General features: G+C 41.8%; 47 protein-coding genes, 1 tRNA gene and 2 pseudogenes (1 of these 50 cut by a window edge). 26 read left to right on the top strand and 24 right to left on the bottom strand.

Features of this window, described 5'->3' with window-relative positions; translation table 11 throughout:
* On the bottom strand, positions 1-153 hold the 5' portion of the coding sequence (locus HMPREF9010_RS07610) for a DUF3791 domain-containing protein (protein ID WP_004299387.1). Its footprint begins 114 nt before the window's first position; 153 of the gene's 267 nt are visible here — the first part of the coding sequence; its start codon is at positions 151-153; the stop codon falls past the left edge of the window.
* Between the two features lie 331 nt (positions 154-484).
* Here HMPREF9010_RS07610 and HMPREF9010_RS07615 point away from each other — a divergent pair, with 331 nt between their 5' ends.
* Entirely contained in the window at positions 485-964 is a 480-nt protein-coding gene (locus HMPREF9010_RS07615) for an HU family DNA-binding protein (RefSeq protein WP_008650185.1), read from the top strand.
* Between the two features lie 142 nt (positions 965-1106).
* On the top strand, positions 1107-1352 hold the full coding sequence (locus HMPREF9010_RS07620) for a DUF4248 domain-containing protein (RefSeq protein WP_004299385.1): 246 nt from the start codon (positions 1107-1109) through the stop codon (positions 1350-1352).
* Positions 1353-1375: 23 nt separating this feature from the next.
* Here the strand turns inward: HMPREF9010_RS07620 and HMPREF9010_RS07625 are convergent, their stop codons facing one another.
* The 3 genes from HMPREF9010_RS07625 to HMPREF9010_RS07635 are packed head-to-tail and all read right to left on the bottom strand — an operon-like array spanning position 1376 to position 6950.
* A complete protein-coding gene (locus HMPREF9010_RS07625) occupies positions 1376-2746 on the bottom strand; it encodes a TolC family protein (protein ID WP_008650184.1) in 1371 nt (456 codons plus the stop codon).
* Positions 2743-5883: an efflux RND transporter permease subunit gene (locus HMPREF9010_RS07630; protein WP_008650183.1), complete on the bottom strand. Its 3141-nt coding sequence runs from the start codon at positions 5881-5883 to the stop codon at positions 2743-2745. The genes HMPREF9010_RS07625 and HMPREF9010_RS07630 overlap by 4 nt, the downstream gene beginning before the upstream one ends.
* Positions 5880-6950 carry an efflux RND transporter periplasmic adaptor subunit gene (locus tag HMPREF9010_RS07635; protein ID WP_008650182.1) on the bottom strand — a complete coding sequence of 357 codons (1071 nt, stop codon included), beginning with the start codon at positions 6948-6950 and terminating at the stop codon, positions 5880-5882. Before HMPREF9010_RS07635 ends, HMPREF9010_RS07630 begins: the two co-directional genes overlap by 4 nt.
* A 179-nt stretch (positions 6951-7129) precedes the next feature.
* Here HMPREF9010_RS07635 and HMPREF9010_RS07640 point away from each other — a divergent pair, with 179 nt between their 5' ends.
* Positions 7130-7990: an AraC family transcriptional regulator gene (locus tag HMPREF9010_RS07640; protein WP_008650181.1), complete on the top strand. Its 861-nt coding sequence runs from the start codon at positions 7130-7132 to the stop codon at positions 7988-7990.
* Here the strand turns inward: HMPREF9010_RS07640 and HMPREF9010_RS07645 are convergent.
* On the bottom strand, positions 7980-9332 hold the full coding sequence (locus HMPREF9010_RS07645; RefSeq protein WP_008650178.1) for an MATE family efflux transporter: 1353 nt from the start codon (positions 9330-9332) through the stop codon (positions 7980-7982). The genes HMPREF9010_RS07640 and HMPREF9010_RS07645 overlap by 11 nt on opposite strands.
* A 105-nt stretch (positions 9333-9437) precedes the next feature.
* Here HMPREF9010_RS07645 and lysS point away from each other — a divergent pair, with 105 nt between their 5' ends.
* From lysS to HMPREF9010_RS07660, 3 genes are read left to right on the top strand one after another with little or no spacing between them, the layout of a single operon-like run.
* On the top strand, positions 9438-11165 hold the full coding sequence (gene lysS, locus HMPREF9010_RS07650) for a lysine--tRNA ligase (RefSeq protein WP_004306657.1): 1728 nt from the start codon (positions 9438-9440) through the stop codon (positions 11163-11165).
* 26 nt (positions 11166-11191) lie between these two features.
* Positions 11192-12187 (top strand): NAD(P)H-dependent glycerol-3-phosphate dehydrogenase, encoded by a 996-nt coding sequence (locus tag HMPREF9010_RS07655; RefSeq protein WP_004299378.1) that lies wholly within the window; start codon positions 11192-11194, stop codon positions 12185-12187.
* An 18-nt stretch (positions 12188-12205) separates the two neighbouring features.
* Positions 12206-13543 (top strand): glucose-6-phosphate isomerase, encoded by a 1338-nt coding sequence (locus tag HMPREF9010_RS07660; protein WP_008650174.1) that lies wholly within the window; start codon positions 12206-12208, stop codon positions 13541-13543.
* A gap of 157 nt (positions 13544-13700) precedes the next feature.
* On the opposite strand, the gene HMPREF9010_RS07665 is transcribed toward HMPREF9010_RS07660, so the two are convergent.
* Entirely contained in the window at positions 13701-14207 is a 507-nt protein-coding gene (locus HMPREF9010_RS07665) for a DUF5035 domain-containing protein (RefSeq protein WP_008650173.1), read from the bottom strand.
* A gap of 190 nt (positions 14208-14397) precedes the next feature.
* Here HMPREF9010_RS07665 and HMPREF9010_RS07670 point away from each other — a divergent pair, with 190 nt between their 5' ends.
* From HMPREF9010_RS07670 to HMPREF9010_RS07685, 4 genes and pseudogenes are all read left to right on the top strand, one after another.
* Positions 14398-15276, top strand: a complete 879-nt coding sequence (locus HMPREF9010_RS07670; protein ID WP_232284368.1) for a hypothetical protein — start codon at positions 14398-14400, stop codon at positions 15274-15276.
* On the top strand, positions 15245-15928 hold the full coding sequence (locus tag HMPREF9010_RS07675; protein ID WP_004312359.1) for an HAD family hydrolase: 684 nt from the start codon (positions 15245-15247) through the stop codon (positions 15926-15928). The genes HMPREF9010_RS07670 and HMPREF9010_RS07675 overlap by 32 nt, the downstream gene beginning before the upstream one ends.
* Before the next feature lie 119 nt (positions 15929-16047).
* Positions 16048-18903, top strand: a pseudogene (locus HMPREF9010_RS07680) (bifunctional fucokinase/fucose-1-phosphate guanylyltransferase); the annotation flags it as partial.
* 612 nt (positions 18904-19515) lie between these two features.
* A complete protein-coding gene (locus HMPREF9010_RS07685; protein ID WP_004326194.1) occupies positions 19516-19944 on the top strand; it encodes a hypothetical protein in 429 nt (142 codons plus the stop codon).
* A gap of 193 nt (positions 19945-20137) precedes the next feature.
* Here HMPREF9010_RS07685 and HMPREF9010_RS07690 read toward each other — a convergent pair.
* A tRNA-Arg gene (locus tag HMPREF9010_RS07690) sits at positions 20138-20210 on the bottom strand.
* 221 nt (positions 20211-20431) lie between these two features.
* On the opposite strand from HMPREF9010_RS07690, the gene asnA reads away from it, so the two are divergent.
* Positions 20432-21469 carry an aspartate--ammonia ligase gene (gene asnA / locus HMPREF9010_RS07695; protein WP_004306648.1) on the top strand — a complete coding sequence of 346 codons (1038 nt, stop codon included), beginning with the start codon at positions 20432-20434 and terminating at the stop codon, positions 21467-21469.
* A gap of 6 nt (positions 21470-21475) precedes the next feature.
* Entirely contained in the window at positions 21476-22138 is a 663-nt protein-coding gene (locus HMPREF9010_RS07700) for a uracil-DNA glycosylase (protein WP_004312349.1), read from the top strand.
* Between the two features lie 253 nt (positions 22139-22391).
* On the opposite strand, the gene HMPREF9010_RS07705 is transcribed toward HMPREF9010_RS07700, so the two are convergent.
* Both HMPREF9010_RS07705 and HMPREF9010_RS0124600 read right to left on the bottom strand, forming a co-directional pair.
* Positions 22392-25106, bottom strand: a complete 2715-nt coding sequence (locus HMPREF9010_RS07705) for a putative LPS assembly protein LptD (RefSeq protein WP_008650153.1) — start codon at positions 25104-25106, stop codon at positions 22392-22394.
* Between the two features lie 89 nt (positions 25107-25195).
* Positions 25196-25732, bottom strand: coding sequence for an HDIG domain-containing metalloprotein (locus HMPREF9010_RS0124600; protein ID WP_004312347.1), 537 nt, complete (start codon positions 25730-25732; stop codon positions 25196-25198).
* A gap of 70 nt (positions 25733-25802) precedes the next feature.
* On the opposite strand from HMPREF9010_RS0124600, the gene HMPREF9010_RS07710 reads away from it, so the two are divergent.
* The 3 genes from HMPREF9010_RS07710 to HMPREF9010_RS07720 all read left to right on the top strand — a co-directional run bounded on the left by HMPREF9010_RS07710 (position 25803) and on the right by HMPREF9010_RS07720 (position 29030).
* Positions 25803-26969: an exo-beta-N-acetylmuramidase NamZ domain-containing protein gene (locus HMPREF9010_RS07710; RefSeq protein ID WP_032852831.1), complete on the top strand. Its 1167-nt coding sequence runs from the start codon at positions 25803-25805 to the stop codon at positions 26967-26969.
* 217 nt (positions 26970-27186) lie between these two features.
* Entirely contained in the window at positions 27187-28521 is a 1335-nt protein-coding gene (locus tag HMPREF9010_RS07715) for a TPM domain-containing protein (protein WP_004312345.1), read from the top strand.
* A gap of 143 nt (positions 28522-28664) precedes the next feature.
* Positions 28665-29030: an MmcQ/YjbR family DNA-binding protein gene (locus HMPREF9010_RS07720; protein ID WP_008650146.1), complete on the top strand. Its 366-nt coding sequence runs from the start codon at positions 28665-28667 to the stop codon at positions 29028-29030.
* Positions 29031-29252: 222 nt separating this feature from the next.
* On the opposite strand, the gene HMPREF9010_RS0124595 is transcribed toward HMPREF9010_RS07720, so the two are convergent.
* Both HMPREF9010_RS0124595 and HMPREF9010_RS07725 read right to left on the bottom strand, forming a co-directional pair.
* On the bottom strand, positions 29253-29723 hold the full coding sequence (locus tag HMPREF9010_RS0124595) for a GNAT family N-acetyltransferase (protein WP_004312343.1): 471 nt from the start codon (positions 29721-29723) through the stop codon (positions 29253-29255).
* Positions 29724-29746: 23 nt separating this feature from the next.
* Positions 29747-30691 carry a bile acid:sodium symporter family protein gene (locus tag HMPREF9010_RS07725; protein ID WP_008650145.1) on the bottom strand — a complete coding sequence of 315 codons (945 nt, stop codon included), beginning with the start codon at positions 30689-30691 and terminating at the stop codon, positions 29747-29749.
* Positions 30692-30772: 81 nt separating this feature from the next.
* Here HMPREF9010_RS07725 and HMPREF9010_RS07730 point away from each other — a divergent pair, with 81 nt between their 5' ends.
* From HMPREF9010_RS07730 to dnaA, 3 genes are all read left to right on the top strand, one after another.
* Entirely contained in the window at positions 30773-32032 is a 1260-nt protein-coding gene (locus tag HMPREF9010_RS07730) for an N-acetylmuramoyl-L-alanine amidase (protein WP_008650144.1), read from the top strand.
* Positions 32033-32041: 9 nt separating this feature from the next.
* On the top strand, positions 32042-32935 hold the full coding sequence (locus HMPREF9010_RS07735; protein ID WP_008650143.1) for an MlaD family protein: 894 nt from the start codon (positions 32042-32044) through the stop codon (positions 32933-32935).
* 351 nt (positions 32936-33286) lie between these two features.
* Positions 33287-34699: a chromosomal replication initiator protein DnaA gene (gene dnaA, locus HMPREF9010_RS07740; protein WP_004299347.1), complete on the top strand. Its 1413-nt coding sequence runs from the start codon at positions 33287-33289 to the stop codon at positions 34697-34699.
* Between the two features lie 96 nt (positions 34700-34795).
* On the opposite strand, the gene HMPREF9010_RS07745 is transcribed toward dnaA, so the two are convergent.
* Positions 34796-35539, bottom strand: coding sequence for an NADPH-dependent oxidoreductase (locus tag HMPREF9010_RS07745; protein ID WP_008024992.1), 744 nt, complete (start codon positions 35537-35539; stop codon positions 34796-34798).
* Positions 35540-35823: 284 nt separating this feature from the next.
* On the opposite strand from HMPREF9010_RS07745, the gene HMPREF9010_RS07750 reads away from it, so the two are divergent.
* From HMPREF9010_RS07750 to folB, 4 genes are all read left to right on the top strand, one after another.
* The gene (locus HMPREF9010_RS07750) at positions 35824-38367 is read left to right on the top strand and encodes an adenosylcobalamin-dependent ribonucleoside-diphosphate reductase (RefSeq protein WP_004299345.1); all 2544 of its coding nucleotides are present in this window, start codon (positions 35824-35826) and stop codon (positions 38365-38367) included.
* Positions 38368-38498: 131 nt separating this feature from the next.
* Positions 38499-41180 carry a 4-alpha-glucanotransferase gene (locus HMPREF9010_RS07755; protein WP_008650141.1) on the top strand — a complete coding sequence of 894 codons (2682 nt, stop codon included), beginning with the start codon at positions 38499-38501 and terminating at the stop codon, positions 41178-41180.
* A 302-nt stretch (positions 41181-41482) separates the two neighbouring features.
* Positions 41483-42535 (top strand): acyltransferase family protein, encoded by a 1053-nt coding sequence (locus HMPREF9010_RS07760; protein ID WP_032852829.1) that lies wholly within the window; start codon positions 41483-41485, stop codon positions 42533-42535.
* A complete protein-coding gene (gene folB / locus HMPREF9010_RS07765) occupies positions 42519-42890 on the top strand; it encodes a dihydroneopterin aldolase (RefSeq protein ID WP_004299342.1) in 372 nt (123 codons plus the stop codon). Before HMPREF9010_RS07760 ends, folB begins: the two co-directional genes overlap by 17 nt.
* 130 nt (positions 42891-43020) lie before the next feature.
* On the opposite strand, the gene HMPREF9010_RS07770 is transcribed toward folB, so the two are convergent.
* From HMPREF9010_RS07770 to mtaB, 4 genes and pseudogenes are all read right to left on the bottom strand, one after another.
* Positions 43021-43545: a methylglyoxal synthase gene (locus HMPREF9010_RS07770; protein WP_004306620.1), complete on the bottom strand. Its 525-nt coding sequence runs from the start codon at positions 43543-43545 to the stop codon at positions 43021-43023.
* Positions 43529-44582 (bottom strand): annotated as a pseudogene (locus tag HMPREF9010_RS07775) (glycosyltransferase family 2 protein). Before HMPREF9010_RS07775 ends, HMPREF9010_RS07770 begins: the two are co-directional and overlap by 17 nt.
* On the bottom strand, positions 44582-45505 hold the full coding sequence (locus HMPREF9010_RS07780) for a lysophospholipid acyltransferase family protein (protein WP_008641027.1): 924 nt from the start codon (positions 45503-45505) through the stop codon (positions 44582-44584). The pseudogene HMPREF9010_RS07775 and the gene HMPREF9010_RS07780 overlap by 1 nt, the downstream one beginning before the upstream one ends.
* 2 nt (positions 45506-45507) lie before the next feature.
* The gene (gene mtaB, locus HMPREF9010_RS07785; protein WP_008641021.1) at positions 45508-46827 is read right to left on the bottom strand and encodes a tRNA (N(6)-L-threonylcarbamoyladenosine(37)-C(2))-methylthiotransferase MtaB; all 1320 of its coding nucleotides are present in this window, start codon (positions 46825-46827) and stop codon (positions 45508-45510) included.
* A 110-nt stretch (positions 46828-46937) separates the two neighbouring features.
* Between mtaB and HMPREF9010_RS07790 the strand changes: the two genes are divergently transcribed.
* Both HMPREF9010_RS07790 and HMPREF9010_RS07795 read left to right on the top strand, forming a co-directional pair.
* Positions 46938-48611, top strand: a complete 1674-nt coding sequence (locus tag HMPREF9010_RS07790) for a long-chain fatty acid--CoA ligase (protein ID WP_008650138.1) — start codon at positions 46938-46940, stop codon at positions 48609-48611.
* A 159-nt stretch (positions 48612-48770) separates the two neighbouring features.
* Positions 48771-48992, top strand: a complete 222-nt coding sequence (locus tag HMPREF9010_RS07795) for a hypothetical protein (RefSeq protein ID WP_004306615.1) — start codon at positions 48771-48773, stop codon at positions 48990-48992.
* A gap of 88 nt (positions 48993-49080) precedes the next feature.
* Here HMPREF9010_RS07795 and HMPREF9010_RS07800 read toward each other — a convergent pair whose 3' ends face one another.
* From HMPREF9010_RS07800 to rpsF, 8 genes are all read right to left on the bottom strand, one after another.
* Complete coding sequence (locus tag HMPREF9010_RS07800) at positions 49081-49989, bottom strand: sugar phosphate isomerase/epimerase family protein (RefSeq protein ID WP_004299335.1); 909 nt, start codon at positions 49987-49989, stop codon at positions 49081-49083.
* Between the two features lie 145 nt (positions 49990-50134).
* A complete protein-coding gene (locus HMPREF9010_RS07805) occupies positions 50135-51001 on the bottom strand; it encodes a DUF1080 domain-containing protein (protein ID WP_004299334.1) in 867 nt (288 codons plus the stop codon).
* 38 nt (positions 51002-51039) lie between these two features.
* Positions 51040-52527 carry a Gfo/Idh/MocA family oxidoreductase gene (locus tag HMPREF9010_RS07810; RefSeq protein WP_004306613.1) on the bottom strand — a complete coding sequence of 496 codons (1488 nt, stop codon included), beginning with the start codon at positions 52525-52527 and terminating at the stop codon, positions 51040-51042.
* Between the two features lie 12 nt (positions 52528-52539).
* Positions 52540-53652, bottom strand: a complete 1113-nt coding sequence (locus HMPREF9010_RS07815; RefSeq protein WP_008650135.1) for a Gfo/Idh/MocA family protein — start codon at positions 53650-53652, stop codon at positions 52540-52542.
* 238 nt (positions 53653-53890) lie between these two features.
* On the bottom strand, positions 53891-55555 hold the full coding sequence (locus tag HMPREF9010_RS07820; protein ID WP_004326213.1) for a DUF6377 domain-containing protein: 1665 nt from the start codon (positions 55553-55555) through the stop codon (positions 53891-53893).
* An 81-nt stretch (positions 55556-55636) separates the two neighbouring features.
* Positions 55637-56080, bottom strand: coding sequence for a 50S ribosomal protein L9 (gene rplI / locus HMPREF9010_RS07825; protein ID WP_004299330.1), 444 nt, complete (start codon positions 56078-56080; stop codon positions 55637-55639).
* 14 nt (positions 56081-56094) lie between these two features.
* Positions 56095-56367 (bottom strand): 30S ribosomal protein S18, encoded by a 273-nt coding sequence (rpsR, locus tag HMPREF9010_RS07830; RefSeq protein ID WP_002562536.1) that lies wholly within the window; start codon positions 56365-56367, stop codon positions 56095-56097.
* Positions 56368-56369: 2 nt separating this feature from the next.
* On the bottom strand, positions 56370-56714 hold the full coding sequence (gene rpsF / locus HMPREF9010_RS07835; RefSeq protein ID WP_004306610.1) for a 30S ribosomal protein S6: 345 nt from the start codon (positions 56712-56714) through the stop codon (positions 56370-56372).
* 160 nt (positions 56715-56874) lie between these two features.
* Between rpsF and HMPREF9010_RS07840 the strand changes: the two genes are divergently transcribed.
* Positions 56875-57321, top strand: coding sequence for a MarR family winged helix-turn-helix transcriptional regulator (locus HMPREF9010_RS07840; RefSeq protein ID WP_004299328.1), 447 nt, complete (start codon positions 56875-56877; stop codon positions 57319-57321).
* A 140-nt stretch (positions 57322-57461) separates the two neighbouring features.
* Positions 57462-57638 carry a hypothetical protein gene (locus tag HMPREF9010_RS26375; protein ID WP_004326214.1) on the top strand — a complete coding sequence of 59 codons (177 nt, stop codon included), beginning with the start codon at positions 57462-57464 and terminating at the stop codon, positions 57636-57638.
* Positions 57639-57671: the final 33 nt, after the last annotated feature.

Raw genomic sequence — 57671 nt, 5'->3', positions numbered from 1 at the left:
CAGGTATTGACGGATAAGATTCAGTTTTTCCAAACGGTTATAGAGAGTAGGAGCCGGAATACCCAACTTCTGGGCGGCACTCTCAATGGCAAAAATCACAAACTCCATGACTTTGCCATCAACAACGGGGGCTGATTGGCTTGAATGTAGCATACTATACCTCTATTATCTTAGTGTAATATGTACAAATATAGTGTTTATTCTTGCAACGTTCATCGTTTTTCGGCATATTTTATGATTATCAAGAACATTTGAGTATCGTGAAACTGATTGAAATACTCCCTATTTGGAAATGGCTATTAAAGTAGAACATCTAAGAATCTATAAATCAGAATCATACAAACAAAATAAATAAAAGTGAATCAAAGTACGTACATCTAGGATCGTTAAAGCACCTCCCCGGAAAGTGCCCATAGTATCTTTGCATCGTGATCACAAAGAGAATTGATAAGTAAAGTAACTAATTAAAAAAAAACAAAAAACTATGGCACTTAGATACGTCATTAAAAAAAGAACATTCGGCTTTGATAAAACTAAAGCTGAAAAATATGTAGCACAAAATGTAATCACCAATACGTTGGATTTCAGAGATTTGTGTGAGGAAATCACTAAAGTTGGAATGGTTCCCAGTGGAGCAGTGAAATTTGTACTCGATGCTTTGATCGATACATTGAATCTCAACCTTAGAAAAGGCATCTCTGTTCAATTAGGAGATTTCGGATGCTTCCGTCCAGGTATGAATTGCGAAAGTCAGGATGCTGAAAAAGATGTAGATAGCGATACGATACGCAGAGTGAAAATCATTTTCACTCCGGGCTACAAATTCAAAGAGATGCTAAGTAAAGTCAGTGTTCAAAAAGCGGTGGCTTCCGATGATGGTTCCATCAGCCCGGAGCAACCGGATCCCAACCCGAATCCAAACCCGGATGACGGCAAAGGAGAAGCACCGGACCCGGCAGCATAAGACTAATCATCAGCCTTTAAAAGCAGGAAAACAGTACCCGCCTACGGGCGGATACTGTTTCCCAAAGTATTCCTGTAAAAGACTTGACAACGCCTTTTTTATTTTGTATCTTTACAACATCTTAAAACATTAAAATATCAACATGAAAGAATTGCCATCAGAAGAGGAAGAAATTCCGTTTCGCATTAAAACTTATAAGAAAAAGGAATTGGCTTGTATGTACAATCCGAACATTACACCCCGTTGCGCCATACGCATATTCACCAAATGGATTAAAATAAATAAAGAACTGCTCCGGTTATTGACTGCCACAGGTTATCATCCGCGTACACGAACTTTTACTCCCCGACAGGTACAAATCATCACCAGTATTCTGGACATTCCATAAGGATGTCCAGAATACTGGTTTTATCATTGCAGTTGTCCCGCCGCTTTCAAATAAGCCACATAATTCACATACAATTGGAAATGGGCATCCACTTTCGTCTGATAAGCCTGCTGCCAAAGCACTTGTGCTTCCAGATAATCCGAAAGAGTTTCCAGTCCCACTTCATATTGCTTACCACTGACTTTCATATTCTCCTCTGCCTGTTCCAGCGAACGTTCGGAAAGCTCCGTTTCCAACCGGGCCTCATCCAGATTATTGGCAGCTTGCATCAACTCCAGCAACATCTTTTCATTGACATTTTCCTGTTCAAGACGAGCTTGTTCCAACTTCACTTTGGCAGACTTTACTTTATTGGTACGTTCGCCAAAATGAAACAGAGGGACAGAGACATTCAGGAATACGGAAAAAGCACCCTTTTTCATCAAAGTTTCATCATTGACTTCCAATCCGTGAAGATAATCATAACTACCTCTGACGCCGATACGCGGTAACAGTTCACTACGATTCAGCTTTACCTCCTGCTCGGCAATGGCTATTTGTTTGTTCAAGATTCCATATTCGGGACGGGCAGTTATGTCAGAGACCTGCACTTTCCACTCCTGCTCCACTTCCGGAAAATCATCGGATATATCAATCTGTGCTGTCAAAGGGCGGCCGATGTAATGACAAAGATTCATACTTGCAAGACGGAGGGCGTTATCAGCCTTTCGCAAAGAAAGTTCACTCTCGTTGAGCTTCACTTGCACTTTCAGTACATCATTTTGCGGTTTCATGCCATGCCGATGAGCACTCTTTACATTTTTGGAAAGTTCCGTCAGTAAGGCGTGATATTTTTCCGCTACTTTTTTCATCTCCTTGGCTTTCACTAACTGCACGTATGCTTTATCTGTATTCAGAATAACTTCCGAAGTAGTTAAAGCTTCGTTCAAATGTGCCATTTCCTTTCCCAATAGTGACATTTTATAGGCGGCACGGATTTTTCCTCCCATATAAAGAGGTTGCTCCACTTGTACACCGCCCGAGTAAACAGTTCCGACCTTATAGTCCAGATTCAGTCCGGGAAAATAAGCGAAACCGCTCGATACCAGTTCTCCGGTAGCAGGATTGGGCAAGAAAACCGGAAGGTTTCCTCCCGGAACTCCGAGACTTCCGTCCGCTGTGCTATAAATACCCGTTCCGTTGACTGTAAAATTAGGGAAGAAATTGGCTTTATAACTAAGAGACATCAATCGGGCTGCTTCCGTCTGCTTATTAGCGGCAGCCATATCCTTATTATATTTCAGTGCCATTTCACGGCATTGCGCCAGACTTAGTTTTTCTTGCGCGGCAAGAGAAACCGACAGGCCGAACAATACACCCGCTACACTAATGGCTACAAGAATTTCTTTTTTCATTTGTCTGTCTTTTTTATATGAAAGAATAATGCATACAAAATCGGGATAAAAAGCAACGTTATCAACGTGCCGAACAGCAACCCACCCATAATAGAAGCCGCCAACGAACCGAACATGGCATCCGGCAACAATGGAATCATTCCCAAAATCGTAGTCAGCGAAGCCATCATCACGGGACGGAGACGACTTTGCGAACTGTCTATCAATGCCGTCACAGGTTCTACTCCCTGATTAATCTGCAAAGTGATCTCATCCATCAATACAATACCATTCTTAATAATCATGCCGATCAATCCCAATGTACCGACGATAGCCACAAAGTTGAATGTCTTCCCGGTAAGCAGCATTACAGCAACAACACCGACAAATACCAGCGGAATAGTACAGAAGATGATAACCGGTTTCCGGTAATCTTTGAACAGCATGATTAGAATGGATATCATCAGAATGATAGCAAACGGGAAATTCTTGAACAGATATTGCATAGACTTTGTGCTGGCGTTCCTCTCGCCTTGCCATTGAAGCCGATATCCGTCAGGCAGCGGAATCTGTTCAATCTGCGTGGCAATGGATTGCCGCGCCTTCTCCGTTTCTACCCCCGGAACAGGAGAACATTGCACCCGTTGGCTACGCTGCCCGTTATAACGGGGAACCACCGGATCTTCCCACTTCACATCAATCCGCTTACTGATTTGTTTTAACGGAGTTGTTCCCATCAACGTTTCCACCAGTTCTTCTTTTGATAGTGTTCCTGTCTTCAGTTTCATCATCATTTCCTGTGTCAGCAAACCGTTCAGAGAAGGAAGAGACGAGAATATCTGCGTATTGCCCAGGTTTTCAATCGGATTTCCGTGTTCGTCCAGACAACGCAAGTAGATATTATCTTTGTGAATACCTTCGTAGAAAGACCCGATAGGGATGCCGCTGGTAGCGGTCAGTAGAGATAGGCTTACATCATTACGGCTCAATCCGATAGCACGTGCCGCAGGCTGGTCATATTCAATAGTCAGTACCGGAATTTGCGGTTCCCAGTCCGTGGTAATCAGGTAAACATCCGGGCAATTCTCCATAATCTTGCGGGCACTGTCTGCCAACTGATGCAAAACAGCAGGATCAGGACCGGTAAATTGCACTTCAATAGGATATTTCTTGAACATCAGATTGTAGCGGTTCATCTTTACGTAAGCATCCGGATAATGTTGTGAAAGATATTGTTGAATTTCCGCCATGTTATCCACCAAATCGTCCGGAGAGGTGAAGTCGATAATCAGTTCACCGTAAGATAAGGAAGGATTGGCTACGTTACGCACCAAGTTATAACGAGCAGGTGTACCACCGATAGAAGTAGTGACGTGTGTAACTTCCGGACGCTTTTTCAGGTAAACTTCGATTTCTTCCAAGTCACGTGCTACACGAGTGGAGTTAGTCCCTTCCGGCAATTTATATTCCATGTAAAGCTGATCGTAGACCATATCCGGGAAAAAGCCCTGCTTCATAAACCGATAACTGAAAGCCGAAAGCAATACCAAAGCAATCATTGTAAACACAAAACTCCAACGATGTGCCAGACTGAATTTCAATAATGAACGGAGCACAGCATAAATCTTTCCTTCATACACACGTTTTCCGGCAGCAGTAGTTGCCGCAGAGATTTCCGGATGCAAAATCCGGTCAGCCATCAACGGGACGTGCACCAAAGCCAGCACCCAACTAAGCAATAAGGAAACAGCGAGTACGATAAACAAATCGCGCGTATAAACGCCTGCCGTATCAGGAGACATAAAGATAGGAAGAAAAGCGATGATGGCAATCAGAGTAGCTCCCAGCAAAGGCATCGCTGTCTGCCGTCCGATGGCAGTCATTGCCTCCATCCGACTCTTTCCGGCTTTCAAATCTACCAAAATACCGTCGATGATAACAATCGCATTATCCACCAGCATCCCCATCGCAAGCACGAACGAGGCCAATGAAACACGCTGCATCGTACCGTTCATAAAATAAAGGAACAGAAAGGAACCGAATACCGTCACTACCAAACTGATACCGATAATCACCCCGCTCTTAAATCCCATAGCAATCATCAGAATAACAACTACGATAATCACAGATTCTATCAGATTAAGAATGAACGTCCCCAACGAACTGCCTACACGTTCCGGCTGATAGAAAACTTTATGGCACTCTACCCCCGCTGGAAGGCGTTCGACTTTCAGTTGCTCCAATTTCTTTTCCACTTGATGCCCCACTTTGATAATGTCGGCATCCGAAGAAGCGGCCACCATTATTCCTATCGCACGCTGACGGTCATAAAACAATTCGTTGCGGGTAGGATCTTCATAATCTTTCTCAATACGGGCTATATCACTCAACCGCAACTGATCGGCATCATGTCCCTGAATCAGCATACGACCGATATCCTCCACCGTCTTAAACTTGTCACTGACTGTCACCCGGATACGATTATCGCCATTATCATAGTAACCAGTATAAGTCGTTTGGTTCTGTCCGTTCAATGTGGCTAGCACTTCGGCGGGTTTCACACCCAAGTTAGCCATCCGGTCTTGCAAAAGAGAGATATTAATACATTCGGGACGTTTACCGTATAAGTCGACGCGTTCCACCCCATCCAGTTCGCTGACTTCACGTTTCACCAGTTCTGAATAATCAGACAGTTCCCTGTCGGAAAGTCCGTCACCCGTCAAAGCGAAAAACATTCCGTAAACATTTCCAAAATCATCTTTTACAATAGAAGGACTGGCACCTTCGGGAAGTTCTGCCTGTGCGTTCGCCACTTTACGACGCAACAGATCCCAGCATTGTTCTACGTCCGTCTCTTTGACAGTCGTTTTCAGTTCTACCTGAATCAGGGAGAGATCGTTGTAGGAATAACTTTCCACATTATCTATATTCCCCATGGAGCGAATATTCTTCTCCAGTACATCCGTCACCTCTAATTCTACCTGATGCGCAGACGCACCGGGATAGGTGGTGACTACCATGGCAAGCTTTACCGTTATTTCTGGGTCTTCCAGTTTACTCATTTCATAACTGGAATAAGCTCCTCCTACAATCAGTACGGCAATCAGGAAGTAGATTAACTTCTTGTTCTCAAATGCCCATTTACTAATATCAATCATAGCAGTCCTCCCACATTGGTTTCAGCAGCCGGAAGAAGCGGTTCCACCTGTTCTCCCTCTTTTACATGATGCACCCCCGAAGCGACAACCAAATCACCGGGATTCGCTCCGTCTGAAGTAATCAGGCATCTGCCGTCGCTAAGCAGACGGGTGACGGTCACATCACAACGGCGAATAGCGTGACTGGAAGCATCATAAAGAAAGATACTCGTACGCCCGTTCTCACGAAGAATCGCTCCACCGGGAACCGACAGGTTACACACATCTCCTTCACTACATTCGATAGTTACCATTGTATTCATGCCGGGCGATGGAACTGCCTGTTTATCTTCTTTTTTCAGTTGAAGCCGCATAGTGTACAACTGATTGGCATTTGCCTTAGGGGTGACACTAATCAGTTCCAAAGCATATCTTTGATGAGGATAAATATCGAATGTACAATAGTAGCGGGTAAACTGCTGTCGACGAATATATTCCACTGCCGGAAGATTAATCTCCACCTCCGGGCTTCCCTCACTGATGATGGAAACGACGGGCATACCGGCAGCTACCGTCTCATGGGAATCAAAAAGACGTTTCTGCACATATCCGTTAAAAGGAGCATACAAACGGGTGTATGCCAACTGGTCTTTAGCATGGTTATATTTGGCGGTAATCTGTCTCAATCCGTACACGGCCTTATCGTTAGCATCCGGTGTTGTCACATTTTCCTTATAAAGTGCCATCACCCGTTCCGCCTCCGCTTTCACACTTTGATATTCTGCTTCTGCCGCATCCAGCTGAATCTGATAGTCTGTCGGATCTAATTCTGCCAATAATTGCCCTTTACGCACATAGGCACCGTCATTTACATGCATATACTGAATAGTACCACTCACCCGGAAAGACAGACTTATGTCCTGTGCCGCTTTCACTCGACCCGGAAACTGCAAAGCTATTTGTCTGTCGGCAGAAAGTACGGTATCAATCTTCACTGCCGGCTTACTGTCTGTGTTTTGTACACGTTGCCCACACGAAGTCAACAGAACTGCTAAAAATCCTGTTAATAAGAAGTCTAATCGTCTCATATTTTCACTTATTAGTTAGTTGCCACAAAAGTATCCCAAGCAAACATGAGGAGAAAGGTTGATTTAGACGAAACATTGTTCTATTTGTACGTTACCTAAGATAAAAAGCCGAAATAGTTTGCTATTTGTATTTATTTGTTTATTACTTTGTAAAGAAATTCATTTCAACGAAAAGGAATATGGAACCACTGATGCCATTCAAGTATGTTATAATATCTCCGGAAGATACTTCCATGAAAGAAGGATGCATTATTTCCGAATTCAACCAATGCGGACTTTTCCTCTGCCAGAAAGGACAGGCGGAAATCCTGTTGGGAGGTAGACCATATCAGATTAACAAAAGGAATCTTTTCATATATACAGCAGCCAACCTTCTACAGATACGCCAAAGAAGCGCAGACTTGGAAGGAATCATGATAGAGGTCGACCTGGATTATGTCATACCAATAGTAAACAAAGTAGCTAACTCGGAAAATTTGCTTTATTTGCGGGAAAATCCCTGCCTGTCGCTCTCTGAAGAGCAATATACATTTGTAGAGAACTTGCTCAAATCTGTAGAAAAACGAATTAACAGGGAGAATATTTGTAACAGTTCCCGACAGAAACAACATTTAACTTCTGAATTAATCAAATCCTGGGGACAGGTGATATGCTATGAGTTATTAAACATTTATTTCAGTAACGAACCCCAAACACCACTGCCACAGGATAAAAAGGATAAAATCTTCCAAAATTTCATGATTACCCTTTATCGATATTATCGTCAGGAACGTGATGTTACTTTTTATGCAGACAAGCAATGCTTGTCCGCCCGATATTTTTCTTCTGTCATCAAGGAGAAATCAGGGAGCAGTGCTTTGCAGTGGATCATACAGAATGTCATTACAGAAGCTAAATATCTGCTCGATAATACCGATTTAAGTATTAAGGAAATAACAACCAAACTCAACTTCCCCACACAATCATTCTTCGGGAAATATTTCAAGCAGTATGTCGGTATATCTCCTAAAGAATATCGGAACAAACTTATCAAACAGTAACTTTCTTAAACTGCCGGAACTGCCACCACAACATTCCTCCGGATATAAGACTAGCCGCCAAATCTGCCACAGGCATACTGGCCCAAACGCCCATTTGTCCATAATAGTGAGGTAGAATCAATAAACAGGGAACGAGAAATAACATCTGCCGCGTCAGCGACAAGAAAATGGCTTTACTTGCCATTCCAATACTCTGGAAGAAGTTGGAAGCTACCATCTGAAACCCAACAATCGGGTAGAAAAATACCACAATACGAAAACCTTTAGAAGCAATGCTGATTAACTCTTCGTCCGAAGTAAAGATGGAAGATACGATTTCCGGAATAAACATACCGATCAGAAAACCAATCGTTGTCACTACAGTTGCACAACAAATGGTTACTTTCAGTACTTCCGTCACACGAGGATAGAGCTTCGCACCAAAATTATATCCCGCAATGGGCTGCATCCCTTGGTTTAGTCCCAATACAATCATAATAAAGACAAAAACAATACGATTAACAATACCGAATGCACCGATCGCCAAATCACCTCCATGCTCTTTTAATCCCTGATTAATCAGAATCACAATAAAGCAAGACGCCATATTCATCAGAAAGGGAGACATACCAATAGCCAGCGAATCCAACACGATTTTCCGTTTCAAACGAAAAATCCCCTTTTTCAACCGTATCAGTTCATCTTTGCGGCAGAACAGATGAAGCTGCCAGACCAATGCAATCAACTGCGCACAAACCGTAGCCGTAGCCGCCCCACGGATTCCCCAGTCGAATACAAAAATAAACAATGGAGCAAGCAATACATTGATTATCACTGTCGTTATTGTTGCCATCATCGCTTTCTGCGGATGGCCCGAAGCACGGAGCACTGCATTCAGCCCCAGATATAAATGGGTAACCACATTTCCGAGCAAGATAACCTGCATAAATTCACGGGCATACTTCACCGTTTCATCGCTTCCTCCGAAAAAGTAAAGTATCGGATCGAGAAAAGGAAGAACGATTACCGTAAAAGAGATACCTATAATAAGGTTTAATACAAACACATTTCCCAAAACCTGCTGTGCGGTATCATAATCTTTCTGTCCTAGCTTCACCGAAATCAATGTAGCCGCACCGACACCGACCAACGAGCCGAAAGCCGCGGCAAGATTCATTAGCGGGAAAGTTAATGCCAACCCGGAAATAGCCATCGCACCTACCCCGTGACCGATAAAAATACTATCTACCATATTGTAAAGAGAAGACGCCGTCATGGCGATAATTGCCGGAATGGCATACTGCATTAAAAGCTTCCCAATCTTTTCCGTACCCAACGCAGTGGGTGTCTTTTGTCCTGTCATACCTATTAGTTTGAGACGGCAAAGATACAAAAAAGAGGTGGATTACAGGATATATGAGAAAAGTTTCGTATTTTTGCCTCCAAAATTGAGTTAATACGTAACGAAATGAATATATTAGAACTAAGTGAACAGGAAATCATTCGACGCAACAGCCTGAATGAGCTTCGTGCGATGGGTATTGATCCATACCCTGCAGCAGAGTATGTAACCAATGCTTTCTCTACAGATATTAAAGCTGAATTTAAAGACGACGAGGAGCCACGCCAAGTTTCCGTAGCCGGCCGTATCATGAGCCGCCGCGTGATGGGTAAAGCATCTTTCGTTGAATTGCAAGACTCTAAAGGTCGCATCCAGGTGTACATCACCCGCGATGATATCTGCCCGGGAGAAGACAAGGAACTGTACAACTCTGTATTCAAACGCCTGCTCGACTTAGGTGACTTTATCGGTATCGAAGGTTTCGTGTTCCGCACACAAATGGGTGAAATCAGTATCCATGCTAAGAAACTGACTGTACTTGCAAAGTCTATCAAACCGTTGCCTATCGTTAAATACAAAGACGGGGTAGCTTATGACTCTTTTGAAGATCCCGAACTCCGTTATCGCCAACGCTATGTGGACCTGGTAGTGAACGACGGTATCAAAGAAACATTCCTGAAACGTGCCACTGTTGTGAAAACATTGCGCAATGCTTTGGACGAAGCCGGTTACACGGAAGTGGAAACTCCCATCCTGCAATCTATTGCCGGTGGAGCAAGCGCACGACCGTTCATCACTCACCATAACTCACTGGACATGGATCTTTACCTGCGTATCGCAACAGAACTTTATCTGAAGCGACTGATCGTAGGTGGTTTTGAAGGTGTATATGAAATAGGTAAGAACTTCCGTAACGAGGGTATGGACAAAACCCATAACCCGGAGTTCACTTGTATGGAACTCTACGTACAATATAAGGATTACAACTGGATGATGAATTTCACCGAAAAGTTGTTGGAACGTATTTGTATCGCAGTAAACGGTAGCACAGAAACAGTGGTTGACGGAAAAACCATCAACTTCAAAGCTCCTTACCGCCGTCTGCCTATTCTGGACGCTATCAAAGAAAAGACAGGATATGACCTGAACGGCAAGAGCGAAGAGGAAATCCGCCAAGTCTGCAAAGAACTGAAGATGGAAGAAATCGACGAGACGATGGGTAAAGGCAAGCTGATTGATGAAATTTTCGGAGAATTCTGCGAAGGTACATATATCCAGCCGACTTTCATCACCGATTATCCGGTTGAAATGTCTCCGCTGACCAAGATGCACCGCTCTAAACCGGGACTGACCGAACGTTTCGAACTGATGGTGAACGGTAAAGAGCTGGCTAATGCCTACTCGGAATTGAACGATCCGCTGGATCAGGAAGAACGTTTCAAAGAACAAATGCGTTTGGCCGACAAGGGAGACGACGAAGCGATGATTATCGATCAGGACTTCCTGCGCGCTTTACAATACGGTATGCCTCCTACATCGGGTATCGGTATCGGTATCGACCGTCTGGTGATGTTAATGACCGGACAGACTACCATTCAGGAAGTATTGTTCTTCCCGCAAATGCGCCCGGAAAAAGTAGTGAAAAAAGACGCTGCTGCCAAATACATGGAATTGGGAATCGCAGAAGACTGGGTTCCGGTGATTCAAAAAGCCGGTTACAACACAGTTGCCGACATGAAAGATGTCAATCCGCAGAAGCTGCACCAGGACATCTGCGGCATTAACAAGAAATATAAATTAGAACTGACCAATCCGTCGGTAAACGACGTAACTGAGTGGATACAGAAAATTTAATAAGTTCTTCATCCAAATCCATACAAATGAAATTACCCGGCAAGATAGCGATAATGGGCGGAGGAAGTTGGGCTACAGCCATCGCAAAGATGTGTCTGGCCCAAGAGGACTCTATCAATTGGTACATGCGGCGAGACGACCGCATTGCCGATTTTAAACGATTAGGGCACAATCCGGCTTATCTGACAGGAGTGAAATTTGATACGAGACGCATCACTTTCAGTTCCAACATCAACGATGTTGTGAAAGAATCGGATACACTGATCTTCGTCACTCCCTCTCCTTATCTGAAGGCGCATCTGAAAAAGTTGAAAACCAAGATAAAAGATAAGTTTATCATCACCGCTATCAAAGGAATCGTACCCGATGACAACGTTATTGTATCGGAATACTTCACAAAAGAATATGGTGTGCCACCAGAAAACATAGCAGTCCTTGCAGGTCCCTGCCACGCAGAAGAAGTAGCTTTGGAGCGACTCTCCTACCTGACTATCGCCTGCCCTGATAAAGACAAGGCACGTATCTTCGCACGCCGTCTGGGAAGCAGTTTTATCAAAACATCTGTCAGTGATGACGTGGCGGGTATCGAATACAGTTCGGTGCTCAAAAACGTGTATGCCATTGCTGCCGGTATCTGTAGCGGACTGAAATATGGCGACAACTTCCAGGCTGTATTGATTTCTAACGCCATTCAGGAAATGAATCGTTTCCTGAACACGGTGCATCCGTTGAACAGAAACGTGGATGAATCTGTTTATCTGGGGGATTTATTGGTGACCGGCTACTCCAACTTTAGTCGTAACCGTACTTTCGGAACGATGATAGGTAAAGGGTATTCCGTGAAGAGTGCGCAAATTGAAATGGAAATGATTGCAGAGGGTTACTATGGTACGAAATGTATCAAAGAAATCAATAAGCATCATCATGTCAATATGCCGATACTGGACGCTGTGTATAACATCCTATACGAACGTATCTCACCAATGATCGAGATTAAATTGCTGACTGACTCTTTTAGATAATCTTTAAACAAGAACGATATGATTAGTTTAAACATTGAAAAGACATTTGGATTTATCTCCAAAGAAAAGGTTTTTGCTTACGAAGCTGAAGTAAAAGCCGCACAGGAAATGCTTGAAAAAGGTACAGGCAAAGGTAATGACTTTTTAGGATGGTTGCATTTGCCTTCTTCTATCACTAAAGAACACTTAGCCGACCTGAACGCTACAGCAAAAGTATTAAGAGATAACTGTGAAGTAGTAATCGTTGCCGGTATCGGTGGCAGCTATCTGGGTGCCCGTGCCGTAATCGAAGCTTTGTCTAACAGCTTCACTTGGCTGCAGGAAAAGAAAACGGCTCCTGTCATGATCTATGCAGGACACAATATCAGCGAAGATTATCTGTACGAACTGACTGAATATCTGAAAGATAAGAAATTCGGTGTCATCAATATTTCTAAATCAGGAACTACTACCGAAACTGCTCTTGCTTTCCGTTTGCTGAAAAAGCAATGTGAAGATCAGCGCGGTAAAGAAACTGCAAAGAAAGTAATCGTTGCTGTGACGGACGCTAAAAAAGGTGCTGCCCGTGTTACAGCTGACAAAGAAGGATATAAAACATTTATCATCCCTGACAACGTAGGCGGACGTTTCTCTGTACTGACTCCGGTTGGTTTGCTGCCTATCGCAGTAGCCGGATTTGATATCGACAAACTGGTTGCCGGTGCTGCCGATATGGAAAAAGTATGCGGATCGGACGTTGCATTTACTGAAAACCCGGCTGCTATTTATGCTGCTACCCGCAATGAGTTGTACAGGAATGGCAAGAAGATCGAAATCCTCGTTAACTTCTGCCCGAAACTGCACTATGTAAGCGAATGGTGGAAACAGCTTTACGGAGAATCGGAAGGAAAAGACAATAAGGGTATCTTCCCTGCATCGGTAGATTTCTCTACAGACCTTCATTCTATGGGTCAATGGATTCAGGAAGGCGAACGTTCTATCTTCGAAACTGTGATTTCAGTAGAGAAAGTTAACCACAAACTGGAAGTTCCTTCTGACGAAGCAAATCTGGACGGCTTGAACTTCTTAGCCGGCAAGCGTGTGGACGAAGTGAACAAGATGGCCGAACTGGGAACGCAGCTGGCTCACGTAGACGGTGGCGTACCTAATATGCGCATCGTACTTCCGGAATTGAGCGAATACAACATTGGTGGTCTGCTCTATTTCTTCGAAAAGGCTTGTGGTATCAGCGGTTATTTGTTGGGCGTGAACCCATTCAACCAACCGGGTGTGGAAGCATACAAAAAGAATATGTTTGCCTTGCTGGACAAACCGGGTTATGAAGAGGAATCCAAAGCAATCCGTGCAAAACTATAAATCAAGAACGTTTTATAAACGGTAAACTATAAACAATGAACGGTGAACAACTATGCTATATACATGGATTTGTTCACCGTTCATTATTATATTCAATTGATTGCAGTTTCCGATTGTACCGCTTATTGCCCGTTGTACCGTTTACTGCTCACCACTTCTACTTCTCATCTTCCACTTTCGTCTTCAAACCGATTTCTTCCTGTGCTCCTTCACATTCGGCTTTGGAAGAAAGATAGAACTCTAATTTCACATCACCGTTCTTATCTACCTGTTTAATGGTCGCAATCACCATAATTTTGGCTTTTGACACCCCATCCTTAAAACGAAGCTGTCCTTTTTCCACATCTGTCAGATTTCCCTCTGTAGATACTTCTGTTTGCTCATAAAAGAGTTTGGTATCCACTTCATCGTCATTCTGAAGTTTAAAGGTTTTCAGTTCTGCCCCATTTCCATCCAAAAGCAGAAAGGCTTTCACTTCATCTCCCACTTTCAAGGCGGGCAGTTCCTCCCTCTGATTCGCATAGTCTTTTTCATCGGAACTGGTATTTTCACCGTCCGATTCGATCTTCGCATAAAGCTTTTCTATCTTGATAACAGGACTTTCCCCACTATCAGAGCAGGCGCCTAAAAACAATGGTAGCAACAATAATACTCTCTTTTTCATGCTATCGTCGAGTTTATAACGTTACAAAAATACACATATTCTTCTAAACAGCAAATAATTATGTAGTTAATCGCTTGGGAGCGTCATTTGCAACTATCTTCCCTTTCTAACTTATCTCTCATTTTTTATCGTTATCTTTGCCTCGTATACAGTTGTAGATGAAGCGAATCAAACTTAAAAAACAAATAGAATGGCAGGAAATTTATTAAAGAAGTCCAGTGGACTCATGCTACTATGTAGCGTATCATTGCTAATGATAGTCATGACCGGTTGTCAGGAAGCCAAACTCAAAACTGTAATCGGGATAGCCAACAAACAGTGTCCGCTGGACATGGGAGAAGTCGGCAATATTACCAGTATCATCTACGACGGGGATAACGTAGTGTACACTCTCAACATGAACGAGGAAATTACCAATATTAAGATTTTGAAAGATAATCCGGAAAGCATGAAATCATCTATCAAAATGATGTTTCAGAATCCGGCTGCTGATGTAAAGGAAATGCTGAAATTGATGGCTAAGTGTAATTCCGGATTACACATGATATTTGTAGGGAATAAGTCGGGCGAACAAGCGGTTTGCGAACTTACTGCCGAAGAATTGAAAGAGGTTATCAATACAAATGCCGACCCGGCACAAAGCGGACAGACAAAGCTTGAAGCGCAACTGAAAATGGCGAATCTGCAATTTCCAATGCAGGCCAGTGAAGAAGTCGTTGTCGAAAAAATCGAAATCATAGGTGAATCGGTTGTTTATATATGCAGTGTGGACGAAGAGTTGTGTCCTATCAGCCAGATTGAAGAAAACGCAGCTGAAGTGAAAGAGGGTATTGTGTCAACGCTAGCAAGTCAGACCGATCCTGCCACCCAGATATTCATAAAAACCTGCGTGGAGAACAATAAAAATATTACCTACAGATATATCGGCAAGGATTCCGGGAAACAATACGATGTAGTTATTCCCGTGTCTGATCTGAAGAAAATGCTCATAAAAAATAAAATAATCATCTTAAAAAAGATTCCGCAACGTACAAAGTATGAAAAAGAAACTGAAAGCCGTCCTGTTTGACATGGACGGCGTACTCTTTGACTCTATGCCTTATCATTCGGAAGCCTGGCATAAAGTAATGAAATCTCATGGGCTCACTCTTAGTCGCGAAGAAGCATATATGCATGAAGGACGGACAGGAGCCTCTACAATCAATATTGTTTTTCAACGTGAATTGGGTAGAGAAGCCACACAGGAGGAGATAGAAAGTATCTATCAGGAGAAAAGTGTTTTGTTCAATTCATATCCCGAAGCAAAGCCTATGCCCGGTGCATGGGAGTTACTGCAAAAAGTGAAGAAGGACGGGCTGATTCCGATGGTGGTCACCGGCTCCGGTCAGTTATCCCTGCTCGAACGGCTGGAACACCACTATCCGGGAATGTTTCACAAAGAACTGATGGTTACAGCGTTCGATGTAAAATATGGCAAACCCAATCCCGAGCCGTATTTGATGGCTTTGAAAAAAGGAGGGATCAAAGCGGATGAAGCGGTTGTAGTAGAAAACGCTCCGTTAGGAGTGGAAGCCGGACACAACGCGGGTATTTTCACCATAGCAGTCAATACGGGTCCTTTGAACGGGCAAGTGTTGCTGGATGCCGGGGCTGATTTATTATTTCCATCCATGCAGGCACTTAATGACACCTGGGACATGATGACTGAAAATGACATCTAAAAGCTGAAAAGAAAATTTATTCTTCAAAACAGAAGAAAAATATTGAAAAGCAGGAATATAAATAGTATTTTTACGGGAGTTTAATTCGCTTAGATTCTATCTAAGCCAACGCAGATTCTACTATGCAAAAGTTATTATCTTTACCACCCAATTTGATCCATTGCTTCCACGAACTGGAAGAAGTTAACCATACCGATTGGTTTTGTACATCAGACCCCATAGGGAGCAAACTAGGCTCCGGCGGCGGAACCACATGGTTATTGCAAGCTTGCCATCAGGCATTCGCTCCACAAGAGTCTTTCAGCAACTGGATAGGACACGAAAAAAAAATATTGCTCCATGCAGGCGGACAAAGCCGTCGGCTACCCAGCTACGGCCCTTCCGGCAAAATATTAACTCCTATCCCGATCTTCAGTTGGGAAAGAGGACAAAAGCTGGGACAGAATCTGTTATCATTGCAGCTCCCGCTCTATGAAAGGATTATGAATCAGGCTCCGGCCGGTCTGAATACGCTGATTGCTAGCGGAGACGTATATATCCGTTCGGAAAAACCGCTTCAGGATATTCCGAACGCAGATGTAGTATGCTACGGGCTGTGGGTGAATCCTTCATTGGCAACTCATCATGGCGTGTTTGTTTCCGACCGGAAAAAACCGGAGGTGCTCGATTTCATGTTGCAGAAACCTTCTTTGGAAGAGTTGGAAGGATTGTCGAAAACTCATCTTTTCCTGATGGATATCGGCATCTGGATTTTGAGTGACCGCGCCATAGAAGTATTGATGAAACGGTCATTGAAAGAAGGTACGAAGGATATTACTTATTATGACTTATACTCGGACTATGGTTTGGCTTTGGGAGAGCATCCTAAAACGAAAGATGAAGAAATCAATCAGTTATCCGTAGCTATATTGCCGTTGCCAGGTGGAGAATTCTACCATTACGGCACAAGTCACGAACTGATTTCTTCTACTTTAGCCATACAGGACAAGGTACGGGACCAAAGAAGAATCATGCACCGGAAAGTAAAGCCAAATCCGGCTATCTTTATACAGAATTCCATCACACAAGTTTCTCTTTCTGCCGACAACGCCAATTTATGGATTGAGAATAGCCATGTGGGAAAAGAATGGAAATTAGGTTCCCGCCAGATTATTACAGGAGTTCCTGAAAACCAGTGGAGCATCAATTTGCCGGATGGGGTTTGCATCGACATTATTCCTATCGGTGAGAATGAGTTTGTTGCGCGTCCGTATGGATTGGATGATGTATTCAAAGGAGCGTTGGACAAAATAACGACTACTTACCTTAATGTTCCTTTTACCCGTTGGATGGAAGATAGAGGAATTACCTGGGAGGATATAAAAGGGCGTACAGATGATTTACAATCGGCATCCATCTTCCCCAAAGTGGCTTCTGTGGAAGATTTAGGCATATTAGTACGCTGGATGACCTCGGAGCCACAACTGGAAGAAGGGAAAAAACTTTGGTTGAAAGCAGAAAAAGTTTCTGCAGACGAAATATCCGCAAACGCCAACCTCAAGCGTCTTTACGAACAGCGCAATGCTTTCCGCAAGGAGAACTGGAAAGGATTGGCGGCCAATTATGAGAAGAGCGTATTCTATCAACTCGATTTGCTGGATGCCGCAAATGAATTTGTACGTTTCAATCTGGGCATGCCTGACGTCTTGAAAGAAGATGCTGCCCCCATGTTACGGATACACAACCGGATGCTTCGTGCACGTATCATGAAACTACATGAAGACAAGGATTGTGCCAAAGAGGAACAGGCAGCCTTTCAACTGCTTCGCGACGGTTTATTGGGGGTAATGAGCGAACGAAAGAGCCATCCCATACTCAACGTTTATTCCGATCAAATCGTATGGGGACGCAGTCCTGTGCGTATTGATGTGGCCGGAGGGTGGACGGACACACCTCCCTACTCTCTTTATTCAGGGGGAAGTGTTGTAAATCTTGCTATCGAACTAAACGGTCAACCACCGCTACAAGTATATGTGAAACCATGCAAGGAATATCACATCACTCTTCGCTCTATCGACATGGGTGCAATGGAAGTGATAAGGAATTACGAGGAACTGCAAGATTATAAAAAGGTAGGTTCTCCATTCTCTATTCCGAAAGCCGCCCTTACATTGGCGGGCTTTGCACCGGCATTCTCTACGGAATCTTATCCTTCTTTAGCTAAACAGCTGGAAGATTTCGGTTCAGGAATCGAAATTACTCTGCTGGCTGCTATTCCTGCGGGCTCTGGCTTGGGAACCAGTTCCATACTGGCATCTACCGTGCTCGGAGCAATCAATGATTTCTGCGGATTGGCTTGGGATAAAAATGATATATGTAGTTACACATTAGTATTAGAACAGCTCCTGACCACTGGAGGAGGTTGGCAAGATCAATATGGCGGTGTCTTTTCCGGTATTAAGTTGCTTCAATCCGAAGCTGGTTTCGAACAGAATCCATTAGTACGCTGGTTACCCGATCAGTTCTTTGTTCATCCTGATTACCGCGACTGTCATCTGTTATATTATACGGGAATTACTCGTACTGCTAAAAGTATTTTGGCAGAGATCGTCAGTTCCATGTTCCTCAATTCCGGTCCGCATCTAAGCTTGCTGGCCGAAATGAAAGCTCATGCAATGGATATGAGTGAAGCCATTTTACGAAGTAATTTCGAGAGTTTCGGTCGTTTGGTCGGCAAAACCTGGATACAGAACCAGGCATTAGACTGCGGAACCAATCCACCGGCAGTAGCAGCCATTATCGAAAAAATCAAGGATTACACCCTGGGATACAAACTCCCCGGTGCAGGTGGCGGAGGCTATTTATATATGGTAGCCAAAGACCCGCAAGCAGCCGGACAAATCCGACGGATACTGACGGAACAAGCCCCCAATCCTCGTGCTCGTTTTGTAGAAATGACTCTTTCTGATAAGGGACTTCAGGTTTCAAGAAGCTAAAGAGAAAGCGTTACCATATTGCCGGTCAATCATCCGGAACCATAAAAAACAAGCTTGGACAGATTCAAACGAAATGTCCAAGCTTTAATTTTTCAACGCCATAATGATCTGTTTTACATGTTGAGACTTGAAATAACTGTAAAGTAAATCATAATAATGATAAAAGCAATAGCTCCGATAATCAGCGCAACACTACCCCATTTCTTTTTTCTAGCTTCTTCCATTCTTATTTATATTTATTGGGATTAATATAATTTATCGTCAAATGTCTACATCTGGAAAGCTATGAACATACTACTACAGAATATCATTCCTTACTTTTTCATATCTACAAAGTTAGCATTTCTCACGAGAATCCTTTTATTTAAATCAACTTTTTCATTCTATTTAGGCTAAATTATGCAACTACATACAATAATAACTAACTAGGTTTGAGAAAATGCAAAGCAAAATACATGACTGACTATCTAAGGATTATGAATGTAAATATCAAGAATATGAAACACATTTATTTTACTCATTACCGCTTTTATATCACACAAAAACTGTACATTTGCACTATAAATAATATACTAGACTAAAAAAAGGATCAAAAACAAATAAAATATAAAGATGAAATTACTTAAACTATTATTCTTATCCGCCATCTTGCTATCCGCATGCAACAATGACTCGACAGACACTCCGGAAACAGGAGAGCCCAAACAGATTATCGTAGAAATGGCCTCCAATGATTTTACAGATGTCTCCGGCACATATACTCTTGAGAACAATAAAGAATACTGTACTCGGGAAGACGGAAAATATAAGATATTATTGGTCAAGAGTACATATATAAATAAGGAGGGAAAGGAAAAGGATATTCTTACCTATGGCATTCTGGATGTAGCAAATAAAAAATACATCTGCTATACAGCCAACATAGATGTAGCCCAAAGACTTGAAAGAGACTGGGAATTTTATAATCAAATAACTAATCCGGATTTTCCAGATGACCCAAATAGACGATTAGTTTGTAATTCTTATACAAAGAAAGACTAATAATAGAACCTCTTACGAGATAAAAGAAAGATTTCACTTTGATAGTCAACATATAACATTGGTTTCTTGGGAACAACAATAGACCAACAAAAATCAATTACAAGGGCTAAATCCTGCATTTAGTTTTAGTTATCCAAGGTATAAGAAAACAGAAATCCCTCAATAATCAACTGATTATCAAGGGATTTTTCTGTGACCCCGGTGCGATTCAAACGCACGACCTTCAGAACCGGAATCTGACGCTCTATTCACTAAGCTACGGGGCCATTCTTTCTAAATGCGAGGACAAAAGTATAAAAAATCTTCTCATCTTCCTAATGATTCTCCTTTTTTTATAGTTCTTAAGGTACTTCCCTATATTAGAAGACTGTTATTTTGAAATGCTTTAGAGCATTTACTTTATCAAATTGACAATCTTTTAGAGAATATCCATTACATATATCAATTTTATTCCTATCTTTGCCGACAATTAACATTTAACAAACCTATGAGTTACTTGATAAAACCTAAGAACTATAAGCCGCTACTCGACCTCAAACAGACCGAGCTGGGAATCAAGCAAATAAAAGAGTTCTTCCAATTAAACTTGTCATCCGAACTACGCCTTAGACGTGTGACTGCCCCTCTTTTCGTATTGAAAGGAATGGGTATCAATGATGATTTGAATGGAATAGAACGACCTGTTTCTTTCCCAATCAAAGATCTGGGCGATGCGCAAGCCGAAGTGGTTCATTCATTGGCTAAATGGAAAAGGTTGACCTTAGCTGACTATCACATCGAACCGGGATATGGTATTTATACGGATATGAATGCTATTCGGTCAGACGAAGAACTGGGCAATCTGCATTCTCTCTACGTAGACCAGTGGGACTGGGAACGTGTTATCACCAATGAAGACCGGACTGTGAACTTCCTAAAGGAAATCGTCAACCGTATTTATGCGGCTATGATCCGTACAGAATATATGGTATATGAAATGTATCCGCAAATCAAACCTTGCCTGCCACAAAAGCTACATTTCATTCATTCAGAGGAATTGCGCCAGCTTTATCCGAACCTGGAACCTAAATGTCGCGAACATGCCATCTGTCAGAAATATGGAGCTGTGTTTATCATAGGAATAGGCTGTCAACTTGGTGATGGCAAGAAGCACGACGGACGTGCACCGGACTATGACGACTACACTACCAAAGGACTGAACGACCTGCCCGGACTAAACGGCGACCTCCTATTGTGGGACAATGTACTGCAACGCTCCATCGAATTATCATCGATGGGAATCCGTGTAGACAAAGAAGCCTTGCAACGTCAGTTAAAAGAAGAAAAAGAAGAAAAAAGACTGGAACTTTATTTCCACAAGCGATTGATGAATGACACCCTTCCCCTGTCTATCGGAGGAGGTATCGGACAATCCCGCTTGTGTATGTTCTACCTTCGCAAAGCTCACATCGGAGAAATACAAGCCAGCATCTGGCCCGAAGATATGCGCAAGGAATGTGAAGAACTTGAAATACACCTTATATAACAAACTATGAATGTACAAATTGAAGAAAGCTGGAAAGCACATTTAGAACCCGAATTCGAAAAAGACTACTTTCGCACACTGACCGATTTCGTCAAAAGCGAATATAGCCAGTATCAGATCTTCCCTCCGGGAAAACTGATCTTCAATGCTTTCAACCTTTGTCCTTTCGACAAAGTGAAAGTTGTAATTATAGGACAAGATCCTTACCATGGACCGGGACAAGCGCATGGTCTCTGTTTCTCTGTAAACGACGGAGTGCCTTTTCCCCCTTCATTAGTGAATATATTCAAAGAAATCAAAGCCGACATCGGCACAGATGCCCCTGCTACGGGAAATCTGACTCGCTGGGCAGAACAGGGAGTATTGTTGCTCAACGCTACGCTGACCGTACGTGCTCACCAAGCTGGTTCACACCAGAACCGTGGCTGGGAAACATTTACTGATGCTGCAATCCGTGCCCTGGCAGAAGAAAAAGAAAACCTGGTATTTATCCTGTGGGGATCATACGCTCAAAAGAAAGGAGCGTTTATCGACCGCAACAAACACTTGGTACTCACTTCCGCCCATCCCTCTCCTCTTTCTGCTTACAACGGCTTCTTCGGAAACAAACATTTCAGCCGTACAAACGACTACCTGAAAACCCATGGAAAAACAGAAATCGCATGGTAGTTGGAGAAGTTGAGAATGGAGAGTTGAGAGTTAAGAATAAAGAGTAAAGAGTAAAGAGTAAAGAGTAAAGAGTAAAGAGTAAAGAGTAAAGAGTAAAGAGTAAAGAGTAAAGAGTAAAGAGTAAAGAGTAAAGAGTAAAAAAAATGGCTGCACTATTCGTCGAATGATAGCGCAGCCATTTTTCTTTTCTATATTGTAGCAAAACAATTACACGTCCGAATTTCCACTCTCAACTCTCCACTCTCAACTTATCCTAGTACCACTGAATGTTACTTTGCGTTTGGCTTCTCTGCTCATACTTCAAGTCTTGCAGGATGCTTGCATTCGCACGGATGGTAACATTGTAATATTTCCAGCGTCCGAAAGGAGAAAGACTGGCGGACAGGTTGAAACAGTGCAAGTCACGGGAGATTGTACAAGAAGTCTGCGTAATCTCTTTTGCCTGAAAATCATAGCCCGAGTTGAACGAGAGCGACCAGTTATTAGAAATCTTTATATTTCCGTTTGCATTGATGTTATGCGTATACGTATAAGGATATCGCATGGAATAACGGTTAATAGGCTTAGACCTATCTTCACGGATATTAAACGAATAGCTAAGGCTCAACGACCAAGGCATCTTAAACACCTGATAACCATCCGGGTCTGCCTGTGCTTTCTCTACTTTCTTAGGTGTAGTACCATCTCCTTCCGTTCCGTCAGATTCTTCATCGTCACTATCCTCCGACTTCTTATCTTTTCCTTTTTCATCCTCCTCTTTCGGACCGAACCATTTCTTCCATGTGTCATTATTAAAGGTATAGTTGAAAGAAGAACCATATCCTTGGAAACGCCCAAAACGACCATACGACCATTCTGTACGGTTACTGGTCACTACATTACCGCTTTTATCGAATGTATAAGCATACGTAGCGAATTGGGCATTCATATTGAAAGTATAATTCTTGGTCAGTTTCAGACGGAGGTTCATACTTAAGTCACTCCACGGTCTTTCCTTTGCCGCCATATTATAGGACATATTGGCACTCAAATCATCAATAAGGCTAACTTTCTTGACTGTATCATTCTTTGCGTCATAATACTTCATCTCCAAGTTATTAGCTATCGAGAAACTAACCGTTCCCGACCCCTCACGAGAAGGCACGCCATAAGGCTGATTGGTAAAAGGAGAATAATATTGTGTATTACCATTATAATCGGTATATTCTTCCCAGTACTTGCCAAATCCCGGAGCACCACTCAAACTCACCTGCGGTGTGAATACGTGACGAATCTGTATCTCCTTCTTCTTCGCAAAGATCGGTTTATACATACCATACAATTTCGTACTTAGAGCCAAACTAGCCGAGTAATTGGATACACGATAAAAGCCGTTAAGAGAATCGCCCGGCAATGATTCCAGCCTGTGAGTATCTTCGTTATAATGCTGATTGATTTTACGGGTGTACCATCGTTCTGTATAATTCACAGAAGGATTGACCTGCAAATATTTGAACAGCGTAAAAGTAGCACTGATAGGAATGTTATGGTTCATCGCATTCTCCCATGAGCTTAGTCCGGCTTTGAACAAATGGTCATCTTTAGTACGGATACTGTTTGTCAGACGTCCCGTATAACCAATGGAAATCTTCTCGTACCAACGTTCGGCTCCTGCCGCTTTCTTGCGCTTGAACGGAAACAGACGGCTCAACGTAATATTCAAGTCAGGCAAAGTGACCGCAATAGAAGAGTCACGCATTGTCTGTGCGATATTGGTAGTTCCGGATAAGGTCAGACCGATATCGGGAAAACTACGAGAATAACTAATACTTGATGTTTTGGTATTTTGAGTCAACAACTGCGAATTATAAAGGTTGTTGATATTAGAACGTTCATAACTACTGGTCGAGAAGTTCACACTGGCAGAGAATGTAGTGTTCGGACTGGCTTTAGCATCCTGTCGATGGTTCCATACCACCTTAAAGTCCTTAGCAACTGTATAGTCCGGCATCCCTTTATCTCCAGTCTTGGTGACCTGATAGTCCGCTTGCAGCGTACCGGAATATTTATAGCGTTTATTATAGTTTGTCAATCCAGACAATCTCCATGAACCTTTCGTGAAGATATCTCCCGTTATTTTCAAGTCCATGATATCACTCATGGCAAAGTAATATCCTCCTTCTGCCAAACCGAAACCACGACTGGAGTCATCCATATAAGTCGGCATAATGAAACCGGAAGAGTAACTGCTGGAGAATGGGAAGAAGAAGAACGGCACAGCCAACGGCAGAGGCACATCTTCCACAACCAGATAGGCAGGTCCTGTCACTACATTCTTTTTAGGGCGCACCTTAGCTCTCGTCAGCTGCATATAGAAGTGGGGATGATCGTGATGATCGCAGGTTGTATAACGCCCATGCTCCATGAAAATTTCATCATTGGCCCCTTTCTTCGCCTTGCTTCCGGTCACATATCCTTCTCCCTGCTGGGTGACGATATCAGTAATTCCCGCTTTCTTGGTTTTGAAGTTATATCGGATTGTTTCCGTATCATACGAGGTTTCACCTTCTTTAAATACCGGTTTACCTTTTTCCACTCCGGTAGTATCCTTGATACCATAAGCATGCACAGTACTACTATCCAGATTCATCGAAATAACTTCCGCAGCCAGTTCGATGTTCTGATAATTCACTTTTCCGCTACCATAAAGTGTAGCGGCTCCTCCCAAAGTAAAGACAGTGGAGTCGTTGGATTCATAAACAACCGGTGCATCGAGTGGTTGTTTCTTCTTTACCGGTGCGATGGAATCAATGCGTACCGTTACCGTATCTGCTTTCAACGAATCATTTCCCTGAAGGGAATCCGTTTGTGCGGTATTGGAGGCAATCATTCCTCTTCTTCGACGCTGAGACGTAGCCTCATCGGGAAGCATCAGTAAGACAATCAGCAGTATGAATGATATAAGTATTTTTGCTTTCAATGGCGCCATTAACTAATAGTTTACGCTTGAAGTGGCAAAAGTACACAATCTTCACCAAATATGAGTTAGAATCTTCGTTATTTAATTATTTTTTAGTGCTATAAAAAGAGAGAACACCATCTATCAAAGCGGCTTAGGCCTTCTTCACCATATTTTGCAATACTTTGCCGCGCTTTTTCCACAGTTTTCTCTTCATCCAGATGGGTTTTAGAAAAGAATTTATCCGCAAAGCAAATCAATTGCTCTTCCAGAGTAATGGGCAGCATCTCACGATGAGGAACGGGGAGCTGCTGGGCAATGATATCTTCCAACGAGAGTCCGGCTCCCGTATGGCGTTCGCACACCAATGCGTGTTGGGGGAAACCTTCCGCCCGCAAGATTTCAGCTCCCAAATATCCGTGGGCGATATAAGGATGAGTGCCAAAGCACTGAATGGTGGGAGCATCGGTCTGAAAAATTCCAATATCATGCAACAGAGCAGCTTCTTTCACAAAACTCCGGTTTAAACGCAATTCGGGATGAGCATCCAGCATTTTCATTGCCTTTCCGGACACCGCCAGACTATGAATTACTAAGATTTGTCTCTGCTGCGTATTTTCCGGATAATATTTATCAATGATTTCGTATGGATTCATGTGCTTTATTTTTTGCTCTCTTGATGAGAAATTAATATTTTTGTGCAATATTACAAAAAAAATTACCGATATGCAAACTCGAGCTTCCTTCATTCTTATATTTCTATTCATTATGTTGTCACCAATGCGTGTAAGCAGTCAAATTGTCACGGGAGCAGAACAAATGGATCAATATATGCCGTTGCTGAAAGGAAAACGCATCGGAATGGTAGTCAACCACACTTCTGTCGTGGGAGCAAAGCGGGTTCATCTTCTCGATACCTTATTAAGGAGAGACGTCCGGGTAGTCAAAGCATTTGCCCCCGAACATGGTTTCCGCGGTAACGCGGATGCAGGTGAAACGGTGAAAGACGGAAAAGATTCCCGCACCAGTATTCCTATCGTATCGCTTTATGGTGATAACAAAAAGCCGTCTGCCACCCAACTAAAAGATGTTGACGTGATCTTATTCGACATTCAGGATGTAGGGGCACGCTTTTATACCTATATAAGCACGATGTATTATGTGATGGATGCTTGTGCAGAGAACAAGAAAGAAATGATTGTACTGGATCGCCCCAATCCGTGCGACTATGTGGATGGTCCGATACTCAAATCTGCTTACCGGAGCTTTGTCGGCATGCTTCCCATTCCTGTACTTCACGGATGTACTATCGGCGAACTGGCACAGATGATAAACGGGGAAGGATGGATTGCCAACAAGAAAAATCCTTGTTCATTAAAGGTAATTCCAATGACCGGGTGGAAACATGGAGAGCCTTATTCACTCCCCATCAAACCGTCGCCCAACCTCCCGAACGATCAGTCTATCCGATTGTATGCTTCACTCTGTCCTTTTGAAGCTACCCGCGTCAGCGTGGGACGGGGAACAACTTTTCCTTTCCAAGTATTAGGCGCACCTAATAAGAAATACGGAAGTTTCACTTTTACTCCCCGCTCCTTACCCGGTTTTGACAAAAACCCGATGCACAAAGGTATCACCTGCTATGGGGAAGACCTCCGGAATGTAACCGATGTGAACGGATTTACACTCCGCTACTTCTTGAACTTTTATCGCTTATCCGGTGAAAGCGCAGCCTTCTTCTCCCGTGCCCGATGGTTTGATTTGCTGATGGGAACTGACAGCGTACGCAAGGCTATCCTCAAAGGAGAATCGGAAGAGGCTATCCGGAATAGTTGGCAAAAGGAGTTACAGGATTACAAAGAGATTAGAAAAAAACATCTTCTCTATGAGTAAAAAACTAGTATCATACTCTCATTCATTTTTATAAACCACTTATAATTAAAAGAATAAGTATGATAGATACCCATATTTCATGAAGAAAGTATGATAGATACAAAATTTCAGAAACATCTATCATTCTTATTCATCAGATAATAACTATATTAGCAAAAAGAATGAGAGTTATGATAGTTATTTTCTACTCTAAGAACAATCAGTTAATAACACAATAATGAAAGATAAAACACAAAAAAGTTTCAGGGGAATAGTCCGGATATTACTTCTTGTTTTCTGTTATACCTTTGGTAGTCATGCTTTTGCATTGGCTTTAGAGCACGAACAAACAGTAGATATTTATAAAGTAACAGATGTCCCCAATCCGCGTAATGAAAGCTCTTCCAATTGGGTCAGCAATCCGAATCAGATATTGGATGAAAGTTATGTGTGGGAAATAAATAATATGTTGTCACAGTTAGAAGATTCATTGAGTATTGAAGTGACAGTTGTTGCACTCCCTTCTATCGGTGAAGATATTCCGGCAGAGTTTGCCCACAAGCTTTTTGAACACTGGGGCATCGGAAAGAAAGCGGACGACAACGGATTACTGATTCTTTTAGTGCTCGATCAACGTAAAGTCACTTTCGCAACCGGATACGGTTTGGAAGGAGTACTTCCCGACGCTTTATGCTTTCGCATTCAACAGAATGAAATGGTTCCGTGGTTTAGAAAAAACGACTTTGACAGAGGAATAACAGAGGGAGTCCGGGCTGTAACATTGGTGCTTTATGGAAGTGACTATGAGCCCGTTTCTCAAGGCACTTCTGATAATTACTGGAAAAGTGCCAGCAATACGTTGTGGAATTTTCTGGCAAATCAACCGCTCATGCTTTGGATATTCTTGATACTGGTAAATGTTCTCACTTATCGCATGAAAGTAAACAAAGCTCGCCCCAAAGACAGTTCAGCATTAGCAGCAATCAAAGTCCTGACACATTACAGCCCACTTGGATGTCTTGTATTGTTTTTTCCGGTCTGGCCTGCACTTATTGCGGCATCCTTATGGTACAAGTTCTACCAAAAACAACGTGTTATTTTGCAGAGTAAAACCTGCGATTCTTGCAAAGCTGTGGCTTTACAACTTTTACCCAATGAGCTTGCAACCCCTTTATTATCTGCTTCCGAACAAATGGAACACAAACTAGGTTCTGCTATCCACCGTATTTATCAATGTACTTCCTGCGGCTGGCTTTTACGGTATAAATCTATCACCATAAGCGAATATAGGATGTGTAATCAATGCCATACCATTGCTTCCAAGCGTATCAGCCCGTGGAAAACAATTAAAGAGCCCACATATTCCGATGCCGGATTGGAGGTTGCCGACTATCTTTGCCTGATGTGCGGAGATAAAAAGCAGACAACACAGAAGATCCCCCGCAAGACACCCCCCAATAGTGACAGTTCTAGTAATAGTCACAGTAGTAGTGGCAGAAGCAGTAGTAGAAGTAGTAGCGGCAGTTTTGGTGGTGGACATAGCGGTGGCGGTGGAGCGTCAAGTAGTTTTTAAGATCAACTATCCATCCGAAGAAGTCGACTAACCAAATAAAGGACATGAAAACACATCTCACCTGAATATTTTCATAGAAAGATGGTTGTCCACTCCCTTATTCTAACTATTTTTGCATAGATAACCGAACATAAAAAAGTGAAATGAATATAGAAGAATTTAGAGAATATTGTCTGTCTTTTAAAGGAGTTCACGAGAAGATGCCTTTTCCCAATGTACCCGACCAATATAGCCGTGACGTTCTATGCTTTTATGTTGCGGACAAATGGTTTTGTTTCGTTAACATTGAGATTTTCGATTTTTGTTGCATCAAATGTAACCCTGACGAATCTGGAGAACTGCAAACTGAATATGCCGGTATAAAACCAGGCTGGCACATGAATAAGAAATATTGGATCAGCGTTTATTTCAATCAAGACGTATCTGATGATAAGATCAAAGAACTCGTAAGCAAATCCTATGATATTGTAGTCAAAAGTCTGACAAAGAAAGAACGGGTTTCTGTTTGAGATTGCAAAAAGTCTTCCAGTGCTTTCAGGTCTTTTATTTCAAATATTCTTTCCATCGTTTTCATTTTCAGCTCCGATGTCTTGTGTTGGGGAATGTTTTACATTTTTCACAGCGTGCACTATTCAATTGCGCTCCCAGACAAGTTTTTTTTTGCCGTGTATAGGTAGGACACCCACCACAAAACACGCCACATGCCGGGACACGACCATTATAAATTTTCATCATACAAGGCTTTTGGCCATCCAATAGTTAGTAAGAGACAGCTGATTAGCCCTGCGTTTTTGCTCTACTTCTACTATATACCCTCGCTTTTCAAAAAATGGACGGGCTGTTATACTCACTTCAGAGGTAATCCGCGTAATCCCGGCTGCGACGGCATAACGTTCTATCTCATTCAACAATAGTGTAGCAACACCTTTGCCCTGAAAATCCTTATGAATAAACATTGAATGCAAATAGCCCTGAGGTGTAATGGATGAAAAACCGACGATTTCAGATTGCCGATTAACAGCAACAATAAAATAGTGAGTTTTTATCATACCCTCTATTTTAGAAGGATCATCTCCGCACGATGCCCAATCTTCAACCTCGGCCTGTGAATAGTCACGCCTGTTTATCACTAACACTGTGTTTCGATATAGAGACTGAATTTCCTCTATATCCGTATTTAAAGCTATCCTTATAGTAATCATATAATCCCTAATTATTCACTATTTTATCTCTTTCTCTTTTTCCACAACTGCCACGAATTGATTATATTCTGCCACAACACATACGAACCGGGAGCCACAGAAGACAATGGATTCAAATAAGTATGTGCCATCCAAATAGCCAGAATCGTATTCTTTTGTCCCAACGCCTGCCCGCCACTGATACGGTCATTATAAATTGAGCCGATTGTCTTCCCCAAAAAGAACTGCAAACAGCAGGCAATCAGTGCTCCGACAGCAATCATGATTTCCGTAAAACCATCCGCTGGGTCATTGAGCAAGGAATACAATGTCTGCGCTGTTACGATAGCTAAAGACACAGCCCACAAATAAAAAGCAAGTTCATGATAGCCCAATAACTTCTGATGCACTTTTGGCAAACACTTACTCAACAACCAGGCAGCCAAAAAAGGACAAATCAACAACGGAAATACCTTACCTAAAATAACAAGAAACGCCTCCCAAAAAGTGACATCAGGATGGACCTCCACCAAAGGAAAAAGAATGGGCACAGCAATAGCCGCTCCAATATTTGCTATCAATGTATAAGTAGTCAGACTGGCCGCACTCCCTCCCAACTTGGAAGTAATCACCGCAGCAGCCGTAGCCGTTGGACAAATAATGCAAACCATCACTCCTTCTGCTACAATTTTATCAAAGCGATAAAGCAACAGATAAGCAGCCAACGCTCCACCAATCTGAATCAATAACAACCACAAATGGAGAGGTTTAGGCTTCAAATCACGAGGAGATACCTTACAGAAGGTCAATAGCAACATCGTAAAAATAAGATAAGGAGTCAGAAAAGAAAGGCTGATAAACAGCGGATAACCTATAGCACCTACCAGCATAGCAATAGGTAACGTCCAATTCTTCAAAAACTTAAGCATCGTCGTACATTTTAACTTCGAAGCACAAAGTAACGGAGATTTCAGGAAAAAAGCTACCATTAAACCGAAAAAAACACAAAACTTAATGGCAAATAATGAGTTTTCTACAAATTTCTACTACATTTGCACCGTATTATAGATATGAAACTGAATAGACCGTACATATTATACATATTCATTTGCCTCTGGCTACTTTTTCTACCCTCATGTACTAACCACTTATGGGGGAAGGATTTTGTAGTAGTTATCGACGCAGGACATGGCGGACATGACCCGGGCGCCATCGGCAAAATCTCGAAAGAGAAAAATATCAATCTGAACGTTGCCCTGAAAGTGGGAAATCTGATTAAAAGGAATTGCGACGACGTCAAAGTGATTTACACTCGTAGCAAAGATGTATTCATCCCTTTAGACCGACGCGCAGAAATTGCCAACAACGCGAAGGCTGACCTCTTTATTTCCATTCACACCAACGCATTGGCTAACAACCGTACCGCAAAAGGTGCTTCAACCTGGACACTGGGTTTAGCCAAATCAGACGCTAATCTGGAAGTTGCCAAGCGAGAGAACTCCGTAATCCTCTACGAAAGTGACTACAAAACAAGATATGCCGGTTTCAACCCGAACTCTGCCGAGTCATATATTATATTTGAATTCATGCAAGATAAATATATGGAGCAGAGTGTACACCTGGCTTCGCTGATGCAGAAACAATTTCGCCAAACTTGTAGAAGGGCAGACCGTGGAGTGCATCAAGCCGGATTCCTTGTCTTAAAAGCGAGTGCCATGCCGAGCATTCTGATAGAACTAGGATTTATCTCTACGCCCGAAGAGGAGCGCTATCTGAATTCTGAAGAAGGGGCCGGCACCATGGCAAAAGGCATCTACCGTGCTTTCTTAAATTATAAGAGAGAACATGAACTGCGCCTAACGGGAGTCAGCAAAACGATCGTCCCAACCGAACAGGAAGAAGACAATGCCCCGGCAATTACCCAAAAGGATACCGAAAGCGTGAACACAGCTCCCCAACAGGAAAAGCTATTGGCCGAAGCAAAAACAAAACCTGCCGCGACAGCAAAAACAGCACCGAAACGCCCAATTGTAGTAGAGAGTGCAACCAATGACAGTGAAATTACGTTTAAGATACAGATACTTACTTCTTCCAAACCTCTCGCCAAAAACGACAAACGGCTGAAAGGACTGAAAGAGGTAGGTTATTATAAGGAAGGAGGAATATACAAATATACGTATGGAGCCTCCGCCGATTATAACAAGGTGTTGCGTACGAAGCGCACCATTACGGCACAATTCAAAGACGCCTTTATCATCGCTTTCCGGAACGGCGAGAAAATGAACGTCAATGAAGCAATTGCCGAATTCAAGAAAAGAAGAAATAAATAAAAAGATAAAATGAAGTACATTACAAAAGAAGTCAGAATAGGTATTGCAGGTATCGTTGCACTATGTGTGCTTATATACGGAATTAACTGGCTGAAAGGTATACACATGTTTCAACCTTCCAGCTATTTCTATGCCAAATTTGAAAACGTAAACGGACTCACCAAATCAAGCCCGGTATTTGCCGACGGTGTTCGTGTAGGTATCGTACGTGACATCTATTATGATTATGCCAAACCCGGAAATGTAATTGTCGAAGTGGAACTGGACACGGAACTACGGATTCCCAAAGGAAGTAGCGCCGAGCTTGTATCCGAACTTATGGGAGGCGTACGCATGAATATTCTTCTGGCAAACAACCCGCGCGAAAAATATGCCGTAGGAGATACGATCCCCGGCACACTGAACAACAGAATGATGGAAAGCGCGGCGAAACTGATCCCAAAGGTAGAAGAAATGCTTCCGAAACTGGATTCTATCCTCATCTCTCTGAACAATATATTAGGAGACAAGAGCATCCCTGCCACCCTGCACTCGATAGAGAAGACAACCGCCAACCTGGCAGTAGTCAGTTCGCAGGTAAAAGGGCTGATGAGTAATGACATACCTCAACTCACCAGCAAGCTGAACACCATCGGAGACAACTTTGTTGTCATCAGCGGAAATTTGAAAGAAGTAGACTATGCAGCCACTTTCAAAAAAATAGACGAAACGCTGGCTAACGTAAAAATACTTACAGAAAAATTAAACAGCAAAGATAACACTATCGGACTGCTCTTCAACGACCCGACTTTATACAATAATCTGAATGCAACAACTGAAAATGCAGCCAGCTTATTAGAAGACCTGAAAGAGCATCCGAAACGGTACGTTCACTTCTCATTATTCGGCAAGAAAGACAAGTAGCAAATTATCGTTATATAGATTTTATCTAAATAACGAAGGGCTTTCAAAAGAAAGTAGATTGCTCTTCAAATGTCTATCTACAAACCGAAATAATATTCCCGTACAAACGTACAAAAGTGAGAAAAAAGGCTAAAATTATATATATAAGACATTAACATACAGATACTTACAAAACTGCAAGAGAGGGTAAACAGAGTGTGTCCGACAACAAACGCATAAGTCATTGAAAGTAAACACATTATTGTTAGCATGAAAAAAACAAGAAAAAATAGATTTGTTTTTTCCGAATAAGATTCCCAATTTTGCAAACGTAGAAGTTTTGCTTAATTAATAAATGTATTAAAAGTTACTATGATTGAATCAAATCATGTCGTACTTTGGAACCGCTGTCTCGACGTTATTAAAGACAATGTTCCCGAGACGACATATAATACTTGGTTTGCCCCTATTGTTCCGTTGAAATATGAGGACAAAACGTTGATCTTACAGATCCCGAGCCAGTTTTTCTATGAAATACTGGAAGAGAGATTCGTAGATCTTATACGTAAGACATTATATAAGGTCATTGGCGAAGGAACCAAGTTGATGTACAATGTCATGGTGGACAAGACTTCGATTCCGAATCAAACCGTGAATCTCGAAGCAAGCAATCGTTCTACGGCTGTTACTCCCAAAAGCATAATCGGAGGAAACAAAGCTCCCAGCTTCCTACAGGCCCCTGCCGTTCAGGATTTGGACCCGCATTTGAATCCCAATTATAATTTTGAGAACTTCATTGAAGGATACAGCAATAAACTTTCAAGAAGTGTGGCGGAAGCCGTAGCACAAAAACCGGGAGGGACTGCTTTCAATCCGTTATTCCTTTATGGAGCATCCGGAGTAGGAAAGACGCACCTGGCAAACGCAATAGGCACGAAAATCAAAGAAATTTATCCAGAGAAAAGAGTATTGTACGTTTCGGCACATTTGTTCCAGGTACAATATACGGATTCTGTACGCAATAACACGACCAACGACTTTATTAATTTTTATCAGACGATCGATGTATTAATCATTGATGATATTCAGGAGTTTGCCGGTGTCACCAAGACGCAGAACAACTTCTTCCATATCTTCAATCATTTACACCAGAACGGCAAACAGCTTATATTAACTTCAGACCGTGCTCCTGTATTGTTGCAAGGTATTGAAGAACGCCTCCTGACCCGTTTCAAATGGGGTATGGTAGCCGAGCTTGAAAAGCCGACGGTAGAACTTCGCAAAAACATTCTACGCAACAAGATACACCGCGACGGGTTACAATTCCCGCCGGAAGTGATCGATTATATTGCCGAAAATGTGAATGAAAGTGTACGCGATCTGGAAGGTATCGTCATTGCTATCATGGCTCGTTCCACTATTTTCAACAAAGAAATAGATTTGGATCTGGCACAACACATTGTACATGGCGTGGTTCATAACGAAACGAAAGCGGTTACCATCGATGATATCCTCAAAGTGGTATGCAAGCATTTTGATCTGGAACCGTCTGCCATACATACAAAATCCAGAAAAAGGGAAGTCGTTCAAGCACGACAGATTGCCATGTATCTAGCTAAAAACCACACAGACTTTTCAACTTCTAAGATAGGTAAGTTTATCGGTAACAAAGACCATGCAACGGTACTTCATGCCTGCAAAACCGTAAAAGGACAATTGGAGGTGGACAAAAGCTTTAGTGCAGAAGTACAGGAAATAGAATCGTTACTGAAAAAGAGAAACTGAAATCAAGTATCAAGTATTAAGTATTACCGTTGCTATACAATATCGCATGATAAAGTCCATCCGCATGGATAATACTTAATACTTGATACTTAATACTTATTTCAAGAATCCTTGCTGACGAAGTACTTTCAATAGATTTTCGGACATAAATTCGTTATCTTTCTTTGTGTAACGCACGTCCGTAAAGACTTGAGCCAATGTTTCTTTTTTATTTTCTTCGATAAACTGCTTGTTTTCCGGCAACGATTCTTTGTAGGCATAGAGTTTATCTATTTCTTCCGGTGTATAGTCGTGATATTTTTCATCGTGCACGGCAGCTTCCAAAGGCAAACGGTCTACTTGTGCGGGAATACCATCCGGATAACCTACCGTTATTGTGGTGAGAGGGAATACCAGTTCGGGGAGTTGGAGGGTATCAATAATCATTTGAGGATTATAAGTGGTAGTTCCCAAATAACAAATGCCGAGTCCTGCTTCTTCCGCCAGCGTACAAAAAGTCTGCGCAACAAGCAAAGTATCCATAGACGCATTCATAAAAGACATTAAATTATCGTAGCCCGGCACTGCTTTCCGCTGTTCACACCATTTGCTGAAACGACGGAAATCAGCACAAAAAGTCAGTACGACCGGAGCATTTTTTACCATCGGCTGATTGAAATGAGCAGGCGAAAGTTTCTCCTTCATTTCCGCATCGCGAGTCACAATCACACTATAAAGTTGCATCCCACCCATCGTAGAAGCACGGAAAGAGGTTTCAAGCAAATCATTTAACAAACTCGGATTTATATCTTTAGGCAGATATTTCCGGATAGTTCTTCTGTTTTTTACGGTTTCAAACATATCTTTTTTTTGCAAAGATATAAAAAGAAAAAAATATTCCACCACACTAGCAGAATAGAATAGTTTTCTTTTTGGAGAACTTTAACCTTTGAACAAATTTCAATTTTATCTGTTTATCAAATACTTAGCATAAACAAATGGAAAACTTGCAACCTGTTAATAAATTAATTCATTTTTATTTTGATAGATGAAAAAACATTCTTAGCTTTGCGCCTACATTTGTTAACGATAAGTAAACTTCTACATATTACTTATTAAAAACGAGATTTAACACAAATTGAATCGTGGAAAAACAGATTTATTCTTACGACGAAGCCTATGAAGAATCTTTACGATATTTTCAAGGCGACGAGCTTGCTGCAAGGGTTTGGGTAAACAAATACGCAGTAAAGGATTCTTTCGGTAATATCTATGAAAAATCCCCGGAAGACATGCATTGGAGAATTGCAAATGAAGTGGCACGCGTAGAATCGAAGTATCCGAATGCGTTGACAGCAAAAGAACTGTATGATTTACTGGATCACTTCAAGTACATCGTCCCCCAAGGTAGCCCGATGACAGGAATCGGTAACGACTACCAGGTTGCTTCACTATCCAACTGCTTCGTTATCGGAGTGGACGGTGCAGCCGACTCTTATGGCGCTATCATCAAAATCGACGAAGAACAGGTACAACTAATGAAAAGACGCGGTGGTGTAGGTCATGACTTATCACACATCCGTCCGAAAGGTTCTCCCGTTAAAAACTCGGCGTTGACTTCTACCGGTCTTGTTCCGTTCATGGAACGATATTCGAATTCCACTCGTGAAGTAGCTCAAGACGGACGTCGCGGTGCATTGATGTTGAGCGTGTCTATCAAGCATCCGGATTCGGAAGCATTCATTGATGCCAAGATGACCGAAGGTAAAGTGACCGGAGCAAACGTTTCTGTCAAGTTGGACGACGCTTTCATGCAGGCTGCCGTAGACGAAAAGCCGTATGTACAGCAATATCCTATCGACTCTGCCCAACCTACATTCACCAAGGAAATCGACGCTTCTACCTTGTGGAAGAAAATCGTTCACAATGCATGGAAATCGGCAGAACCGGGCGTTTTGTTCTGGGATACGATTATCCGTGAATCTGTCCCTGATTGTTATGCAGACCTGGGTTACAGAACGGTATCTACCAACCCATGCGGAGAAATCCCTCTATGTCCTTACGATTCTTGCCGCTTACTGGCTATCAATCTATATTCTTATGTGGTAAATCCGTTCAAACCGGATGCTTATTTTGATTTCGACCTGTTCCAAAAACACGTGGCTCTCGCTCAACGGATCATGGACGATATTATCGATCTCGAACTAGAGAAGATCGAACGTATCATGACCAAGATTGACGAAGATCCGGAAAACGAAGAAGTAAAACATGCGGAACGTGCACTTTGGGAGAAAATCTACAAGAAGAGCGGACAAGGTCGTCGTACCGGCGTAGGTATCACTGCAGAAGGTGATATGCTTGCTGCATTAGGATTGCGTTACGGAACGGAAGAAGCAACGGAATTCTCTGAAAAAGTACACAAGACAGTAGCTCTCGGTGCCTATCGTTCTTCAGTGGAAATGGCCAAAGAACGCGGTGCATTCGAAATATACAATAGCGAACGTGAACAGAACAATCCGTTCATCCAACGCCTGGCAGCAGCTGATCCGAAACTATATGAGGACATGAAGAAATATGGTCGCCGTAACATTGCCTGCCTGACGATTGCTCCAACCGGAACGACCAGTTTGATGACGCAGACCACTTCGGGTATCGAGCCTGTATTCCTGCCTGTTTACAAACGTAGAAGAAAGGTGAACCCGAACGATACGAATGTGCATGTAGACTTTGTAGACGAAACAGGGGACGCATTCGAAGAATACATCGTATTCCATCATAAATTTGTTACCTGGATGGAAGCTAACGGATACGATCCGGCCAGACGTTACACCCAGGAAGAGATTGACGAACTGGTTGCCAAATCTCCTTATTACAAAGCGACTTCTAACGATGTCGACTGGTTGATGAAGGTGAAGATGCAGGGAAGAATCCAGAAATGGGTAGACCACTCTATCAGCGTAACCATCAATCTGCCGAACGATGTGGACGAGGATTTAGTAAACCGCCTGTATGTAGAGGCATGGAAATCCGGCTGTAAAGGTTGTACCGTATATCGTGACGGTTCACGCTCCGGAGTGCTGATCTCTACGAAATCGGATAAAGACAAGAAAGAAGGACTTCCTCCTTGCAAACCGCCTACGGTTGTAGAGGTACGTCCGAGAATATTGGAAGCAGACGTTGTCCGTTTCCAGAACAACAAGGAAAAATGGGTAGCTTTTGTCGGATTATTGGACGGACACCCTTATGAAATATTCACAGGTTTGCAAGATGATGACGAAGGTATCTTGCTGCCTAAGAGCGTAACTTGCGGACGTATCATCAAAAATGTGGATGAAGACGGTACCAAACGTTACGACTTCCAATTCGAGAACAAACGCGGATATAAGACGACCATTGAAGGATTGTCAGAGAAGTTCAACAAGGAATACTGGAACTATGCAAAATTGATTTCCGGCGTGCTTCGCTACCGGATGCCGATTGAACAGGTTATCAAACTGGTTGGCTCTCTGCAATTGAACAGTGAAAGTATCAACACTTGGAAAAACGGTGTAGAACGTGCATTGAAGAAGTATATTCAGGATGGAACGGAAGCCAAAGGTAAGAAGTGCCCGAACTGTGGCAACGAGACATTGGTTTATCAGGAAGGCTGTCTGATTTGTACTACTTGCGGCGCTTCCAGATGTGGATAATAGTCCTACGTATGTTAATTAATATATAAACAAAAGATTAAAAGGAGTCCGGTGCGGCTCCTTTTATTTTTTATTCAAAAAAATGTCTTATACTTGCAGTGTCTTACATATACAATCAAAATCTAATATATATGATTCTATCATTTAATATTGAATACCGCACCAATTGGGGAGAAGAAGTAAGGATTTCCGGCTTATTTCCGGAATCAATTCCTTTACACACCACCGATGGTATCTATTGGACGGCAGAACTTGAGCTTGAAATCCCTCAAGAAGGGATGACTATCAATTATAGCTATCAGATAGAGCAAAACGGAATAGTTATCCGCAAGGAATGGGACAGTTTTTCGAGATCTATTTTCTTATCAGGCAGTTCCAGGAAGATATACAGAATCAATGATTGCTGGAAAAATATCCCGGAACAACTGTATCTTTATAGTTCTGCTTTTACAGAAGCCTTACTAGCACATCCTGAAAAAGAGAATATCCCGCAAAGATATAAGAAGGGACTGGTTATCAAGGCCTACGCCCCACGTATCAATAAAGATTATTGCCTGGCAATTTGTGGCAACCAGAAATCATTAGGTCACTGGGACCCGGAGAAAGCGGTGTTGATGAGTGATACCAATTTCCCGGAATGGCAGATAGAGCTGGACGCCAGCAAACTAAAATATCCGCTGGAATATAAATTCATCCTCTACAACAAACAGGAAAAGAAAGCAGACTGCTGGGAGAAAAACCCTAACCGCTATCTGGCAGACCCGGAACTGAAGACCAACGAAACGCTCGTGATTTCCGACCGATATGTTTATTTCGACATTCCCGCATGGAAAGGGGCAGGAATCGCTATACCCGTATTTTCTTTAAAATCAGAGAAAAGTTTCGGAGTAGGTGATTTCGGCGATTTGAAACGTATGGTCGACTGGGCAGTAAATACTCGCCAGAAAGTTATTCAGATTTTACCGGTCAACGACACCACCATGACTCATGCATGGACGGACTCTTATCCTTATAACAGCATTTCTATTTATGCTTTCCATCCGATGTATGCGGATATCAGGCAAATGGGAACTCTGAAAGATAAAGAAGCGGCATCGAAATTCAGCAAGAAGCAAAAGGAACTGAACAGCCTCCCTGCTATTGACTACGAAGCGGTCAACCAAACTAAATGGGAGTTTTTTAACTTACTGTTCCGACAGGAAGGAGAAAAGGTATTGACTTCCAAAGGTTTCAAAGATTTCTTTGAAACAAACAAGGAATGGCTGCAACCTTATGCAGTCTTTAGTTATCTGCGCGATGCCTACAAAACGCCCAATTTCCGCAAATGGCCGAGACACTCTGTTTACCAAGCGGAAGATATAGAAAAAATGTGCCAACCGGGAACGGCAGATTATCCTCACATCTCGTTGTATTATTATATCCAGTATCATTTGCACCTGCAATTGTTGTCTGCAACCGAATATGCCCGCCAACACGGTGTCGTATTAAAGGGGGATATTCCGATTGGCATCAGCCGCAACAGCGTGGAAGCCTGGACAGAACCTCATTACTTCAATCTCGACGGACAAGCGGGTGCTCCGCCCGATGATTTCTCGATCAACGGGCAAAACTGGGGATTCCCCACATACAACTGGGATGTCATGGAAAAAGACGGATACCGCTGGTGGATGAAGCGTTTTCAGAAAATGGCGGAATACTTCGATGCTTACCGGATCGATCATATCCTCGGGTTCTTCCGTATTTGGGAAATACCAATGCACGCTGTACACGGATTGTTAGGTCAGTTTGATCCTTCTTTACCGATGAGCCGGGAAGAAATCGAAAGTTATGGCCTAACGTTCCGGGATGAATATCTGCTACCATTCATCCATGAATCTTTCCTCGGACAGTTGTTCGGACCGCATACCCATTTAGTCAAACAAGATTTCCTTGAATCGGTTGATAACTCCGGACTTTATCGGATGAAACCGGGATTCGAAACACAACGGGAGGTAGAGCAATTCTTCGCCGGTAGAAATGATGAAGATAGTGTGTGGATTCGGGAAGGGCTTTATTCATTAATCAGCAACGTCTTATTTGTTGCGGATAAGAAAGAGGAAAGTAAATACCACCCGCGCATCGGTGTGCAACGGGATTTCGTATTCCGGTCGCTGAACGAAGCAGAGAAAAATGCGTTTAACAAACTATACGACCAGTATTATTATCACCGGCACAACGAGTTCTGGTATCAGCAAGCAATGAAGAAGTTACCTCAACTGACACAGTCAACCCGCATGTTGGTTTGTGGAGAAGATTTGGGGATGATTCCTGCTTGTGTGTCGTCGGTGATGAATGATCTCCGGATTCTTAGTCTGGAAATTCAGCGGATGCCTAAGAATCCGATGTATGAATTCGGGCATTTAAATGAATATCCGTACCGGTCTGTCTGCACAATCTCCACTCACGATATGTCTACGTTGCGTGGCTGGTGGGAAGAAGATTATCAACAGACCCAACGTTACTACAATGCAACGTTAGGACATTATGGAGTTGCACCGACAACTGCCACCCCGGAGTTGTGCGAGGAAATCGTACGCAACCATCTCAACAGTAATTCCATTCTCTGTATCTTGTCTTTCCAGGATTGGTTATCGATAGACGGGAAATGGAGAAATCCGAATGTGGCGGAAGAGCGAATTAATGTTCCATCCAATCCACGCAATTACTGGAGATACCGGATGCATCTCACTCTGGAACAGTTGATGAAAGCAAAAACACTTAATGATAAGATTAGCGAATTGATTAAATACACAGGAAGAGATCCGAATAAATAGAATAAAAGGTACAAGTAACTTTCAAAAAGGATATTTTCCGGACACTACCGACGCGGATAACACTAGATTAAGAACGCTAAAAATCTATGTGATCCGCGTCATTCGTTTTTCAAGGATATATTGATAACAGAGGTAAAATAAGGAGTTTCAAAACATAGTCAACCATTTTTTTCGCAATAATATCATTACTATATATCATACTTTTTCGCTTTTCGCATCATTCGTTTATTTTTTCAATGTTCCTCTTTTTATTCCGATTTATAAAGTATCTTTGCGCCGAAAAAGAGAAATTAAAAGAGATAATGGAAGGCAACCAGAGCAGACGTATTGATTTTGTGGACTTAACCAAAGGAGTCTGCATTATCCTTGTGGTAATGGCACACGTTGGAGGGGCCTTCGAACAACTGGATACGAATTCGATGTTATCCTGTTTCCGCATGCCGCTTTACTTCTTTATCTCGGGAGTGTTTTTCAAATCATACGAAGGCCTGTTCGGATTCATTCTACGAAAAATAAACAAATTGATTATTCCTTTTCTTTTCTTCTATTTAAGTGCATTTCTAATGAAATATATTGTTTGGAAGATTGCTCCAGGAGTGTTTCAACTGCCTGTGTCGTGGAATGAACTCTTGGTTGTATTTCATGGACACGACCTTATCAAGTTCAATCCACCGATCTGGTTTCTACTCGCATTATTCAATTGTAATATCCTATTTTATCTAATTCACTTTCTGCGTGAAAAGCATCTGCCTGTCATGTTCGCTGTGACAATCCTGATTGGTTGCGCAGGATTTTATCTCGGAAAATTACAGATAGAGTTACCCCTGTATATAGATGTTTCCATGACTGCCCTCCCCTTCTATGTGGCCGGTTTCTGGATCCGACGGTATAATTTCTTTCTATATCCCAGCCATCGTTTCGACAAACTGATACCGGTTTTTGTTGTATTGGCACTGGTGGTAATGTACTTTACCGCTACTACATTGGGGATGCGTACCAACAATTATACGGGAAATATTTTTCAAGTATATATCGCTGCGTTTGCAGGAATATTTATGATTATGTTACTTTGCAAAAAAGTGAAGAAGATAAAGGTTGTTTCTTACTTGGGACGATATTCAATCATCACCTTGAGTATTCATGGACCGATACTCCATTTTTTAGGTCCATTAGTCAGCCGTTATATTCACAATAGTTGGGCACAGGCAAGCGCACTTTTGCTTATAACATTAAGCATCTGCCTTCTGCTCACACCCGTCTTTCTTAAAGTGATTCCACAAATGGTTGCACAGAAAGACCTGTTAAAAGTCAAACAAGATCACACTAAAAAGACAGTATATGAAGATAAACAGTAGCTATATCCTTTTGAAAGAAATTCGTTGTTACGCCTATCACGGAGTCGCACCGCAAGAAAATCTGATTGGGAATGAATATCTCATTGACCTGAAACTGAAAGTAGATATCAGCAAAGCTGCCCGGACAGATGAAGTTACCGACACCGTCAACTATGCTGAAGTACATCAGGTGATAGAAAATGAAATGGCTGTTCCCTCAAAATTGCTGGAACACGTTAGCGGACGGATTATACAAAAACTCTTTGACCAATTCCCCTGTATTGAAGAAATCGAACTCCGGCTTTCCAAACGAAACCCACCGATGGGAGCAGATATAGAGTCCGCAGGAATTGAGCTACACTGCAGCAGGAAATAAAATATCACAGTTGGAAATGAAACATAAATGACGAAATGCAGATAATACGATATTAATAAAGTAATCCGTATCATCTGCATTCCTTTTTAAGCAAGATCTGCTTCTATTTTCACAGCCGTAAACTACCGGCTTATTTTCTCTTCTTTTTTCTTCTATTTACCGATTCTACAGCCTCCGTCACCACAGGTTTATCCTGGAAACGTTTCGTATAACTGGAATAGTCCGGATGAATACGTTCGTAATCAGGATCCATAAATAACGGACTGGAAATAATATGATCTGCCGTAGAACGGTTACAACAGAAAACTATATTTTCTACACCGGCCAAACGGGTTAATGCTTTCACATCCGTATCATGCGGTTGCAGTGTCATGGGATCCGTGAAGAAAAAGAGATAATCAATCTGCCCATCCACAATACGTGACCCCATCTGTTGGTCACCACCTAACGGACCTGATTTTAAAATCGTAAAATCCCACTCTTCATCAGGATGTTTCTCCTTCAATGCTTCCAATATCAAAGTACCTGTAGTACCCGTACAGTAGAATTTATTACCCATCAACAGTTCCGAGTTCCATAGCACCCATTCGATGAGGTCTTTTTTCATTGCATCGTGTGCTACCAGCCCGATGCCTCTTCTAACCTTTGATTCCATTTGCTATCCTTTTAAAATCCGACAATTGAGAGAACCGTTTGCATCCTCTCGCATAAAACTGCCACAAGATACTACTTTTTGTCCGTTCAGGTATCGGATTCAAAGTTTTTTTTCTCATATTCTCTTCACGGGATAAAGAAAATGACGGACATAGTTGTTTATACTCTTTCCGCGCACGTATCACAGCACGAGCATTGTCCCAGTGCCCTTGCAACAAGAAATTAAACGCTGCCACATAATCGAGACAGGCCCGGATACGCATCACTTTATTTAACTCCTTCTGTGGAAGATTCTTATAGAGCATGACAAGATTATTACGGAAATTAAGAAAAGTCTTACGAGGATTCTCTTTTTTAAGAGTAGCTCCTCCTACATGATAGACAATACTTTGAGGTACACAGACAATCTCACGATTCCGCGAACGAAGTCGCCAGCACAAATCTATTTCTTCCATGTGAGCAAAAAAAACGTCCATCCAATCCTCCTACATTCACATAATCAGTGTGCCGGATAAACAACGCTGCCCCCGTTGCCCAAAAAACAGGAATCACCGTATCATATTGGCCTTCATCCTTCTCCACAACTCCCATTATACGCCCCCTGCAGAAAGGATAACCATATTTATCAATAAAGCCACCAGCCGCTCCGGCATATTCAAAATATTCTTTTTGTCGTTGACTTCGTATCTTCGGCTGACAAGCAGCCACCTCCGGATGAGCATCCAAATAAGCAATCATTGGTTCCAGCCAATGCTCCGTCACCTCGACATCTGAATTCAAAAGAACTACATATTCTGCGTCGACCTGCTGCAATGCCCAATTATATCCATCGGCAAAGCCATAATTTTGGTCGAGCACAATCGTTCTGACAGAAGGAAATTCCTGTTGAAGCAAACTCACAGAAGTGTCCGTAGAGCCATTGTCAGCTACACAGACCTCAACCCCCTCCCCCTCTGAATAGCGGACGACGGACGGAAGAAAAGTACGAAGCATATCGCACCCGTTCCAATTCAAGATTACAACTGAAACCTTCATCATTATTCTTTCTTCTTATTCAATTCCTCCTGTTCCAGCTGATCAGCCTCTTCTTTGGTTAATTTCCAGCGTTTATGAGACCATAACCAGTATGCCGGTTCCCTGCGAATCGTTTGCTCCAACCTATGGGCAAACATTTCTGTGATTTCTCCTTCTCTTGTTTCTTTCGGTGTTTCCGTCATTAACTTGAACTCCGCTTCACAATACCCTCTACGCTTCTTACTAAGCTCACAATAAAAAACAGGGAAGTTCATCATTTTAGCAATACGCTCCGCACCATCCAGGAAAGCCGTCTCCTGCCCCAAAAAAGTAGTCCAGTATTTATCATACCCACTGGGCCATTGATCGGTAATCAGCCCAACTACCATCTTTTTCCCATCACGTTTCAACTTAATAATTTCACGTGCTGTAGAATGTTTCGGGATATTATATCCCCCGAAACGAGAACGAATACGTTTAAATAATTCGTCCAGATATTTGTCTCTCAATGGTTTATAAACTTGCACAGGGACATCTTCCGGTTTCATGATTGATCCCATACCTATTAACCACTCATAATTGGCGTAATGAGGAATCATTACTATAATACCTCCATACTTTTCAGTTAGTTCCAGATATTGCTTCGTATTCTTATAAGTCATTCTTGCACAAAGCTCTTCGGCAGACATATGCAACAATTTCAAATCCTCAAGCATATAATCCGACAGATAACGATAAAATTTACGCTCTATCTGCAATCTCTCCGCATCTGTTTTTTCCGGGAACGATCTAAGCAAGTTTCCCCGAACCACTCTCCGGCGATATTTCCCAATACGATACATCAACAGACAATTAAGATCCGAGAGCATATACAAAACCCGGAACGGAAGTGCCGAAAACAACCACATTCCACTATATACCAGCCAATAGATAAGTTTGGATCTCATACTTATATCAAAATTGTACTTTTAAGTGCCGTCCTCTCTTCATTAAAGTCTCCCAGGCGTACGTTAACCACCCGATTATCCAGTGAATCATCATTTTCCACCTCTACACGGATATAATTCTCCGTAAATCCATGCATCGGAACACCTGTCTTCGATTTTTCTATCAGCACCGGCATTACCTGCCCGATATGACGCGCGTAAAAAGCCTGTGTCTTTTGGTCCGATAGTGTCAACAGACGTTGACTACGCTGATGCTTCTCTTCCGGAGAAACCACATATTCTATTTTTAAGGCTTGCGTTCCAGGACGTTCGGAATAGCTAAACACATGCAACTGCGTCACATCCAGTCCATCAATAAACTGATAAGCCTGTTCAAAGTATTCGGGCGTTTCTCCACGGGTTCCCACAATCACGTCCACTCCGATAAAAGCATCCGGCATCACCTCTTTTATCTTCCTTACTTTCGAAGCAAAAAGAGCAGTGTCATAACGACGGCGCATTAGCTGCAAAACCTCATCACAACCGGATTGCAAAGGGATATGAAAATGAGGCATAAAACTGCGGGAGTGAGACACAAACTCAATAATCGCATCAGTCAACAGATTGGGTTCTATGGAAGAGATACGATAACGTTCGATTCCTTCAACCTGATCCAATGCTTTTACTAAATCAAAGAAACTCTCTCCTGTTGTTTTGCCAAAGTCTCCGATATTCACTCCGGTCAGAACAATTTCTTTTCCTCCCTCGGCAGCCGCTTGACGGGCCTGTTCAACCATGGAAGCAATAGTCCCGTTACGACTTCGTCCCCGGGCAAAAGGAATCGTGCAATAAGAACAAAAGTAATCGCATCCATCCTGCACCTTCAAAAAGAAACGGGTACGGTCTCCCCGTGAACACGAGGGAGAGAATGAACGGATATCTTTGGTCGTCGTAGTGATAGCTTCTCCTTTTTCATGCTTTTGGAGGTCGCCCAGATATTGAAGCAATTCTCCTTTCTGTTCCGCTCCCAACACTACGTCCACTCCATCTATCTTTGCCACATCACCGGGCTTCAATTGCGCATAACATCCGGTCACTACCACAAAAGCACCAGGGTGTTGTTTTACCAGACGATGAATCGCTTGCCGGCATTTCTTATCCGCCATCTCCGTCACCGAACAGGTATTTACCACACAGATATCAGCTTTCTCTCCTTTACGCACAGTCCGAACTCCTGCCTCACGCAGAATTTTACCAATAGTTGAAGTCTCTGAAAAATTTAATTTGCAGCCTAAAGTATAATAAACGGCTGTCTTATTTTGAAATACAGTGGTATCTATCATAAGCTGTTATAAACACATTAACTTTGCAAAGTTACACATTATTATTAGTAAAACGCTTTTGGATACGAAAGTTTATTCCTATTTTTGCACAATTCACTAAAAAACGTGCAATGATTAAAGAGAATTTCATTAAACTATACGAAAATAGTTTCCGTGAAAATTGGGATCTACCTTGTTACACAGATTATGGAGAAGATACCCAATATACTTATGGGGAGGTAGCTGAAAAAATCGCCCGTTTACATCTGTTATTCAAACATTGTAGCCTCCGCAGAGGGGATAAGATTTCAGTTATCGGCAAAAACAACGCTCACTGGTGCATCGCCTATATGGCAACCATCACGTATGGAGCAATCATTGTTCCCATCCTTCAAGACTTTACCCCCAACGATATTCATCATATCGTCAATCATTCCGAATCTGTATTTCTGTTCACCAGCGACAGCATTTGGGACAATCTGGAAGAGGAAAAACTAACGGGACTGCGAGGCGTATTCTCACTGACCGATTTCCGGTGTCTTTATCAGCGTGACGGAGAAACCATACAGAAGTTTCTGAAAAATACCGATAAAGAAATGCATTCTTTGTATCCGAAAGGATTTGCCCGCGAAGATGTTCAATATACCACTTTATCCAATGATAAAGTGATGCTATTAAACTATACTTCCGGAACCACCGGTTTCAGTAAAGGAGTGATGTTGACAGGGAACAATCTGGCAGGAAATGTCACTTTCGGTATCCGCACCGAACTTCTTAAAAAGGGAGACAAAGTACTCTCTTTCCTCCCACTCGCTCATGCATACGGCTGTGCGTTCGACTTTCTGACTGCAACCGCTGTCGGCACCCATGTCACTCTGCTTGGTAAAACTCCTTCTCCGAAGATTATAATGAAGGCTTTTGAGGAAGTGAAACCCAACCTTATTATTACTGTCCCGCTAGTGATCGAAAAGATATATAAGAATATCATCCAGCCACTCATTAATAAAAAAGGAATGAAGTGGGCACTCAATATTCCTCTGCTCGACACCCAAATCTACAACCAGATACGCAAAAGACTAATTGATGCACTGGGAGGCCGGTTTAAGGAAATCATTATCGGCGGTGCCGCTATGGACAAGGAAGTAGAAGAATTCTTCTACAAAATTAAATTCCCTTTTACTATAGGTTACGGTATGACGGAATGTGGGCCACTAATCAGCTATGCCCCTTGGGATGAATTTGTACTAGGCTCTTCCGGAAAGATTCTGGATATAATGGAAGCACGTATCTATAAAGAAAACCCTGAAGCAGAAACCGGAGAAATCCAGGTTCGGGGAGAGAATGTGATGGTGGGCTATTACAAGAATCAGGAAGCAACGCAGGAAGTATTCACGCAGGACGGCTGGCTACGCACCGGTGATCTCGGTTCCATGGACAGCAACGGAAATATTTTCATCCGGGGACGCCTCAAGACCATGATCTTAAGTTCAAGCGGACAGAACATCTTCCCCGAAGAGTTGGAAACAAAACTGAATAACCTGCCTTTCATTCTTGAAAGTCTCGTTATCGAACGCAACAAAAAATTAGTAGCACTCGTTTATGCCGATTATGAAGCGTTGGATTCTCTCGGATTAAACAATCCGAATAACCTGAAAACAATCATGGATGAAAATCTTAAGAATCTGAACAGCAATGTAGCCGCTTATGAAAAAATCAGCAGAATCCAACTTTATCCTACGGAATTTGAAAAAACTCCCAAAAGAAGCATAAAAAGATACCTATATAACAGTATTGCTGTCGATTAGCATGTTCTAAAACATACGAAAAAGGGAGAAAAGTAGCTAGTTACAAAAAAAATTATAAAAAAAGTTGGTATTTCGAGAACAACATATTGAAAAAGTACATAACTTTGCAGCGTTTTAATAAAGCAATTGATTGTATTACGTTTTTAAAAAGCAAAGAAAATGAAAAAATTAGTTTTGATGGCCGTAGCTATCGTAGCAGTATCATTCGCATCATGTGGTAACAAAGCAGCTGACGCAGCAAAAGCAACTGCAGATTCTATCCGTATCGCTGACTCAATCGCAGCAGTAGAAGCAGCAGCTCTTGAAGCTGAACAAGCAGCAGCCGCAGCAGCAGATTCTTTGAATGCTGATAGCACTGCAACTGAAACTGTAGCTGAATAATTCAGAAACAGCTTAGAGAGAATTGAAAGTCTGCCATGCAAAAGCATGCACAGACTTTTTTTATGCTTCAATTTTAGCAATTCACACGCTATTTAGCGTATGAACTCTTCACAAAAGGAGCGTCCAACAAATAATCCAAGCTCACTTCCACACTCTCTTCTACCGGCATACTATAACCCTCGATTTCAGCAACGAGATAGTTAACACCTGCAGTTTTTGCATTCTTAAAGATAGCGTCAAAACCTACCATTCCGCTTTGTCCGATCTCTCTGTGATCCTTAACATGGAATATCTTGAAGCGGCCGGGATATTTATTAAAATAATCAACAGGACTGTTTTGTCCGCGAACTACCCAATAAAGGTCCATCTGGAAGAAGACATATTCAGGATTCGTATGTTCCAGCATATAATCATACATTACTTTATCTTCTACTTTCTGAAATTCATGAGCGTGATTATGATATCCAAATGACAAACCTTGTTGTTTGCAACGTTTGCCTATCTCATTAAAATAAGTGCAATATGTATTCAAATCTTTAAGCGTTTTTGGAACATCCATCCAAGGAGCTACGATGTACTTCATTCCTGCAGCTTTATGATCGGCAATACACTGATCCCACCATTGAAGAGACTCTGACAAGTCACCGGAAGCCAATTCTTCTTTGGACAATTGTCTGGTACAATGTGAAGACAAAACTTTTAATCCTGCCGATTCGACATCTTTCTTAAACTGTTGGGGAGTCCGGTCATAAAATTTACCGTTGTTATAATTGGCAGCTTCAACACCGGTATATCCCATGTTTGCCAATTTCTTCAGAAGAGCAGTATAAGTGGGGTCACACTTACCATTTTTATTGTCTACCTTATTCAATATATCTCTGACAGAATAGAGTTGAATAGCTACTTCTTTTTTAGCTTTCTTCTTAGTTTGTGCCGTCATTGCCTGTGGAATCATGAAAAGAGCAGCCAACGCACATAAATAAATTTTTGTTTTCATATAATAGATATCAGGGGATTACAATTATTAGATTTATATAGAAAAAACAGGCACGGATTACACAGACTTCACGGTTACTCTATGGCAATCGCCATTCAAAAAAACGTGAAATACGTGTAACCCGTGCCTTCTTATTACTATTTGATTAGTCCAAAACCTTCACGCGGATGTTGCGGAACCAAACATCATCACCGTGATCTTGCAAACCGATGAAACCTTCGTGATTTTCGCCACCACAGTTATTCAGCAATTCAAATGCCAAAGGCCATTTATCTTCGCTGAACTTACTTGCCTGCAACATATCAGTCCATTGTTTTGTCCACAAATGATATTCAAGTACGTTTTCATCGTTTTGTCCATGAACCACTGTACCTTTATAAACCATAATCTTAGCCTTGTTCCATTCGCCAAACGGTTTAGAGTTTTGAGGAACTGCCGGAATCATGTCATACAAAGAAGCCGACTGACGATTGTTATCTTTACCCAATTTAGCATCCGGATGATTGGCATTATCCAGGATCTGATATTCAGGTGCGGAAATATAAATAGGTTCAAGCACATCATTACCATCTTTGTCTTTAGAAGTAACTTCCTGAGCTAAATACAGAATACCTGAATTGCTACCTTTAGCAACCTTCCATTCCAATTCCAACTCGAAGTTTTTAAATTTGTGAGCAAAGATCAAGTCACCACCATCACCGTCTTGAGCTTCACCACCGCCAGAACCGTTGAATTTGATACAGCCATCTTCGATTGTCCATTTAGTAGGAACACGGTCTTTTCCATAACCACGCCATCCGTTAAATGTTTCACCATCAAAGATTGTGATATAACCATTTTCGTCAACAGGCAGATTCAAACTATCAGTTTCCGGTGCTTTCAATGATTTAGAGTAAGACAATGCAACTTTGCTCGGTTCTTCCTGAGCATTTGCTTTTTTCTGACCACCGCAAGAAGCAAAAACTCCTGCAGCAAGACAACAACAAGCTAATGGATAAAATACTTTTTTCATGATAATAACGATTTAATTTTTTATCTTTAATTTCTAATTTATCTCGGCATATCAGGCAGTCTCCAGCCGTCACGATAAGTATGTTTCACTAATTCAGCAGCAAACTGTTTCGCATTAATCGGATCAGTCCATGTCTTGTCAAATGTCGGATGACCATCATGAATCTTGAATCCGTCTTTGATAACGGTACGGATCGTTTCGTTATCACCAATATTCGTAAAGCACATGTTAGCTCCATCCCATTCAAGAGTCTTATTCAGCGCTTGCAAACGAATAGCCAATACACCCATTGCCACCATTTCATTCATTGGTCCGGCTTCTGAGAAATCAGACTTAGTCATGATACGGTTAGATTTATTTTCTTTACATGCACGTACCCAGTCCATCTCGTGACCACCGTTCATAGCATTGGGAACACGACGACAAACCTTTGGCGCATTTGGTTTACGACCAGAAAGCAACCAAGGATTCTGTCCATAACATCCGCAAATCAAAGTATCTTTCGTTCCGTGGAAAATAGTCAAACCACCACCACTCTGCATCAGTTGTTTTCCTTCCGGGAATCCTTTCGGACGTTCAGGCATCATACCGCCATCGTACCAATGTACTTCCACTTCAGGCATAGCTACTTTCGGCATATTTTCACGAGCAGGGAAAATCATTTTCACATGCTGTGCCTGCGGAGCACAAGCATTCAACAATAAAGTAGATGACCCTTCCACTTTAGTAGGATATTGCAATTTCAATGCTCTAAACGGCTGATGCAAAATATGGCAAGCCATATCGCCTAATGCACCTGTTCCATAATCCCACCATCCACGCCAGTTCCAAGGATGATAAATAGCATTGTAAGGATTCATTTTAGCAGGACCTGTAAACAAATCCCAATTCAATGTGCTAGGAATTTTATCAACCTTTTCAGGAACATTCAATCCTTGCGGCCAAATAGGACGGTCTGTCGCACATTCCACCTTAGTTATATCACCGATTTCACCATTCCAAATCCATTCGCATACCAAATCCGTACCTTCATCCGATGAACCCTGATTACCCATCTGAGTAACAACACCTGTTGAAGCAGCTAAATTTGTCAATAAACGAGATTCATAAACAGAGTGGGTCAACGGCTTCTGACAGTACACGTGCTTTCCCATTGTCATTGCATCAGCAGTGATGATAGCATGAGTATGATCGGCAGTTGCAATAATCACACCGTCGATAGATTTACCCATTTCTTCATACATCTTACGATAGTCCCAGTATTTTTTAGCCTTGGGGAATTCGTCGAACACACCTTTTGCATACTTCCAATCCACATCACAAAGAGCCACAATATTTTCAGTGCCCTTTACGTGATTAATATTGGCATGTCCCATACCACCAATACCCACGGCTGCAAGATTCAGTTTGTCAGTAGGCGAAATATGCCCGTGGCTCATACCTAAAATAGTACTGGGAGCAATAGTAATGCCGGCTAAAGCAGCAGCCCCCGTTTTGAGAAACTTTCTCCTCGAAATGTTTGACATGATTTTATTTATTTAAGGGTTAATAATCTTTGGAAGGTTGCCATGCAACAGTCCATATCCATTTTTCATGTTTCTTCTTCGCTCGCGTATTTGCTCCAGAGTGCGCAAATTACCAATAGCGGGCAAATCGTGTTTGCGTGTGTCTTTCAAGAATGTCCACGCATATTCGGATGCAATGGCCGAATCGCGCATGGACGGTAAGCGGGAACTGCGCTTTCCGGTTTCTACCGAATCAGCAAACAGGTCGCACAATACGTCTATATTCTTGCCACCGAAAGGCTTCTCCACACGAATGGTCTGATTGACACCGTGCAGATCGACAACAGCAGTATTGAAGTCATGCGTCATACGCACAACTCCTTTTGTACCTATAATATCCACATACGAATTATGTGTCTGGTCTTTAGATAATTGTCCATAAACAAAACCCTGAGTAATATCGAAGACTACGCCATTTTGGAAAGTTCCATGACATTGTACCCACCAAGGATCTTTATAATTCCACATATTCACTCCCTGAGCATTCCATGTTCTATAATCACAGCCTGCATACCAACGGGTAATATCGACATAGTGCATTCCACAATCATGGAAAGCCGGCCCCTCATACTCATGACCTTCGCCCGGCGCCAAACCGGGAGTCATGTGGCAAATACGGATAATAGCCAATTCTCCGATTTCTCCTTGCTCGATATACTCTTTCATTAGATTATGGTACCAGGAATTCCGCAGATACAAGTTTACCGCAGAAATGAGGTTGGCATTTTCTGTCATTTCCACGACCTTCCACTCATTTTCCATGGTATCTGCAATAGGTTTTTCTGAAATAATGTGCTTGCCGTAGCAAATAGCTTTTTCTATTTGTTCCATCCGCGAGTCGGCCAAAGTGAAAAGACCGACTACCTGTACACTTTCATCCTCAAAAACTTTTTGATTATCTTCTACTATAAGAGATTCAGGAGATAACTTCTTAGCCAATTGACGTGATTCCGGATCTGTATCGCAAATATAAGCAATATTCCATCGCCCACTTCTTGTCATCGCTTCCCAATAGAATCTTCCCATTCTACCGAAACCGATAATTCCAACTTTAATTCTCGTGTCTACTGAAGATTGCGTGTTCATAATAAAACATAGTGAATTTAAGTACAAATAATAGATGAAGTATCAATTTTCACCATCAAGCTGATGAGTAAAAAACTGATATTGCAAATCTAGCCAAATAAATAACGGCTTATTTGACTTACACTACTTTATGTAGATATTAAATTAGCATTTTATCCTATTAATCAAATACTTAGCACTTCAAGTATATCCAAAAAATGTAGATGATTTGGAAAGGGGGGCAACAGTAAAATGATAATTATGTCTCTTGAGTTGAACTAATTTTCATAATTTCGTTCTCAAATTCATCTCTGTCGACAGCAGCTTTATTTCTCATCTTCGTACGATAATTATAAACCGTACTTGTAGAGCACCGGAGGAAGTTCGCTATCTTCCCACTATCCGTAATACCCAAGCGTAATAAAGCATAAATACGAAGTTCCCTATTCAATAAAGCATCCGGTTTTAAAATAATCTTCTCTTCATCTTTCAATAAAGCATTAAAATCTGAAACAAAAGTAGGATACAAACCTAAAAAGACCTTATCGAAACGGGCATACAGTGCACTAAGCTCTTCATCAATAAGCGCAGACGACTTCAGCTTCTTAATCAACTCGTCATAGTACTTATTAATAGCTATTTTATACAGCATATTCTGGTATTTCTCCATTTTGTGGATATAACTAAAGCACACATCGAAAAATTCGGCTATATAATATTCCTTTATGCCATTAATTTCATACAACTGATTATTGGTGTCATTCAACTGGCTGTTCATATTATTCAGTTTATTGTTCAGCCGCAGAAGTTCTTCATTACTTTGCGCCAATGCCTGCTTTATTTTCAACGTTTTCTTCATCTGAATATAGATAAAAACAACGAGCAGAATCAAAAGGAAAAGGATAACGCTTGTAGAAATAAGAAAAGTAGTCAGATGCGATCTTGATTTAGCCTGTTCCGCCTGATAGGCAGTGTTGATAATAGAATTAAATTTATAGATTTCAATTGCGCGGAAATGAATACCAGAAGAAATTACATCATCAATAGCGGATTGTGTAAACTTAAAAGCATCGGCTAGATTCTTTTCTTCGTATTGTATCAACGCAAGAGATTGAAGAGAGGCATTTTCACGCGTTGCATTCCGTGTATCGGCAATCGCCGACAATATCAGATATTTTTTTTCCTCATCATATTTCTTCTGATGGTGGCATAACCTGGAATACGAATGAGTAATCATGGCATAATTAGGCGTTCCCACCTCCTCAATATCCAACAATTCTTTAAAAATTTCCTTCGATTTTAAGGTATCACGCCAGATATAATAAGAAGCTTGTGACATCCGGTAATCCCAAGAAGTGTGATCTATGAGAGCAAACAGTGAATCCTGATAAGCAGATTGTTGCTTTCCATACAGATTGTTGGCAACAGAAATAGAATAATGCCCCCAGAAACTGGAATAAGTTTGATAATAGTTTATTAATAAATCTCTGGGAAGTTCTGAAGTCTTTATACTTTTCAAAATAATCTCCGCTTCACGGAACCTGCCACACATCGAATATAAAAGACTAAGATGTAAAGACGACTGGTTGGTGAAATAAGGTCTATTCAACTGACGGGAAATCTCAATATTGCGATCAACATAATGAATAGCGGAATCAATATGAAATTTTTTATATTCGTTATATAACCGTAGATTGATTCTATATTCTCCTTCAAGAGTCAAACCAGGACTTTTCAACATACATTTTATCCGGTTTATCCGATCCTCTTTCTCTTTAACAAAGACATGCTTTTCATCTATCACTCTACGCAAAGAATCCGTCAATAATTTCAACTCATCATTCGCATAAAGAACACTGCCAATTCCCAAAGCAATCAGCAGAAGCAAAAACCTCTTCTTCAGAAAACAACAGTTGAATTTCATAATAATAATAGCAAAGATAACAAAAAAAGCGATTCATCCATTCAGAACAAATCGCTTTTTGTATATGAAGTAAATTTGCTCTTATTCAGCAACTACTTCGAAAGGAATTTCTACCGAAACTTCCTTGTGAAGCTTAACAATAGCCTTATAGCTACCAACTTCTTTCACAGCGTCTTTTACAACGATGATCTTTCTGTCAACTTCATGACCTAGCTTAGACAAAGCCTCAGCGATCTGGATGTTACCAACAGAACCGAAGATAGTACCGGTTGAGCTAACTTTAGTTGCAATAGTCAAAGAAACGCCTTCCAACTTAGCAGCCATAGCCTCAGCATCTTTCTTGATTTTCTCAAGTTTGTGAGCGCGCTGTTTCAATTCTTCAGCCAACATTTTCTTTGCAGAAGGAGAAGCGATGACAGCTTTTCCAGTCGGGATCAGATAATTACGACCGTATCCGGATTTCACGTTTACGATATCGTTCTTATAACCCAAGTTTACTACGTCTTCTTTCAATATAATTTCCATACTTTTCCTCCTTCTTATTTCATCATGTCAGTTACATAAGGCAGCAATGCCAAGTGACGAGCTCTCTTCACAGCCTGCGCGATACGACGTTGGAACTTCAAAGAAGTACCTGTAATACGACGCGGAAGGATTTTTCCTTGTTCATTCAAGAATTTCTTCAAGAATTCAGGATCTTTGTAGTCGATATACCTAATACCACTCTTTTTGAAACGGCAGTATTTTTTCTTCTTAACATCTACTGACGGCGGAGTCAAATATCTGATTTCTGATTGAACTTGTTGTGCCATGATTAATCCTCCTTTTTGTTTGATTTAACACTTCTTCTTTTTGCAGCGTATTCAGCAGCATACTTATCCATCTTGAAAGTCAAGAAACGGATTACGCGTTCATCACGACGGAAATTAAGTTCCAGCTTGTCAATTACAGTAGGATCTGCATTGAACTCAATCAGTTGGTAAAAACCTGTAGACTTCTTCTGAATTGGGTAAGCCAATTTCTTCAGTCCCCAGTTTTCTTCATTGATAATCTCAGCACCTTCAGCTTGAAGAACACCTTTGAATTTTTCTACCGCTTCCTTCATCTGAACATCAGACAAAACGGGAGTTAAAATGAAAACGGTTTCGTATTGATTCATACTTCGTTTAATTAAATAAATAAATTATTTGATTTTAAATGCGGGTGCAAAGTTAGACATTTTATTTTGAACTACAAATATTTAATCTTTTTTTGTATCCGAAGATAGGATTTATCCGGGAAGTGACTTACCTTTGCAAAGTTGTTTAAACAATAATTTCATGATAGAGCAATTTAATTTCGATATCCGGCTTATATTCGCCATATTAAATGGCAAAGTTTCCGCGGCAATCAACCGTAAGCTGTACCGTAACTTCCGTCAGAACGGGCTGGAAATCAGTCCGGAGCAATGGACGGTACTCATCTTTTTGTGGGAAAAAGACGGTGTTACACAACAAGAGTTGTGTAATGCAACTTTTAAAGACAAACCCAGCATGACCCGCTTGATAGACAATATGGAACGGCAGCATCTCGTTGTGCGCATTTCCGATAAAAAAGACCGCCGTACCAATTTGATCCACCTGACTAAAGACGGAAAAGAACTGGAAGAAAAAGCGCGCGTCATTGCCGGCCAGACTCTGAAAGAGGCTCTTCATGGCATCACCCTCGACGAATTGAGCATTGGGCAGGAGGTACTGAAAAAGGTATTCTATAATACGAAAGATTAAGCAGAAGAACAGATCTTAAAATCATAAAATCCACTAAATCGTGCATTTATAATGGAATTTTTATCCAAATAATTTCGCCCGTTAAAGAATTATGCTTTAATTTGTGACTGGAATATTATAATCTATTAAAATACACACGCATGAAAGGCTTATTAAAGAACTTAGGATTGATATTAATCTTGGCCGGAGTAGTCATCCTGTTGGGTTGTTCATTTACAGGTAATGTAAATAACAACGCCATTCTGGGTACTTCTGTAGTACTTGTAGTACTGGGACTCATTTCTTATATTGTTATTAATAAGAAGATCGCTGATTAATTTCGCAAAAATCAATAAAAAATCCGAACGAAC

The organism is Bacteroides sp. 3_1_23 (genome assembly GCF_000162555.1).
GTDB classification, from domain to species: domain Bacteria; phylum Bacteroidota; class Bacteroidia; order Bacteroidales; family Bacteroidaceae; genus Bacteroides; species Bacteroides ovatus.
This window is presented reverse-complemented; position numbering and strand designations above follow the sequence as displayed.

Bases quoted from the DNA above. Each gene is read 5' to 3' on its own strand.
- HMPREF9010_RS07615 (WP_008650185.1), top strand. From the start codon at position 485: ATGGCACTTAGATACGTCATTAAAAAAAGAACATTCGGCTTTGATAAA.
- HMPREF9010_RS07620 (WP_004299385.1), top strand. From the start codon at position 1,107: ATGAAAGAATTGCCATCAGAAGAGGAAGAAATTCCGTTTCGCATTAAA.
- HMPREF9010_RS07625 (WP_008650184.1), bottom strand. From the start codon at position 2,746: ATGAAAAAAGAAATTCTTGTAGCCATTAGTGTAGCGGGTGTATTGTTC.
- HMPREF9010_RS07630 (WP_008650183.1), bottom strand. From the start codon at position 5,883: ATGATTGATATTAGTAAATGGGCATTTGAGAACAAGAAGTTAATCTAC.
- HMPREF9010_RS07635 (WP_008650182.1), bottom strand. From the start codon at position 6,950: ATGAGACGATTAGACTTCTTATTAACAGGATTTTTAGCAGTTCTGTTG.
- HMPREF9010_RS07640 (WP_008650181.1), top strand. From the start codon at position 7,130: ATGGAACCACTGATGCCATTCAAGTATGTTATAATATCTCCGGAAGAT.
- HMPREF9010_RS07645 (WP_008650178.1), bottom strand. From the start codon at position 9,332: ATGACAGGACAAAAGACACCCACTGCGTTGGGTACGGAAAAGATTGGG.
- lysS (WP_004306657.1), top strand. From the start codon at position 9,438: ATGAATATATTAGAACTAAGTGAACAGGAAATCATTCGACGCAACAGC.
- HMPREF9010_RS07655 (WP_004299378.1), top strand. From the start codon at position 11,192: ATGAAATTACCCGGCAAGATAGCGATAATGGGCGGAGGAAGTTGGGCT.
- HMPREF9010_RS07660 (WP_008650174.1), top strand. From the start codon at position 12,206: ATGATTAGTTTAAACATTGAAAAGACATTTGGATTTATCTCCAAAGAA.
- HMPREF9010_RS07665 (WP_008650173.1), bottom strand. From the start codon at position 14,207: ATGAAAAAGAGAGTATTATTGTTGCTACCATTGTTTTTAGGCGCCTGC.
- HMPREF9010_RS07670 (WP_232284368.1), top strand. From the start codon at position 14,398: ATGGCAGGAAATTTATTAAAGAAGTCCAGTGGACTCATGCTACTATGT.
- HMPREF9010_RS07675 (WP_004312359.1), top strand. From the start codon at position 15,245: ATGAAAAAGAAACTGAAAGCCGTCCTGTTTGACATGGACGGCGTACTC.
- HMPREF9010_RS07685 (WP_004326194.1), top strand. From the start codon at position 19,516: ATGAAATTACTTAAACTATTATTCTTATCCGCCATCTTGCTATCCGCA.
- asnA (WP_004306648.1), top strand. From the start codon at position 20,432: ATGAGTTACTTGATAAAACCTAAGAACTATAAGCCGCTACTCGACCTC.
- HMPREF9010_RS07700 (WP_004312349.1), top strand. From the start codon at position 21,476: ATGAATGTACAAATTGAAGAAAGCTGGAAAGCACATTTAGAACCCGAA.
- HMPREF9010_RS07705 (WP_008650153.1), bottom strand. From the start codon at position 25,106: ATGGCGCCATTGAAAGCAAAAATACTTATATCATTCATACTGCTGATT.
- HMPREF9010_RS0124600 (WP_004312347.1), bottom strand. From the start codon at position 25,732: ATGAATCCATACGAAATCATTGATAAATATTATCCGGAAAATACGCAG.
- HMPREF9010_RS07710 (WP_032852831.1), top strand. From the start codon at position 25,803: ATGCAAACTCGAGCTTCCTTCATTCTTATATTTCTATTCATTATGTTG.
- HMPREF9010_RS07715 (WP_004312345.1), top strand. From the start codon at position 27,187: ATGAAAGATAAAACACAAAAAAGTTTCAGGGGAATAGTCCGGATATTA.
- HMPREF9010_RS07720 (WP_008650146.1), top strand. From the start codon at position 28,665: ATGAATATAGAAGAATTTAGAGAATATTGTCTGTCTTTTAAAGGAGTT.
- HMPREF9010_RS0124595 (WP_004312343.1), bottom strand. From the start codon at position 29,723: ATGATTACTATAAGGATAGCTTTAAATACGGATATAGAGGAAATTCAG.
- HMPREF9010_RS07725 (WP_008650145.1), bottom strand. From the start codon at position 30,691: ATGGTAGCTTTTTTCCTGAAATCTCCGTTACTTTGTGCTTCGAAGTTA.
- HMPREF9010_RS07730 (WP_008650144.1), top strand. From the start codon at position 30,773: ATGAAACTGAATAGACCGTACATATTATACATATTCATTTGCCTCTGG.
- HMPREF9010_RS07735 (WP_008650143.1), top strand. From the start codon at position 32,042: ATGAAGTACATTACAAAAGAAGTCAGAATAGGTATTGCAGGTATCGTT.
- dnaA (WP_004299347.1), top strand. From the start codon at position 33,287: ATGATTGAATCAAATCATGTCGTACTTTGGAACCGCTGTCTCGACGTT.
- HMPREF9010_RS07745 (WP_008024992.1), bottom strand. From the start codon at position 35,539: ATGTTTGAAACCGTAAAAAACAGAAGAACTATCCGGAAATATCTGCCT.
- HMPREF9010_RS07755 (WP_008650141.1), top strand. From the start codon at position 38,499: ATGATTCTATCATTTAATATTGAATACCGCACCAATTGGGGAGAAGAA.
- HMPREF9010_RS07760 (WP_032852829.1), top strand. From the start codon at position 41,483: ATGGAAGGCAACCAGAGCAGACGTATTGATTTTGTGGACTTAACCAAA.
- folB (WP_004299342.1), top strand. From the start codon at position 42,519: ATGAAGATAAACAGTAGCTATATCCTTTTGAAAGAAATTCGTTGTTAC.
- HMPREF9010_RS07770 (WP_004306620.1), bottom strand. From the start codon at position 43,545: ATGGAATCAAAGGTTAGAAGAGGCATCGGGCTGGTAGCACACGATGCA.
- HMPREF9010_RS07780 (WP_008641027.1), bottom strand. From the start codon at position 45,505: ATGAGATCCAAACTTATCTATTGGCTGGTATATAGTGGAATGTGGTTG.
- mtaB (WP_008641021.1), bottom strand. From the start codon at position 46,827: ATGATAGATACCACTGTATTTCAAAATAAGACAGCCGTTTATTATACT.
- HMPREF9010_RS07790 (WP_008650138.1), top strand. From the start codon at position 46,938: ATGATTAAAGAGAATTTCATTAAACTATACGAAAATAGTTTCCGTGAA.
- HMPREF9010_RS07795 (WP_004306615.1), top strand. From the start codon at position 48,771: ATGAAAAAATTAGTTTTGATGGCCGTAGCTATCGTAGCAGTATCATTC.
- HMPREF9010_RS07800 (WP_004299335.1), bottom strand. From the start codon at position 49,989: ATGAAAACAAAAATTTATTTATGTGCGTTGGCTGCTCTTTTCATGATT.
- HMPREF9010_RS07805 (WP_004299334.1), bottom strand. From the start codon at position 51,001: ATGAAAAAAGTATTTTATCCATTAGCTTGTTGTTGTCTTGCTGCAGGA.
- HMPREF9010_RS07810 (WP_004306613.1), bottom strand. From the start codon at position 52,527: ATGTCAAACATTTCGAGGAGAAAGTTTCTCAAAACGGGGGCTGCTGCT.
- HMPREF9010_RS07815 (WP_008650135.1), bottom strand. From the start codon at position 53,652: ATGAACACGCAATCTTCAGTAGACACGAGAATTAAAGTTGGAATTATC.
- HMPREF9010_RS07820 (WP_004326213.1), bottom strand. From the start codon at position 55,555: ATGAAATTCAACTGTTGTTTTCTGAAGAAGAGGTTTTTGCTTCTGCTG.
- rplI (WP_004299330.1), bottom strand. From the start codon at position 56,080: ATGGAAATTATATTGAAAGAAGACGTAGTAAACTTGGGTTATAAGAAC.
- rpsR (WP_002562536.1), bottom strand. From the start codon at position 56,367: ATGGCACAACAAGTTCAATCAGAAATCAGATATTTGACTCCGCCGTCA.
- rpsF (WP_004306610.1), bottom strand. From the start codon at position 56,714: ATGAATCAATACGAAACCGTTTTCATTTTAACTCCCGTTTTGTCTGAT.
- HMPREF9010_RS07840 (WP_004299328.1), top strand. From the start codon at position 56,875: ATGATAGAGCAATTTAATTTCGATATCCGGCTTATATTCGCCATATTA.
- HMPREF9010_RS26375 (WP_004326214.1), top strand. From the start codon at position 57,462: ATGAAAGGCTTATTAAAGAACTTAGGATTGATATTAATCTTGGCCGGA.